The organism is Chryseobacterium flavum (assembly GCF_003385595.1).
Lineage (GTDB): Bacteria > Bacteroidota > Bacteroidia > Flavobacteriales > Weeksellaceae > Chryseobacterium > Chryseobacterium flavum.
The window spans coordinates 1-57,671 of record NZ_QNUE01000002.1; the positions used below are offsets into that span (position 1 = coordinate 1).

At 35.7% G+C, this 57,671-nt stretch carries 50 protein-coding genes and 1 riboswitch (1 of these 51 running past the window's edge); of the genes, 13 read left to right on the forward strand and 37 right to left on the reverse strand.

The window, feature by feature from the left end; translation table 11 throughout:
• Positions 1 to 722 precede the first annotated feature (722 nt).
• The 3 genes from cysS to folE form a co-directional block, all read right to left on the reverse strand.
• Positions 723 to 2,189 (reverse strand): cysteine--tRNA ligase, encoded by a 1,467-nt coding sequence (cysS, locus tag DRF59_RS02080; RefSeq protein ID WP_115956659.1) that lies wholly within the window; start codon positions 2,187 to 2,189, stop codon positions 723 to 725.
• A gap of 123 nt (positions 2,190 to 2,312) precedes the next feature.
• A complete protein-coding gene (locus DRF59_RS02085) occupies positions 2,313 to 2,747 on the reverse strand; it encodes a DinB family protein (protein WP_115956660.1) in 435 nt (144 codons plus the stop codon).
• Between the two features lie 3 nt (positions 2,748 to 2,750).
• Positions 2,751 to 3,416, reverse strand: coding sequence for a GTP cyclohydrolase I FolE (gene folE / locus DRF59_RS02090; protein WP_115956661.1), 666 nt, complete (start codon positions 3,414 to 3,416; stop codon positions 2,751 to 2,753).
• A gap of 102 nt (positions 3,417 to 3,518) precedes the next feature.
• On the opposite strand from folE, the gene DRF59_RS02095 reads away from it, so the two are divergent.
• Complete coding sequence (locus DRF59_RS02095; RefSeq protein WP_115956662.1) at positions 3,519 to 4,673, forward strand: hypothetical protein; 1,155 nt, start codon at positions 3,519 to 3,521, stop codon at positions 4,671 to 4,673.
• 51 nt (positions 4,674 to 4,724) lie between these two features.
• On the opposite strand, the gene metF is transcribed toward DRF59_RS02095, so the two are convergent.
• The 7 genes from metF to DRF59_RS02130 all read right to left on the reverse strand — a co-directional run bounded on the left by metF (position 4,725) and on the right by DRF59_RS02130 (position 14,398).
• Complete coding sequence (metF, locus tag DRF59_RS02100; protein WP_115956663.1) at positions 4,725 to 5,684, reverse strand: methylenetetrahydrofolate reductase [NAD(P)H]; 960 nt, start codon at positions 5,682 to 5,684, stop codon at positions 4,725 to 4,727.
• Positions 5,685 to 5,691: 7 nt separating this feature from the next.
• Complete coding sequence (gene metH, locus DRF59_RS02105) at positions 5,692 to 8,352, reverse strand: methionine synthase (RefSeq protein ID WP_115956664.1); 2,661 nt, start codon at positions 8,350 to 8,352, stop codon at positions 5,692 to 5,694.
• 5 nt (positions 8,353 to 8,357) lie between these two features.
• Positions 8,358 to 9,449, reverse strand: coding sequence for a fatty acid desaturase family protein (locus tag DRF59_RS02110; RefSeq protein ID WP_115956665.1), 1,092 nt, complete (start codon positions 9,447 to 9,449; stop codon positions 8,358 to 8,360).
• Positions 9,450 to 9,532: 83 nt separating this feature from the next.
• Positions 9,533 to 10,543, reverse strand: a complete 1,011-nt coding sequence (locus tag DRF59_RS02115; protein ID WP_115956666.1) for a homocysteine S-methyltransferase family protein — start codon at positions 10,541 to 10,543, stop codon at positions 9,533 to 9,535.
• Positions 10,544 to 10,607: 64 nt separating this feature from the next.
• Positions 10,608 to 11,768 (reverse strand): O-succinylhomoserine sulfhydrylase, encoded by a 1,161-nt coding sequence (locus DRF59_RS02120; RefSeq protein WP_115956667.1) that lies wholly within the window; start codon positions 11,766 to 11,768, stop codon positions 10,608 to 10,610.
• A 147-nt stretch (positions 11,769 to 11,915) separates the two neighbouring features.
• Positions 11,916 to 13,454: an ACT domain-containing protein gene (locus DRF59_RS02125; RefSeq protein WP_115956668.1), complete on the reverse strand. Its 1,539-nt coding sequence runs from the start codon at positions 13,452 to 13,454 to the stop codon at positions 11,916 to 11,918.
• A 5-nt stretch (positions 13,455 to 13,459) separates the two neighbouring features.
• Positions 13,460 to 14,398 (reverse strand): alpha/beta fold hydrolase, encoded by a 939-nt coding sequence (locus DRF59_RS02130; RefSeq protein WP_115956669.1) that lies wholly within the window; start codon positions 14,396 to 14,398, stop codon positions 13,460 to 13,462.
• A 56-nt stretch (positions 14,399 to 14,454) separates the two neighbouring features.
• Positions 14,455 to 14,561, reverse strand: a riboswitch (SAM riboswitch).
• Positions 14,562 to 14,748: 187 nt separating this feature from the next.
• Between DRF59_RS02130 and DRF59_RS02135 the strand changes: the two genes are divergently transcribed.
• Entirely contained in the window at positions 14,749 to 17,364 is a 2,616-nt protein-coding gene (locus tag DRF59_RS02135) for an MGH1-like glycoside hydrolase domain-containing protein (protein ID WP_115956670.1), read from the forward strand.
• A gap of 71 nt (positions 17,365 to 17,435) precedes the next feature.
• Here the strand turns inward: DRF59_RS02135 and DRF59_RS02140 are convergent, their stop codons facing one another.
• The 7 genes from DRF59_RS02140 to DRF59_RS02170 form a co-directional block, all read right to left on the reverse strand.
• Complete coding sequence (locus tag DRF59_RS02140) at positions 17,436 to 17,855, reverse strand: OsmC family protein (RefSeq protein ID WP_115956671.1); 420 nt, start codon at positions 17,853 to 17,855, stop codon at positions 17,436 to 17,438.
• 86 nt (positions 17,856 to 17,941) lie between these two features.
• Positions 17,942 to 19,264, reverse strand: a complete 1,323-nt coding sequence (locus tag DRF59_RS02145; protein WP_115956672.1) for a DUF58 domain-containing protein — start codon at positions 19,262 to 19,264, stop codon at positions 17,942 to 17,944.
• 59 nt (positions 19,265 to 19,323) lie between these two features.
• The gene (locus tag DRF59_RS02150) at positions 19,324 to 20,355 is read right to left on the reverse strand and encodes an AAA family ATPase (RefSeq protein WP_241505461.1); all 1,032 of its coding nucleotides are present in this window, start codon (positions 20,353 to 20,355) and stop codon (positions 19,324 to 19,326) included.
• A gap of 53 nt (positions 20,356 to 20,408) precedes the next feature.
• Positions 20,409 to 21,569, reverse strand: coding sequence for a hypothetical protein (locus DRF59_RS02155; RefSeq protein WP_115956673.1), 1,161 nt, complete (start codon positions 21,567 to 21,569; stop codon positions 20,409 to 20,411).
• A gap of 13 nt (positions 21,570 to 21,582) precedes the next feature.
• Complete coding sequence (locus tag DRF59_RS02160) at positions 21,583 to 22,371, reverse strand: DUF4129 domain-containing protein (RefSeq protein ID WP_115956674.1); 789 nt, start codon at positions 22,369 to 22,371, stop codon at positions 21,583 to 21,585.
• On the reverse strand, positions 22,364 to 23,326 hold the full coding sequence (locus DRF59_RS02165; RefSeq protein WP_115956675.1) for a DUF4013 domain-containing protein: 963 nt from the start codon (positions 23,324 to 23,326) through the stop codon (positions 22,364 to 22,366). Before DRF59_RS02165 ends, DRF59_RS02160 begins: the two co-directional genes overlap by 8 nt.
• Entirely contained in the window at positions 23,310 to 24,293 is a 984-nt protein-coding gene (locus tag DRF59_RS02170; protein WP_115956676.1) for a stage II sporulation protein M, read from the reverse strand. The genes DRF59_RS02165 and DRF59_RS02170 overlap by 17 nt, the downstream gene beginning before the upstream one ends.
• 28 nt (positions 24,294 to 24,321) lie before the next feature.
• Here DRF59_RS02170 and DRF59_RS02175 point away from each other — a divergent pair, with 28 nt between their 5' ends.
• Positions 24,322 to 25,071, forward strand: coding sequence for an RDD family protein (locus tag DRF59_RS02175; protein WP_115956677.1), 750 nt, complete (start codon positions 24,322 to 24,324; stop codon positions 25,069 to 25,071).
• A 111-nt stretch (positions 25,072 to 25,182) separates the two neighbouring features.
• On the forward strand, positions 25,183 to 25,473 hold the full coding sequence (locus DRF59_RS02180) for a GNAT family N-acetyltransferase (RefSeq protein ID WP_115956678.1): 291 nt from the start codon (positions 25,183 to 25,185) through the stop codon (positions 25,471 to 25,473).
• On the opposite strand, the gene DRF59_RS02185 is transcribed toward DRF59_RS02180, so the two are convergent.
• From DRF59_RS02185 to smpB, 5 genes are all read right to left on the reverse strand, one after another.
• Positions 25,462 to 26,433 carry a glycosyltransferase family protein gene (locus tag DRF59_RS02185; RefSeq protein WP_115956679.1) on the reverse strand — a complete coding sequence of 324 codons (972 nt, stop codon included), beginning with the start codon at positions 26,431 to 26,433 and terminating at the stop codon, positions 25,462 to 25,464. The genes DRF59_RS02180 and DRF59_RS02185 overlap by 12 nt on opposite strands.
• Entirely contained in the window at positions 26,433 to 27,257 is an 825-nt protein-coding gene (locus DRF59_RS02190) for a UDP-2,3-diacylglucosamine diphosphatase (RefSeq protein ID WP_115956680.1), read from the reverse strand. Before DRF59_RS02190 ends, DRF59_RS02185 begins: the two co-directional genes overlap by 1 nt.
• 129 nt (positions 27,258 to 27,386) lie before the next feature.
• A complete protein-coding gene (locus DRF59_RS02195; RefSeq protein WP_115956681.1) occupies positions 27,387 to 28,127 on the reverse strand; it encodes a YebC/PmpR family DNA-binding transcriptional regulator in 741 nt (246 codons plus the stop codon).
• A 94-nt stretch (positions 28,128 to 28,221) separates the two neighbouring features.
• A complete protein-coding gene (locus DRF59_RS02200; protein ID WP_115956682.1) occupies positions 28,222 to 29,724 on the reverse strand; it encodes an OmpA family protein in 1,503 nt (500 codons plus the stop codon).
• A gap of 77 nt (positions 29,725 to 29,801) precedes the next feature.
• Positions 29,802 to 30,260 (reverse strand): SsrA-binding protein SmpB, encoded by a 459-nt coding sequence (gene smpB / locus DRF59_RS02205; RefSeq protein WP_115956997.1) that lies wholly within the window; start codon positions 30,258 to 30,260, stop codon positions 29,802 to 29,804.
• 120 nt (positions 30,261 to 30,380) lie between these two features.
• On the opposite strand from smpB, the gene DRF59_RS02210 reads away from it, so the two are divergent.
• Positions 30,381 to 32,003: an ABC-F family ATP-binding cassette domain-containing protein gene (locus DRF59_RS02210; protein WP_115956683.1), complete on the forward strand. Its 1,623-nt coding sequence runs from the start codon at positions 30,381 to 30,383 to the stop codon at positions 32,001 to 32,003.
• An 80-nt stretch (positions 32,004 to 32,083) separates the two neighbouring features.
• Here DRF59_RS02210 and DRF59_RS02215 read toward each other — a convergent pair whose 3' ends face one another.
• The gene (locus DRF59_RS02215) at positions 32,084 to 32,899 is read right to left on the reverse strand and encodes a M48 family metallopeptidase (protein ID WP_115956999.1); all 816 of its coding nucleotides are present in this window, start codon (positions 32,897 to 32,899) and stop codon (positions 32,084 to 32,086) included.
• Between the two features lie 107 nt (positions 32,900 to 33,006).
• On the opposite strand from DRF59_RS02215, the gene recJ reads away from it, so the two are divergent.
• From recJ to DRF59_RS02245, 6 genes are all read left to right on the forward strand, one after another.
• Positions 33,007 to 34,719 carry a single-stranded-DNA-specific exonuclease RecJ gene (gene recJ, locus DRF59_RS02220; protein ID WP_115956684.1) on the forward strand — a complete coding sequence of 571 codons (1,713 nt, stop codon included), beginning with the start codon at positions 33,007 to 33,009 and terminating at the stop codon, positions 34,717 to 34,719.
• Between the two features lie 102 nt (positions 34,720 to 34,821).
• Positions 34,822 to 35,406, forward strand: coding sequence for a nicotinate (nicotinamide) nucleotide adenylyltransferase (gene nadD / locus DRF59_RS02225; RefSeq protein ID WP_115956685.1), 585 nt, complete (start codon positions 34,822 to 34,824; stop codon positions 35,404 to 35,406).
• A gap of 70 nt (positions 35,407 to 35,476) precedes the next feature.
• Positions 35,477 to 35,818 carry a DUF3817 domain-containing protein gene (locus tag DRF59_RS02230; RefSeq protein ID WP_115956686.1) on the forward strand — a complete coding sequence of 114 codons (342 nt, stop codon included), beginning with the start codon at positions 35,477 to 35,479 and terminating at the stop codon, positions 35,816 to 35,818.
• Positions 35,819 to 36,062: 244 nt separating this feature from the next.
• On the forward strand, positions 36,063 to 38,324 hold the full coding sequence (locus DRF59_RS02235; protein WP_115957001.1) for an outer membrane beta-barrel family protein: 2,262 nt from the start codon (positions 36,063 to 36,065) through the stop codon (positions 38,322 to 38,324).
• Positions 38,325 to 38,369: 45 nt separating this feature from the next.
• A complete protein-coding gene (locus DRF59_RS02240) occupies positions 38,370 to 40,622 on the forward strand; it encodes a TonB-dependent receptor domain-containing protein (RefSeq protein ID WP_115956687.1) in 2,253 nt (750 codons plus the stop codon).
• A 77-nt stretch (positions 40,623 to 40,699) separates the two neighbouring features.
• Positions 40,700 to 41,554: an alpha/beta hydrolase gene (locus DRF59_RS02245; RefSeq protein WP_115956688.1), complete on the forward strand. Its 855-nt coding sequence runs from the start codon at positions 40,700 to 40,702 to the stop codon at positions 41,552 to 41,554.
• Positions 41,555 to 41,588: 34 nt separating this feature from the next.
• Here the strand turns inward: DRF59_RS02245 and DRF59_RS02250 are convergent, their stop codons facing one another.
• The 10 genes from DRF59_RS02250 to DRF59_RS02295 all read right to left on the reverse strand — a co-directional run bounded on the left by DRF59_RS02250 (position 41,589) and on the right by DRF59_RS02295 (position 51,634).
• Complete coding sequence (locus DRF59_RS02250) at positions 41,589 to 43,343, reverse strand: discoidin domain-containing protein (RefSeq protein ID WP_115956689.1); 1,755 nt, start codon at positions 43,341 to 43,343, stop codon at positions 41,589 to 41,591.
• A gap of 28 nt (positions 43,344 to 43,371) precedes the next feature.
• Positions 43,372 to 44,397: a hypothetical protein gene (locus DRF59_RS02255; RefSeq protein WP_115956690.1), complete on the reverse strand. Its 1,026-nt coding sequence runs from the start codon at positions 44,395 to 44,397 to the stop codon at positions 43,372 to 43,374.
• A gap of 9 nt (positions 44,398 to 44,406) precedes the next feature.
• On the reverse strand, positions 44,407 to 45,996 hold the full coding sequence (locus DRF59_RS02260) for an NAD(P)/FAD-dependent oxidoreductase (protein WP_115956691.1): 1,590 nt from the start codon (positions 45,994 to 45,996) through the stop codon (positions 44,407 to 44,409).
• Entirely contained in the window at positions 45,971 to 47,485 is a 1,515-nt protein-coding gene (locus tag DRF59_RS02265) for a polyamine aminopropyltransferase (protein ID WP_115956692.1), read from the reverse strand. Before DRF59_RS02265 ends, DRF59_RS02260 begins: the two co-directional genes overlap by 26 nt.
• Positions 47,478 to 47,693 (reverse strand): DUF350 domain-containing protein, encoded by a 216-nt coding sequence (locus DRF59_RS02270; RefSeq protein WP_115956693.1) that lies wholly within the window; start codon positions 47,691 to 47,693, stop codon positions 47,478 to 47,480. The genes DRF59_RS02265 and DRF59_RS02270 overlap by 8 nt, the downstream gene beginning before the upstream one ends.
• A gap of 12 nt (positions 47,694 to 47,705) precedes the next feature.
• Positions 47,706 to 47,900, reverse strand: coding sequence for a hypothetical protein (locus tag DRF59_RS02275; protein WP_167456636.1), 195 nt, complete (start codon positions 47,898 to 47,900; stop codon positions 47,706 to 47,708).
• Positions 47,890 to 49,353: a DUF4178 domain-containing protein gene (locus tag DRF59_RS02280; RefSeq protein ID WP_115956694.1), complete on the reverse strand. Its 1,464-nt coding sequence runs from the start codon at positions 49,351 to 49,353 to the stop codon at positions 47,890 to 47,892. The genes DRF59_RS02275 and DRF59_RS02280 overlap by 11 nt, the downstream gene beginning before the upstream one ends.
• Positions 49,354 to 49,355: 2 nt before the next feature.
• Positions 49,356 to 49,715 (reverse strand): S-adenosylmethionine decarboxylase family protein, encoded by a 360-nt coding sequence (locus DRF59_RS02285; protein ID WP_115956695.1) that lies wholly within the window; start codon positions 49,713 to 49,715, stop codon positions 49,356 to 49,358.
• A 15-nt stretch (positions 49,716 to 49,730) separates the two neighbouring features.
• Positions 49,731 to 50,654, reverse strand: a complete 924-nt coding sequence (gene ctlX / locus DRF59_RS02290; protein ID WP_115956696.1) for a citrulline utilization hydrolase CtlX — start codon at positions 50,652 to 50,654, stop codon at positions 49,731 to 49,733.
• Positions 50,655 to 50,719: 65 nt separating this feature from the next.
• A complete protein-coding gene (locus DRF59_RS02295) occupies positions 50,720 to 51,634 on the reverse strand; it encodes a dimethylarginine dimethylaminohydrolase family protein (protein ID WP_115956697.1) in 915 nt (304 codons plus the stop codon).
• Between the two features lie 290 nt (positions 51,635 to 51,924).
• Between DRF59_RS02295 and DRF59_RS20685 the strand changes: the two genes are divergently transcribed.
• Positions 51,925 to 52,089 carry a hypothetical protein gene (locus DRF59_RS20685; RefSeq protein ID WP_157967428.1) on the forward strand — a complete coding sequence of 55 codons (165 nt, stop codon included), beginning with the start codon at positions 51,925 to 51,927 and terminating at the stop codon, positions 52,087 to 52,089.
• A gap of 36 nt (positions 52,090 to 52,125) precedes the next feature.
• On the opposite strand, the gene DRF59_RS02300 is transcribed toward DRF59_RS20685, so the two are convergent.
• The 3 genes from DRF59_RS02300 to DRF59_RS02310 form a co-directional block, all read right to left on the reverse strand.
• Entirely contained in the window at positions 52,126 to 54,300 is a 2,175-nt protein-coding gene (locus DRF59_RS02300) for a TonB-dependent receptor domain-containing protein (RefSeq protein WP_115956698.1), read from the reverse strand.
• An 80-nt stretch (positions 54,301 to 54,380) separates the two neighbouring features.
• On the reverse strand, positions 54,381 to 55,442 hold the full coding sequence (locus DRF59_RS02305) for a helix-turn-helix domain-containing protein (protein WP_115956699.1): 1,062 nt from the start codon (positions 55,440 to 55,442) through the stop codon (positions 54,381 to 54,383).
• A 158-nt stretch (positions 55,443 to 55,600) separates the two neighbouring features.
• Positions 55,601 to 55,978 carry a winged helix-turn-helix transcriptional regulator gene (locus tag DRF59_RS02310; RefSeq protein WP_115956700.1) on the reverse strand — a complete coding sequence of 126 codons (378 nt, stop codon included), beginning with the start codon at positions 55,976 to 55,978 and terminating at the stop codon, positions 55,601 to 55,603.
• Between the two features lie 75 nt (positions 55,979 to 56,053).
• Between DRF59_RS02310 and DRF59_RS02315 the strand changes: the two genes are divergently transcribed.
• The gene (locus tag DRF59_RS02315) at positions 56,054 to 56,872 is read left to right on the forward strand and encodes an alpha/beta hydrolase (RefSeq protein ID WP_115956701.1); all 819 of its coding nucleotides are present in this window, start codon (positions 56,054 to 56,056) and stop codon (positions 56,870 to 56,872) included.
• Between the two features lie 45 nt (positions 56,873 to 56,917).
• On the opposite strand, the gene DRF59_RS02320 is transcribed toward DRF59_RS02315, so the two are convergent.
• On the reverse strand, positions 56,918 to 57,671 hold the 3' portion of the coding sequence (locus tag DRF59_RS02320) for a citrate synthase (protein ID WP_115956702.1). The gene runs 533 nt beyond the window's last position; only the last 754 of its 1,287 coding nucleotides appear in the window; its start codon lies off the right edge, out of view — the gene reads right to left on this strand; it ends in the stop codon at positions 56,918 to 56,920.

The following is a 57,671-nucleotide window of genomic DNA, read 5'->3' on the forward strand; positions in this document are numbered from 1 at the left end:
TGTCGCTCCGTATTTGCGAGTGCAAAAGTAAAACTTTATTTTTTAATGACCAAATGTTTTTGAAGAAAATTTTAAAGTTTTTTAAGTAACCTTAAATCCTTCTCAACACCTTATCACCCTACTCCTGCGCTCCGATTTATTCGGACTGCAAAGATACAAACTCTTTTTATTCCCACAACTCTTTTTACAAAAAGTTTTGAAAGTTTTTTTTTCGTCTGTCACCCTGAAGTAAATATTGTCCCTGCTTTTTAAAAGCCTTCTGCGCTTACTGACCTACTCTCGTTTTCAGTGGGGCAAAGATAACAACTTATCATAACGCAAAACAAGTTTATTTAACTTAAAATTGACCTTTTGTTCATATTTAACCATAACATCCTGAAACAAAGTGAGAAAAATTTTAAACAAATGTTTGAGTAGTGAGGTCGAAGAGTTGGAGGATGGAAAAATACTGGGGAAAGGTGGTGTCTTTATATAGAAATGTTTCCAGCCGTGAAATTTATTAACTATAATCCATCTTAGCCCTGACAGAAATGGTTACCCCGAAGCACGCGGAGGAAGATCAGCAGCCAGCACCAAAAGAAGGGCGCCAGGAGTATGAATGGATAGCAGGATATAGCTCCTGATATATTAGTGGTATAGGATATTTTTCCTGCTGATAAAAAAACATTCCGTAAGAGTACTATTATGCGGCTCCTACGGAATGGTATATGTGAAGTTATATTTTAGTTCAGAACATAAGATGTCCCATCTCTTCCGTCTTTTAATTCGATTCCTTCTGCAAGAAGTTTATCTCTGATCTGATCTGAAAGTTCAAAGTTTTTGGATTTTCTTGCCTGGTTTCTCAATTCAATTAAAACTTTTAAGGTCTGATCAAGCTTTTCATTGTTGTTTTCCTCTACAGTCTGCAATCCCAGAACATCGAAGATAAAAGCATTTAATGTTGACTTTAGCTCTTCAAGATCTGCTGTTGAGATCGTTTCTTTACCATCATTCAAAGCAAAAATATATTTTACAGCTTCAAATAAGTGAGCGATCAGAATTGGAGAGTTGAAATCATCTGTTAATGCATCATAGCATTTTTTCTTCCATTCTATAAGGCTGAATTCTGATTGCCTATTATCATCAGGAGTAATGGAATTTAAAACCTTCACAGCTTCCATCAATCTGAGAAATCCCTTTTCACTGGCAATCATAGCATCATTGGAAATGTCTAAAACACTTCTGTAATGTGCCTGAAGAAAGCAGAAACGTACAATTGAAGGATGAAAAGATTTTTCAAAGAAATCATTTTCTCCGGTAACAAGCTGCATTGGAAGGATATAATTCCCAGTGGATTTACTCATGCGCTGAGAATTCATTGTTAACATATTGGCATGCATCCAATAATGTACCGGTGCTGCTCCATTGCAAGCTTTTCCCTGGGCAATTTCACATTCGTGGTGAGGAAATTTCAAATCCATTCCTCCTCCATGGATATCAAAAGTTTCACCCAGATATTTAGTACTCATGGCTGTACATTCGAGGTGCCATCCCGGGAAACCTTCTCCCCAAGGAGAATTCCATCTCATGATGTGAGCCGGAGAAGCTTTTTTCCAAAGGGCAAAATCCTGTGGATTCTTCTTTTCTCCCTGCCCGTCAAGATCACGGGTATTAGCAAAAAGTTCTTCTATATTACGTTTTGAGAGTTCACCGTAGTTCAGTCCCCTTTTATTATATTCTAAAACATCAAAATATACAGAACCGTTGCTTTCGTAGGCAAAACCTGTATCTATTAATTTCTGAGTAAGCTCAATCTGTTCTACAATATGTCCTGTAGCTGTAGGTTCAATATTCGGAGGTAACAGGTTGAACATATCCAGTACTTTATGAAAATCCACAGTATATTTCTGTACAATTTCCATAGGTTCAAGCTTTTCAAGCCTGGTTTGCTTTACAAATCTGTCATTATCAACATTTCCATCATCGGTAAGATGTCCGGCATCAGTAATATTTCTAACATATCTTACTTTATACCCTAAATGCATCAGGGTACGATAGATAAAGTCAAAGGAAAGGAAAGTTCTTACATTCCCCAAGTGTACATTACTGTATACTGTGGGTCCACAGACATACATTCCTACGTTTCCTTCTAGGATTGGTTTGAATATTTCTTTTTCCGCTGTAAGGGAGTTATATATTTTTAGCTGCATTTATTTTTTATTAAAAGATTCAATAGTTTTAAGATTCAAAAATTAGTTAAAATAAAAATCTGTCACAACAAATAATTGTCGTGATATAAATTTTATCTGAAACTTTTTTAAATTTTATCATCATTAAATCGCTTCTAAGTGATGCTGCAAATGATCTACATAATCCTTAATGATAAATTCCAAAGTAAATCTTTTTTGAAATTCTGTTTTGGTAGTATCACAGGTTCTTTGCATTGCTTCATCGGGAATATTTTCTACAATATGGACAATCTGGTAATTCAATACTTTCCAAAGATTAATCACTTCAGCAACCGGAATATTCTGATAGTTCTGGGCTTTTACCCAAATGTTCTGATCGTAGACGATATTCTCGTTCTCTTTATATTGAGTGACTACAAATCTACGGATATTTGTAAAAGCACTGTCACACAGGTGGCCAATAATTTCTTTTTTTGACCATTTTTCAGGTGTAGCCTTGTAATTCCATTCTTCTTCAGAAATTGTCCGGAACCGATGAACCTCTGCATCGATAATATTCTTAAGGAACTGGTAGTTCATTGGCTAGTCTAATTTTGCATGACTTCCTACATAATGCAGAAATTCCTGTCTTGTGATAGGGTTTGTTCTGAAGATTCCACTTAATTCTGCTGTAATAGTAGAACTCGCTGTATCTTTAATACCTCTGCAATTTACACATAGATGTTTTGCGTCAATAATGCAGGCTACATCTTTTGTTCCCAATGCTTCTTTCAATGCATCTACAATCTGCATGGTAAGTCTCTCCTGAACCTGCGGTCTTTTTGCATAATAATCAACAATCCTGTTAATTTTTGAAAGGCCAATTACTTCCCCGTTAGAAATATAAGCTACATGTGCTCTTCCTATAATAGGTAAGAAGTGATGTTCACAAAAAGAATATACGGTAATATCTTTTTCCACCAACATCTGGCGGTATTTATACTTATTGGAAAAAGTAGAAATTCCCGGTTTGTTTTCAGGCAGAAGTCCTCCGAAAATTTCATTCACATACATTTTTGCAACACGCTTTGGAGAGTCTTTCAAGGAGTCATCAGTCATGTCCAGACCAAGTGTTTCCATAATTTCTCCAAAAAGCTCAGTTATTTTTTCTATTTTTTCCTGTGGCGATTTATCAAAAGCATCTTTCCTTATAGGCGTATGTTCTTTTCCAGTGAAAATATCATCGTCGTTATCAGTAAAATCAACCATTTTTATTTAATTTGCAACAAAAATACGGATAATATTTGTTCATCTATTTCAATTAAGATGAAAAACATTATCTTTTTATAACCTATTCTGATTAAAAAGCCTATGATTATTGTCGAAGAAGTACAAGACAAATACCAGAGAAAGGAATTTTTAGAATTCCCTGCAAGACTCTATCAACACGACAAAAATTATATCCGTCCATTAGATCAGCATATTGAAGATATTTTTGATCCTGAAAAAAATAAATTCTTCAGAGAAGGAGAATGCAAAAGGTTCCTGTTTAAGAAAAATAATAAAACAGTAGGAAAAGTAGCTGTTTTTATCAGCAGCTGTTATCAGCAGGAACAACCTACGGGGGGAATTGGTTTCTTTGACTGTATCCATGATCAGGAAACAGCTAATTTTATTTTTGACCATTGTAAAAACTGGCTTCAGAAAAAAGGAATGGAGGCAATGGATGGTCCCATCAATTTTGGCGAACGTGATAAATTCTGGGGACTTCTGATCGAAGGCTTTATCGAACCTTTGTTTGCAATGAATTACAACTTTCCTTATTATAAAGAATTATTTGAAAGTTATGGTTTTCAGATTTATTTTGAACAGCTTTGTTTTACAAGGCCGATTTTTGCCGAAGTTTCAAGGGTTTTTACAATCGCTTATGAAAGAAATAAACGGAACCCTGCTATTTCTGCATTGCCTATGAAAAAAAACAACCTGGAAAAGTTTGCCAGAGATTTTACAGAAGTTTATAATAAGGCATGGGCCTCTCATGGTGAAGGAAAATATCTTGAAGAGAATAAGGTTTTAAAAATGTTTAAAACCATGAAGCCAATTATCAACGAACATATTTCATGGTTTGTGTATGAAAATGAAAAACCTATTGCCATGTGGATCAACCTTCCTGACCTGAACCAATGGTTTAAATATTTAAACGGAAAATTTGGAATATTTGAAAAATTTAAGCTTTTATGGCTAAAACGGTTTAAAAAGAATAACAAAATGGTAGGATTGGTGTTTGGTGTCATACCGGAATGGCAAAAGAAAGGCATTGACGGTTATATGATATGGGAAGGTACGCAGCATTTACGAAAGCATACAGACTTTACCATTACGGAGCTTCAATGGATTGGCGATTTCAACCCTAAAATGATCAAGATTGCAGAAACTCTTGATACAAAGGTTACAAGAAAATTAGCTACGTACCGCTATTTATTTGACAGAAATAAACCGTTTGAGCGACATCCTCCTGTCCTTTAAATAAAAGCCCTGCCATATCAGGCAGGGGGTTCTTCATTTTTGGTACTTTTATTAGAATAGCTCTCCGGCTACTTTTTTAATATTATCGCTCTTTCCCATGGAATAAAAATGTAAAACAGGAACTCCAAAATCGAGAAGTTCTTTACATTGGGTGATTGCCCACTCAATACCGATCTGTTTAACAGCTTCATTATTTTTGGCATTTTCCACTTCATTGATAAGTTCTTCGGGAAGATCTATCTTGAATACCTGTGGCAGGATTTTCAAATGCTTTTTTGTAGCTATTGGTTTTATTCCCGGAATGATTGGAACAGTTATTCCTATTTCTCTTGCTTTCTGAACGAATTCAATATACTTTTTATTGTCAAAGAACATTTGAGTCACAATATAATCTGCTCCGGCATCTACTTTTTGCTTCAGCCACTTCAGGTCATAATTCATTGAAGGGGCCTCCATATGCTTTTCAGGGTATCCGGCGACTCCGATGCAAAATTTGTTAAGCTCATCACATACCTGTTCTTCGTTATGAAGATATTTTCCTCTTCCCAAATCGTTAATCTGATTTACAAGATCCATAGCGCTTGCATGCCCTCCTTGTGTAGGCTCGAAATACTGATGTCCTTTCATTGCATCTCCCCGTAATGCCATCACATTATCAATACCCAGATACATACAATCTACCAAAAGATATTCTGTTTCTTCTTTGGTAAAACCTCCACACAATAGATGCGGCACTGTATCTACATTATATTTGTGCTGAATGGCAGCACAGATTCCCAGGGTTCCGGGACGCATTCTTGTAATACGACGCTCCATCAGCCCATTACCTTTATCAATATAAATATATTCTTCTCTTGAAGTGGTAACATCAATGAATGGCGGTTTGAATTCCATCAGTGGATCTATATTCGTATAGAGGTCCTCAATCCCAATTCCTTTCTGTGGCGGAACAACTTCTAAAGAAAATAAAGTTTTTCCATTTGCATTTTTAATGTGTTCTGTTATCTTCATATCAATTTTAATCTGCTAAATTTGGTGACAACCATTTTCTTGCTTCCTGAATACTGCAGCCTCTTCTTGCAGCATAATCATTAAGCTGATCCTCTGTAATTTTTCCTAAACCAAAATATTTTGCGTGCGGGCTTCCGAAATAGTATCCTGAGACTGACGCTGTCGGAAACATTGCTAAGCTTTCAGTGAGATAAACCCCTGTATTCTCTTCTACTTTCAAAAGATCCCAGATTGTTCTCTTTTCCAAATGGTCGGGACAAGCCGGATAACCCGGTGCCGGACGAATTCCTTTGTATTTTTCGGCAATAAGTTCCTCGTTACTTAGGTTTTCCTGAACAGCGTATCCCCAATATTCTGTTCTTACTTTTTTATGTAAAAACTCGGCATAAGCTTCTGCAAAACGGTCTGCCAATGCTTTTACCATAATAGCATTGTAATCATCATTGGCTTTTTCGTATTCTTCTGCCAACTCATCGGTTCCGAAACCTGTCGTAACACAGAATGCTCCTACATAATCAGTCTTTCCCGAAATTTGCGGAGCAATAAAGTCGCTTAGTGCCAGATAATCTTTTCCTTTTGATCTTTGAGCCTGTTGCCTTAGGGTTAAAAATTTGGCTTGCTCTTCATTATTTTCATCAAAAATCAGGATATCATCGGTTTCATTGGAATTAGCTTTGAAAATTCCAAAGACAGCTTTTGCTGTTAATAGTTTTTCGTCCAGAATTCTATTTAAAATAACCTGTGCATCTTTAAAGAGTTCCTTCGCCTGCACCCCTACAACCTCATCTTCCAAAATATTCGGATATTTCCCATGAAGATCCCAACTTCTGAAGAATGGAGACCAGTCTATGAAAGGCAACAGTTCTCTTAAATCCTGATTTTCGATTACAGTTATCCCCAGGTTGTTCGGTGCAAAGATATTTTCGTTTTCCCAATCAATTTTTAACCGATTTTCTCTTGCCTCTTCAATGGAAACATAATCTTTATCTACCTGTCTGTTCAGGAACTTTTCTCTGAAATCCGAATAGTCGTTTTTCAATTCAGAAACATATTCTTTATTTCTGTCTCCCAATAATGAGCTTACGACGTTTACGGCTCTAGAGGCATCATTAACGTGAACCACTGCATTTTTATATTTTAGATCAATTTTCACTGCAGTATGCGCTTTGGATGTTGTTGCTCCACCGATCAGGAGGGGAAAATCAAGATTTTGCCGTTCTAATTCGGAAGCGATGTAGACCATTTCATCCAAACTTGGCGTAATTAATCCGCTTAATCCGATTACATCTACGTTTTCTTCAATCGCTGTCTGGATTATTTTTTCGGCAGGAACCATTACCCCAAGATCAACAATTTCATAATTATTACATCCAAGAACAACACTTACAATATTTTTACCGATATCATGAACGTCTCCTTTTACCGTAGCCATCAGAATTTTTCCGTTAGCAGGCTTTGAACTGTCTTTTTCAGCTTCTATGTAAGGTTGTAGGTATGCAACTGCTTTTTTCATAACTCTTGCGGATTTTACAACCTGCGGTAAGAACATTTTTCCACTTCCGAATAAATCCCCTACCACTCCCATTCCGGTCATAAGATTAATCTCAATGACATGGAGTGGTTTTTCAGCTAATTGTCTTGCTTCTTCAACATCTTCTTCTATAAAACGGTCTATTCCTTTAACCAATGCATGAGTAATTCTTTCCTGTAAAGGAAGATTTCTCCATTCTAAATCTTCAGTCTTTTCTTTTTTTACGGATTTATGCTTCTCAGAATACTCAAGAAGCCTTTCTGTGGCATCTTCTCTTCTATCCAGAATTACATCCTCTACAAGTTCCAGCAGCTCTTTATTAATTTCATCATATACTTCAAGCATTGCCGGGTTTACAATTCCAATATTCATTCCTGCCTGAATAGCATGATAAAGGAAAACGGAGTGCATTGCTTCTCTTACAGTATCATTTCCACGGAATGAAAATGATACATTGCTTACTCCCCCGCTCACTGATACATAAGGAAGATTAGTTCTTACCCAACGTGTTGCCTCTATGAAATCAATAGCGTTTCTTCTGTGCTCATCCATTCCTGTAGCGACCGGAAAAATATTTAAATCAAAAATGATATCTTCAGCCGGAAACCCAACCTGATTCACCAGGATATCATAAGAGCGTTTTGAAATCTCAATTCTTCGTTCAAGATTGTCTGCCTGCCCTACCTCATCAAATGCCATTACAATAACTGCAGCACCGTATCTTTTAATGGTCTTGGCCTGTTTGACAAATTCTTCTTCTCCTCCTTTCAGACTGATAGAGTTTACTACACATTTCCCCTGTGCTACCTGAAGTCCTGCTTCCAGAATTTCCCATTTGGAAGAGTCTACCATGACCGGAATTCTTGCAATATCAGGCTCGGAAGCAATTAAATTCAAAAATTTAATCATAGAAGCTTTCCCATCTATCAGCCCGTCATCAAAGTTAACATCCAATATCTGTGCACCTCCTTCTACCTGGTGCCGGGCAATATCTAATGCTTCGGGGAATTTTTCTTCCTTTATTAGTCTTAAAAATTTTTTAGAACCGGCAACATTGGTTCTTTCACCAACATTGATAAAATTACTTTCCGGTGTTATGATAAGAGGCTCAAGGCCTGATAATCTTAAATACTTCATTGATTTTATTCTTCTAAAATATAGTAGGCATTATTTGCATTCTGCCTCAATAAATCTCTATGCTTACTTAATGCCGTCAACAGTGGAAATCTTTTATATGCTAAGCCATATTCTTTTGCAAATTCTTCAATTTCTTCTGTGATCTCATTGTAATACATATAGCTGTAGTTTGGAAATAAATGATGGGCCACATGGAAATTAAAGTTTCCAAGCACATTCCTTACAAACCAATTATTTTCTTTTAAGTCATTGGTGACCTCCAATTGGTGACGAAGCCAGCTGAACGGAAGACCATTCTTTTCATCTAATTTTGGAAAGGCATTATCAGGAAGGGGATGCAGAGGCAATAAAACAAACAATGCAAAAATACTTGCTGAAATTACCTGTAAAAACCATGCTCCCAATGCTAATCCTATTGATACTTTAAAGAACATCACAGGAATCACAATCTGATAAAAGAAGTAAAAAAGTTTATAACATACCATTTTCACTTTTTCTATTACCGGTATTTTTCCCTGTGTTTTTAAAATCACCCTTTCCTTATCAAAGAAATCCCTGAAATCTCTGATAAACATCCAGTTAAACAGATATAACGGATATACAAGAAAAAAAAACCTATGCTGATATTTTTGAATTCCTTTTGCTTTGATCCAGGGCACTATTAAAAGCAAACCGCTTTGCTCAATATCAGTGTCCCAGCCGTCAACATTAGGATATGCATGATGACTTGCAATATGTCGTTTTTTCCAGATGTAAGAATTAGCACCTACAAAATCAAAAATGTACAAAACCAATCCATTCAGTTTTTTACTTTTATAAATATTATTATGTGCTGCTTCATGAATCAGATTTAAATAAATTAAAACAAGGAAGATTCCCATAGAAACAAAACTCAGTATGTAAACCCAGGGTCTTTCAGCATTCAGTATAGCTACAGCATATAAACCTATATAAATCAAAGGCAGAAGAACAGCTTTGATCTGAATATAAATATCCCTGTTTTCAGGAATTGCTTCTACTCTCTGGTTCACTTTCTTTCTCAGTTCATTAAACAGTTTGGCATCATCTGAATCTTTAAAGTAACTTGGCTTTTCCATTATATTAAATTTTGTGGTTTATTTAAAGATAATATTTATAACCCAGCCCCCATTCTTGATTTTAATTAAAAAAATCTATTAAATCACACAAATTCTTTCAATTTCCTTGGCGGATAGTTTTCCACCAGATTTGCAATTGCTTTAATATGTTCCGGAGTTGTCCCACAACATCCCCCGATAATATTAATCAAGCCTTTTTCCACATATTCTTTGATCTGTCTGGCCATATCCTCAGGAGTTTCGTCATATTTTCCGAAGGCATTCGGTAAACCGGCATTCGGGTATGCGGAAACATAAAATTCCGAATTATGGGCCAATGTTTCAAGGTAAGGTGTCAATTGATCTGCTCCCAATGCGCAGTTAAATCCAACACTTAACAGATCCAGATGAGAAACAGATATCAGGAATGCTTCCGCTGTTTGTCCGCTTAATGTTCTTCCTGAAGCATCTGTAATGGTTCCTGAAACCATAATCGGAATCTTGATACCTCTTTCTTCCTGGAGTTCATCAATAGCAAATAAAGCAGCTTTAGCGTTTAATGTATCAAAAATTGTTTCTACCAGCAGTATATCTGCACCCCCATCTAACAATGCCTCACACTGTTGTTTGTAAGCTACTCTCAATTCTTCAAAAGTGATTGCTCTGTATCCCGGATCATTGACATCCGGACTTAAGCTTGCCGTTCTGTTGGTTGGACCTATGGATCCTGCTACGAATCTCGGTTTATCAGGATTCTTAGCGGTATATTCGTCACAGGCTTTTCTTGCAATTTTCGCAGACTCATAATTCAATTCATAAACCAGGTCCTCCATATGATAGTCTGCCATTGCAATTGTAGTTCCTGAAAACGTATTGGTTTCAATAATATCAGCTCCTGCTTCCAGATATTTTTTATGAACTTCTTCAATTGCCTGAGGCTGTGTCAGGGAAAGAAGATCATTATTCCCTTTTACCGGATGATTCCAATCTTTAAAACGTTCACCGCGGTAATCTTCTTCTTCAAACCTATACCGCTGAAGCATTGTTCCCATAGCTCCATCCAGGATAAGGATACGTTCTTTAAGGGCTTTGTTTAGTGATTCTATATTTGTCATCTCTTTTATAGTTTTTGAGTGATACTGACAGGATTTTGTCCTGTCTTTGCAGATCTCTTTGTAATTAATCTAAGGCTTGTTCCAGATCTGCGATGATATCATCTACATTTTCTAAACCTACTGAACAACGAACCAATCCTGCTGTAATACCTACTTCATTTCTTTCTTCGTCTGAAAGCTTGGAGTGTGTAGTAGATGCCGGATGTGTAACAATTGTTCTTGTATCACCAAGGTTTGCAGAAAGCGAACACATTTGTATCTTATCAAGGAAATTTCTCCCACCTTCTATTCCTCCTTTAATTTCAAATGCAACGATATTCCCCCCAAGCTTCATTTGTTTTTTTGCAACTTCATAACCTGGGTGAGATTTCAGAAAGGGATACTTTACCAACTCTACTTTCGGATGACTTTCCAGGAACCTGGCAACCTTTAATGCATTTTCACAATGTTTTTCTACACGTATGGCTAATGTTTCCAGGCTTTTTGATAACACCCAGGCATTGAAGGGCGATAATGCAGGACCTGTATTTCTTGCAAAAAGGTATATTTCCCTGATCAGGTCCGCTTTTCCTACTGCAATTCCACCCAGTACTCTTCCCTGTCCATCGATCAGCTTCGTTGCAGAATGTACAACAACATCTGCACCATACTTGACAGGTTGCTGAAGATAAGGTGTTGCAAAACAGTTATCTACAATAAAGATCAGATTATGTTTTTTAGCAATCTGCCCGAAAAACTCCAGGTCCAGGATCTCAATTGCGGGATTGGTAGGGGTTTCAAGGTATAAGATCTTTGTATTAGGTTTAATATATTCTTCTACATTTTCAGCATCTTCAGCTTTAAAATAAGTAGTATCAATATTCCATTTTGGAAAATATTTGGTAAATAACGTGTGGGTAGAGCCAAATACTGACTGGCAGCTTACGATATGGTCTCCTGCACTTAATAATGCTGCAAATGTTGAATAAATAGCTGCCATTCCTGTTGCAAATGCATATCCTGCTTCCGCTCCTTCCATTTTTGCTATCTTTTCTGTAAATTCAGATACATTCGGATTGGAAAAGCGGCTGTAAAGGTTTTTAGGTTTTTCTTCTGCAAAACTTGCTCTCATATCCTCGGCATCCTGGAAAATAAAACTGGACGTAAGGTATAATGGTGTGGAATGTTCATCAAACTGAGTTCTTTCAGTCTGGGTTCTTATTGCTGATGTTTCGAAATTTTCCATATAGTTTAATTAATTTAACAATGCATCAATCTAATAGTGTAACAATGAGATTCTTAATAAATCACGTTTGTAAACATTCAGTTTATACTCAGAAGATAATACTCATCACTGGTAAACCGTTACATTATTAGATTGTTACATTAAATATTATTTAGTTTCACTTACTCTTAAAATATCCCCGAATACTCCTCTTGCAGTTACCTGTGCTCCGGCACCGGCTCCCATAATAACAATAGGGTTCTCCCCATAGCTTTCGGTGTAGATTTCGAAGATTGAATCTGAGCCTTTTAGCTGCCCCAATGCTGAAGTTGCAGGAACGGAGACCAGCTTTACATCCAATTCTCCTTTGTCTTTCTGTAAATCTCCATGTAAATCTCCAACATATCTTAATACATGACCCGGTTCCTGACTTTCTTTTATTTTTTTGTATTCTTCATCCAATTCTTCAAGTCTCGAAAGGAATTCTGATTTTGAAACTGAAAGTAAACTTTCCGGAACCAGGTTTTGAATATTGATATCTTCAAATTCATTAATTAAATCCAGTTCTCTTGCCAGGATTAATAATTTCCTTGCAACATCATTTCCTGATAAGTCTTCTCTTGGATCCGGTTCTGTATACCCCTTTTCGAGAGCTTCATTGATAATGGTTGAAAATTTATCTTCTCTCAAAGAAAAATTATTGAAAACATAGCTTAATGTTCCTGAAAAAACGCCTTTGATTCTTGTAATATTTTCTCCGGAAAGATGGAGTAATTTGATGGTATCAATTAATGGGAGACCTGCACCTACATTGGTTTCGTACAGATAACGTCTGTTATTTTTGTTCAACGTATATCTTAGTTTACGGTATTCTTCGATTGGAAGAGTATTAAAAATCTTATTGGAAGACACGAGGTCAAAACCATTTTCTGCCAATGCATGATAGTTTTTAACAAAATCTTTACTGGCTGTATTATCGACAACGATAAGGTTTTCCAATTGATTCTCTTTTGAAAAGTTGATTAATTCTTCAACATTGGAAGGATTCTCTGCAGTAACCACTTCATCACTCCAGTTGTTATCAAAACCTTTTTTGTTGAAAGCTATTTTCTTTGAATTGGCAACAGCAACTACTTTAAGGTCAATTTTTTTCCTTCTTTTAATTTCTTCTGAAGATTCCAACACCTGTTCTATAAGTGTTTTCCCAACGTTCCCATGACCTATAATAGCCAGATGAACGGTCTTCGGCTTCTTGAAAATTTCAGATTCTATGATATTTCTGGTTTTTTCATCCTGTGATGAAGTTACTACAATATTTACTCTGTTTTCGCCGGATACCTGATTTAAAAGTAATGGAAAAACATTGTTTCTGGCCAGTTCGGCAAAAACTTTATTATAATCTTCTGCTACAAACCCGATAACAGAAACATTATTGATACTATATATCTGGGAAACTTTTCCCGATTTTCTTTCTTCTTCAAATTCATCAATAAGACATGATACTGCTTTTTCTGCATCATTCTCGTGTACCAATATGGAAATTCCATTTTCTATGGCTTGCTGGGAGATTACTCCGACACTGATGCGTGCTAAAGTAAGCGCTTTAAAAATTCGGCCGTCAATCCCAATTTCACCTAAGAAATCTTCCCCTTCAAATTTGACAATTGATCTGTTCTTTAAAAATTTTATTTCGTTAGCATTTTTCATTACTTCTACAAAATGTTTTTTATGATATTATTTAATTGTTGATATTCCATTAGGAAGGCGTCATGCCCATGTATAGATTGGATCTCATGATAAGAAACATTCTTATTTTTCGCTTTCAGATTGTCAAAACACATTCGGATTTCAGATGCCGGAAAAAATAAGTCTGTATCTACGGAGATCATGTGCATTCGTGCTTCTATTTTCTCCAAATCTGTTTCATCAGCATTAATATTCATCAAAAGATGGTTCATCAACCTGTAGGCTTTTAAACTAAATCTATCGTTTAATGTTTTACCATGATAAAACAGCCAGTCTTCTGATTTCAGGCATTGTTTTTCCTGATTATATTGGTTTTGAAATCTGTTATTGAGTGACTGTGGGGTTCTGTAGCACAACATGGCATGAATTCTTGCTTTTTGCACTGGCTCATCTTTATCATTCAATAAAAATTTCTGAACCAGACATTGGGCATGAAGCCAGTCATGCGTTCTGTAATCACAGGCTATAGGTATAAATATTTCTGCAAGATCCGGTTTCAGAGCCAGCATTTCCCAGGCAATTCCTCCTCCCAGAGAGCCCCCTATAATGGCATATACGTTTTTGATATGTAAGGCTTCAAGCCCTTTCAGAAAAATTGCTGCAATATCTGAAGGAGTAAAGTCTTCATATTCTTCAATTAAAAAACCGTCATAACCGTTTCCGGGTATATTGAAACACAGAACTGTAAAATTATTTGTGTCAATAATCTGATTTTCTCCTGCCAATTGCTTCCACCAGCCTTTTTCTCCGGCCACATTTGAGTTTCCTGTAAGTGCATGATTGATAAGAATGACGGGAGCCGTAAACAGATCTTTCCCAAAAAGCTGGTAGCTTAACGGGATATTATATTCCTTACCGGAATGGGTATGATACGAAAAATTTATATAGTTAAGTTCTGTTTTCAATTCTATTATTTTAATACAATTGAAAATGCCACAGGAAATGGCTGAAGAACTTCAGTAAGTTATCTGTCCAAAATTATTTGGTAGAACGTAGCACCTTCTTTGCTTGCGCAAAGGGTTGCTAAGGTTTCATAGGGTCTAATCCCTCAACCTTTCTTGATAACATTTTCAATATTTGAATGAACGAATGGTGCAAAGGTAGTTCTTTTCTTTTAATTTCAAAAAAAAATAATTTAATATTTTAAAAAGCCTATAAATAAAAGGAGATACAGCCTGTATTAAGTATTGTTCAGATGGAAAGAATTGGAACTTTTTCTCAAAAAAACTAACTTCGTATAGAAAATGATTACATTATGACCGCTGAAAAAGATAGATTACAAGATACCAAATGGAAAACCTGGGGACCATATGTAAGCAACCGGCAGTGGGGAAATGTACGTGAAGATTACAGCCCGAATGGCAATGCATGGAATTATACCAACCATAATAATGCGGAAAGCTATGCTTACCGGTGGGGAGAAGAAGGTATTGCCGGGATTTCAGATGTGAAGCAGCTTTTATGTTTTGCCTTTTCGTTCTGGAATAAGAAAGATAAAATGGTAAAAGAACGATTTTTCGGATTGAGCAATCCTCAGGGAAATCATGGTGAAGACATCAAAGAAATCTTTTATTATCTGGATAATACTCCTACTCATAGCTATATGAAGATGGTATATAAATATCCGATTAATGAATTCCCTTATGATGATATCCTTATTGAGAATGGAAAACGCAGCAAAAAGGAACCTGAATATGAGATCTTTGATACGGGGATTTTTGACAATGATGAATATTTCGATATTTTTATCGAATACTGTAAGGCTGATCACAATGATATTCTGGCCAGAGTGACTATATGTAACCGAAGCCGGCATGATGCCCCTATTGTAGTGGCACCTACGGTATGGTTCAGAAACAACTGGAAATGGGGATATAATACCTATAAGGCAGAGCTGAGTGCTTCTCATGACGGAAGTATTACTATTGGGCATGACAGCATTTCAATCAAAAAGTTCTATTCCAAAAATACAAATGCACAAAGTGTATTTTGTGAAAATGAAACCAATACTTCAAAGCTGTATGGTGCACCTAAAGCTGAGAACACCTACTTCAAGGATGGGATCAATGATTTCATTATTTATCGTGGTGAAACTGTAAATCCTGATAAAAGAGGTACTAAAGCTTCTTTCCTGATTGATGAACTTATCGGGTGCGGACAGTCCAGATCTTTTGAATTCCGGCTATGTCCTGATGAGATGGATGAACCCTTTGATGGATTTGATGAAATATTCAACACCAGAATAGCTGAAGCTGAAGAGTTTTATGATGAAATTCAAAGTGATACAACGAATGAAGATGAAAGAAATGTTCAGAGACAGGCTTTTGCAGGGCTGCTGTGGAATAAGCAATTTTATCATTATAATATTGGAAAATGGCTGAAGGGAGATCCTAATTTTGAAGCACCAAGGAATTTTAATGAATATGTAAGAAATACAGAATGGAATCACCTTCACAATAAGGATATCATTTCGATGCCTGATAAATGGGAATATCCGTGGTACGCTACATGGGATCTGGCATTTCACTGTGTTCCTTTTTCTATTATTGATGCTGAATTCGCAAAGGGTCAGCTTTTACTGCTTACTAAAGAATGGTATATGCATCCTAACGGGCAGCTGCCCGCTTATGAATGGAATATGAGCGATGTGAATCCCCCTGTTCATGCATGGTCCTGCTTCCGGGTTTTTAAAATTGATGAAAAGAATAATGGAAAGCCTGATTTATTATTTTTAGAAAAAGTCTTCCAGAAACTCCTCCTCAACTTTACCTGGTGGGTTAACAGAAAGGATAAAAACGGTAAAAATATTTTTGGTGGAGGATTCCTGGGCCTTGATAATATAGGAGCCTTTGACCGGAATATGATTTTGAAAGACGGTCAGCATTTGGAACAGGCAGATGGCACGAGCTGGATGGCCATGTATGCATTGAATATGATGCGTATTGCCATGGAACTTGCCCAATACTACCAGGTATACGAAGATATGGCCATTAAGTTTTTTGAGCATTACCTGTATATTGCAGAGGCTATGGAGAATCTGGGAGAAGGAACCAAAGGTTTATGGAATGAAGAAGATGGATTCTTCTATGATGTATTACAGCTGGGAAACGGAGACAGCGTTTCTTTAAGATTAAGAAGCATTGTTGGATTAATTCCGATGTTTGCTGTTGAAATTGTTGATCACAGATTGCTCGAAAAGATGCCTAACTTCAGGGAAAGAATGGAATGGATCCTGAAAAATAAACCGGAACTGACCAAGCTTGTTTCCCATTGGGATGAAGAAGGTCATGGCAGAAAACATCTGATGAGCATCCTTCGTAAAAACAGACTGACAAAGGTACTTACCAGAATGCTTGATGAGAAAGAGTTTTTAAGCTCTTACGGCATCCGCGCAATGTCTAAGGTGTATGAGGAAAATCCTTTTGTATTCTCTGTTCATGGAACAGAAAATGTAGTCTACTATACCCCTGCAGAAAGTGACAGCAGAATGTTTGGGGGGAACAGTAACTGGCGGGGCCCTATATGGTTTCCTATTAATTTCCTGATCGTTGAAAGTTTACAACGTTTCCATTATTATTATGGAAACAGCCTAAAAGTGGAATTTCCGACAGGAAGCGGGGATAAAAGAAATCTGGATGAAGTGGCTCAAAATATCAGCAAAAGACTCTGTTCTATTTTCTTAAAGGATGAAAACGGGCAGAGGGCATTTAATGGCGGAAATCCGAAGTTCAATTATGACGAACACTTTAAAGATTATATTACTTTTTTTGAATACTTCCATGGGGATAACGGACGCGGTGTCGGAGCTTCACACCAGACCGGCTGGACCGCCACAGTGGCAAAGCTTATAAAACCGAGACTTACATTTTAAATAATTATTAAATGAGCAGTAATAAAAAAGCCGGATAAATTTATCCGGCTTTTTTATATGTACTCAGTAAACTATACTTTCTCTCCGTTTACATATACTTCATATCCGATTTCCACATTCGGCTCTAATGTTTTTGATACGGAACAGTATTTTTCAAAAGATAGCTGAGCTGCCTTTAATGCCTTCTTGGAATCTATCTCACCTTCCAAAAGGAATTTCACTGTAATTGATTTAAAAGGTTTTGCATCATCCACAGGAATTCTTTCTCCCTCTACCTCTGCCTGAAAGTTCTTGATTTCCTGACGCTGCTTCTTTAGAATAGAAACAACATCAATTCCGCTACAGCCGGCTACTGCCATCAGTACACTTTCCATTGGTGAAACACCTTTAGCTCCCGGCTGGGAAGTATTGTCCAAAAGGATAGAATTTCCCTGGGCATTTGTACATTCAAATAAAAAATCGTCGTTTATTCTGTTAAGAGTAATTTTCATTTTTGCTTATTGCTTATTGCTTATTGCTTATTGCTTATTGCTTATTGCTTATTGCTTATTGCTTATTGCTTATTGCTTATGCAAATTTATAAAATTCCTCTCGCTTTTATCTCCAAATATTTATTGATAACATCAATATTCAGATTTTCAGGAAGTGTATATACTGTATAAATCCCATATTTACGAAGCTCCTGAATAATAAGCTTTTTCTCAAATTCAAATTTTTCAGCTATGATTTCATCATATACTTCCTGCATATTTTCCGGATTCTTATTGATCAGTGTTTGCAGTTCAGAATTTTTGAAAAATACTACCACCAATAAATGGTTTTTGGCAATTCCCCGCAAATATTTTAACTGACGGCTTAATCCATCCAATGTTTCGAAGTTAGTAAAAAGCAGGATCAGGCTTCTCTGATTAATAGAGTACTTAACATCCTGATATAAGCGGTTAAAATCACTTTCAAAAAAATCTGTTTTAATATTATAAAGGGCCTCAGAAATCTTTTTCAGCTGTCCTGATTTATGATCTGCAGCAACTTTATTTTCTGTTTTTTTTGAAAAGGTCATCATTCCTGCTCTGTCACCTTTCCTTAAAATAATATGAGACAGTGCCATAGCCGCATTGATGGAGTAATCCAACAGACTTAATCCATTGAAAGGCATTTTCATTGTCCTTCCTTTATCAATAAGTATAAAGATACGTTGTGATTTCTCATCCTGGAACTGATTAACCATTAGCCGGTTTGCTTTGGACGTCGCTTTCCAGTTAATTGTTCTGATATCATCTCCCGGAACATAATCTTTAATTTTTTCAAACTCCATCGTATGTCCCAGTTTTCTGACTTTTTTAATGCCTCCCAGTAAAAATTCACTCTGTAGGGCCATCAGCTCATATTTCCGAAGGTGGATAAAAGAAGGATAAGATGGTAACACAGCATCTTTCTGGAAACTAAATCTTTTTGAAACCAATCCCAGCGGCGAGGAAACGTAAATATTGAGACTTCCGAAATGATATTCTCCTCTTTCCTTGGGCTCTAAAGTGTATTTAAAAAAAGTGTTGTTTCCGGAGCTGATATGTTTTTCAATTAAAAAGTCTCTTTTTTGAAACTGAAATGGAATCTCATCTATAATTTTAGTGACAATCTTAAAACTGTAATTATTTTTTATATCAATTTTTACAAAATTTTCATCACCATTGGACAACTTTTCCGGCAAAATCCTTTGTGCCTGAATTGCTTCTTTCTGATTAAAGAGCAGTAAGTAATCCACCATTACTGCAAGAAAACATATTACCAGTACAATATGGGCAGCCCACATCAGAACCGGAAAGAAAAATGCGAGCACATACAGTATCCCCACTCCGATGAGCATAAAAAAGAATCGTATATTGATGTATAGGTTTTTCATTGGTCGCTTTGCGGACAGGAGCTATATTTTAAGGAAAATTTCATTATCTTATTCTTCACCTATCTCGGGATCTCTATTCCTTCTAAAATCTGTCGTATAATCTCATCTGCAGTAAGCCCTTCCATTTCTCTTTCCGGAGACACAATCACCCTGTGTCTTAAAACAGCATAGCTTGCTTCTTTAATATCTTCCGGAGTCACAAAATCCCGTCCTCTCATGGCGGCAAAAGCCTTTGATGCAGTAAGAAGGGCTAAGGAAGCTCTTGGCGAAGCGCCCAGGTATAAGAATTGATTTTCTCTGGTATTGATGATAATTTTAGCGATATATTCCATCAGTTGAGACTCTACAATAATATCTTTTACCAAATGTTGATAATTTTTTAACTGTTCAGCAGTAATCACTTTGTTTACCCCATCTGTTTTATCTTCTTTCTTACTTTCATGCTGGTTTCTGATGATTGCTATCTCCTGATCAAGGTTTGGATATCCTACATTGATTTTAAATAGAAAACGGTCAAGCTGTGCTTCAGGTAACCTGTAAGTGCCTTCATGTTCAATTGGATTTTGTGTTGCAACCACCAGAAAAGGTTCTTCCATAGTATAGCGTATGCCATCCATTGTAATCTGCCTTTCTTCCATTACTTCAAACAAAGCAGCCTGTGTTTTTGCCGGAGATCTGTTAATTTCATCAATGAGTATAAAACTGGAAAAAACAGGCCCTTTTTTAAACTCAAATTCTGAAGTTTTAACATTGAAAACTGATGTTCCTAAAATATCAGAAGGCATAAGATCCGGGGTAAACTGAATCCTGCTAAATCCTACATCAATTGTTTTGGCCAGCAGTTTTGCTGTAATCGTTTTGGCAACTCCGGGAACGCCTTCAATAAGAACGTGACCATTAGATAATAATGCAGCAAGAAGATGTTCTATCATACTTTCCTGTCCCACAATTACTTTTCCTATTTCATTTTTAACTTTATCCAGACTTGCGCGCAGTTCAATCATATCTATTCTGGATTGAAACTGTTCTTCATTTTTATTCAGATTTATAGGGCTCTGGTTTTCTGTATTTTGGTTATCAAGGTTTTCCATAATAAATTTAATTTACCAATGTATCAATATAACAAATATTTTCTTTACATTGTTTATTTAAGTATTTCATCAAGCAGCTTATTCATTCTTATCAGATCTTCTTTTAATACACTGGCATAGGGATCCTGTGCTTTTTTAATCAGTATTATTGCTTCCTCAATTATTTCTGCCGGTTTACCTGTTTTCAGATGTAGCTTCTTAGCAAATTCTGAATCCAGATTCTGAGTATCTATTAATAAATCCATCCTTACTTTATTAAGGAAATATTGTGCTTTTTTAGCCATCATATCATGAAAATCACCTTCCTGAAGATACAGGTTGCCTATACTTTTCACAAAATCCATAGAAGTGTTGCGCAACGGTTCGGCAATAGGCACCACTCTTTGTTTTCTTTTAGCATTAAAAAAGATAAATAAAATAAGTCCTCCCAGAAATATCCACCATGCATATTTTAGGGCTGGATTTGACAATATAAACCTCATAAAAAAACGGGAGGATTTACTGCCGTCAGGCACGAACCAAATTGTTTCCCTGTCAGGAAGATAAGAAAATACATTCTGTGTATACTTAATATTTCCGGGCTTGAGAAGATAATAATTGGTTAAGAAAAGAGGCTCACAATGAACATAAATATTTCCCATCCCAAATTTAATTTTAATAAAGTTAGCCTGGTCTGTATTCTTTTTTTCCACTGTTTTACCTAATATTTGAACTTTAGGCTTTATAAATGAAAATCCGCGGCCTGACGGGAACTTATCCAATTTAACAAAGTCATTCTGATATTTTTTATCCGTAAGCTTCAATACATTTTCTTCCTCAAACGATATATCAGAATCATAATATCCTATACTATCTGATATTTCTTTGGGAACATTCCTGTTTATTATTAACATGGCATCAGAGCCATTGGATACCTGATCAAGTATTTTTTTCCAGGATTCTGCATCAAGTTCATTTTCAATAACAACTATATTATGAGGCTTCTTTTTATACAGACTGTAATATTCATAAGGAGTCCTGTCTTCTTTTTTCAGAACCTTTTTAAACAGACCCTCTGCTTCATTATTAAACACAAACAGGCCAAAAGGAGACTTCTCATTAATATCAAAATTTTTACGCCAGTCAGTTGTTTCTTTTTTATTAACTTCAAGCAACGCCAGCATAATCATCACAACGATGAAAATCACAGCATATATTTTGAAAGTTTTATTCATGGTTAGTCTTTAATTATGGTTTAAATCCCTGATACTGATTTTTGAATTTCTGATAGTCTTGTTCTTCGATATCAAATTCTCCGTACCAGACATAATCGAAAATATAAGCAAGATCAGAAAAATCGTTCTTTAACTGAGAGGCTTTTAATTCTGCTGTATAATCTTTATTTGTCTTTTCGAGGTTCCAGTTAATTAATTTTTTATCACTTAATTTTTTAAGGATAAACAGGAATTGATAGCGAACTGCTGAACGATAATCTCCCTGCAGTTCAAACCGGGTAATCGTTTCCGGAAAGTTTATTTCATGAATATTTTCATGAAGCTCTTCTTCATTAAGATTTATTTTTTTATTTTTTTTGCCAAAAATAAAGTTACCGTCCTTTCCAAAGATATACTTAATAACAAAATACAGCAGGAATCCTACAAGAATTATAGCAAATAAACGGATTAAAACAGTTGTAAATTTCCCGGAATTGGTAAAAACAGTTTTCCCAAAAATACTTTGAAGGACCTGTTCAACCTTTCTCATGAGTTTCTGCCAGAACGACTCTCTAGGTTTTGATACAGAGTAATCAAACTCATTTCCTTTATAACGCGATGGAATATTTTCCCTGAAAGCTTTAGGATAAACCACATTTTCAGAAACAGGATTTCTCATCAATACGGAATCTGCACGAAGCATATTATGATAATGTCCTGTACTGAGAGAGTCACCCAAATAATCATCCAAAGGGTCATTTTCCTGAGCGTTTACCGATCCCAGAAATAAGAAAAATAATATGGAGAAAACGATTTTATTCATTTATACCAATAGTTTCTATTTCTTCAAGTTCAGCCTTCTGGTGAAGGTCTGTTCTGCTGTCATAATACATAAAGCCTGCATTTACATACATCAGATTGGAAAGGAAAAATGAAAGAAGCATTGAAATACCATAAAACACAAAGAAAATAATTCCCGCTACTCCTGTAAAAGGGTTTTGTTCAAAATTTCCATTAGGACTGGAAGTAAGTATAGACCCATAAAAAAATATCAGCGGAATATAGGTAAAAACAGAAGTTGCAATGGATATGATAATAAACATTACAAAAGCTGATGCCCAGTATTTCCAATATGGAGATTTTTCACTTCCGTTGGGATAGGAGAATTGCGAGCGTATGGAGTAACTTAAACTTTCAAAAAATCCTCTGCCTGAATTAAAATAATCATACATCAAAAATGTAATGACATTGAATATGGTAGGATAAATAAGTAATATCAGGAAAAAGCCGATAATTACAATCACAAGAATATAGGAAAAGGCTACAACAAACAGAGCTAAGGGAGCAACAATAAACATCATTCCGAGACATAACTTAGCTATTTTCCCTACATTGTTTTTAAAATCACCAAGAATTTCATCAGTCTTTATTTTTTCTGTGCCCTGAGCTATTCTTTTAAGATAAAAAACCGGATAAAGATAATTAACAATAGCCAGAATCATAAAGAGCAGAAATGTAATAATTCCTACAGCGATCAGCATTCCTGCATTATCCGAAAAATACTGTTCGAAATAATAGGTCTCACCTCCCAAATTAGAACCGAAAAGCTGGGAAAACAGTTCTTTATAGCCAAAGATAACAACAACTACCATTAAAATCAACAACAATCCGTTGATCAGAAGATAGTTCTTAAAATAATTTTTCCCATATAATTTAAAGAAATTAAAACTGTCGCTGATAAAAGTTCCAAAATCTCTTTTTTTATAAAATTGTATCATTGATTTGGTTATTAATTTTTTTGTTGATCATAGATGGATAAATACAATAGTAAAATCCAATAATTACCAGTGAGCCGATAATGATTATCAGGTTAAGGAACAGGGGCATTTTTAAAGCATGTCTTGTAATATAACCTTCTATTATTCCGGCGCAAACCGTGAAAGGTATTGTACTTAAAAATATTTTAAAAGAGTCCTTAAAACCTTTTTTAAAGGAGCTGAACCTTGAAAAAGTTCCAGGAAACAGAATAGAAGCTCCCAGAATAAGTCCGCACATAGCCTCTATTACCATTGCAAAAATCTCAAACACCCCATGAAGCCATATTCCTCTCGCACTATCCTTTAATGCTCCATAATCATAGAAAAAATATTGAAAAGATCCAAGCATGACACTGTTTGAAAGGAGAGCAAATAAGGTTCCCACTCCTCCTGCAATACCATAAATATATAATTTTGCACCTACCTGGATATTATTGAAAATAATTCCTATTGTACTTCCCCATGTTGACCCGCTTTGGTAAACTCCCACAGCATTATTGTTTTTAATATTTTCTATTGTTTCATTTACATAGTTTTCACCAAGAATAATGTTAACAAAATCTTTATCATAAATTGCAGAAATTACCCCTATAGAAGTAAATAAAATAAAAAAAGCAAACGCATACATAAGATATCTTCTGTACTGATATACCAGTAACGGAACTTCCGTCCGGAAGAAATAAACCAATCTGTTTTCTTCAACTCTTTTTGTTTTATAGATTTTCTGAAAAATCTGAGAAGATAAGTGGTTTAAATATATTGTAGTATTACTTTTTGGGTAATAGGTCTGGGCAAAAGAAAGATCATTGATCAGGTTAATATACAACGAAGACAGGTCATCAGGATTTTTTTTAATTTTCCCTTGAATAACCTGTTCAATTCCCAACCATTTTTCTTTATTTTGTTTAATGAAATAAACTTCTCTCATAATTGTAAAGGCTAAAATAATAAAAATTATGTCTCAAATTGCGATAAATACCTCACAAAATGTAAATATCAGCTTCAATACGGCAAGCGTAGGAGAAAGAATGCTTGCATTTATTATTGACCTTCTGATAAAGGTTGCTTTTGTTGTTATTGTATTTTATCTGTTTTTTAATATTTTCGATTTGGGATATCTACTTAGTGGGTTAGATCAATGGTCTATCATGGCAATTTATATTGTCCTTACCTTTCCTGCCCAAATTTACCCTTTGGTTCTGGAAAGCTTAATGGAAGGACAGACGCCCGGTAAAAAAATCATGAAAATTAAAGTTGTAAAAATAGATGGTTATCAGGCAGGCTTTGGAGATTATCTGATACGCTGGGTGTTCAGATTGGTTGATATCTCTTTTGCCGGAGTTGTAGGACTCATTTCAATGATTGTTTCCAGGAACAATCAACGGCTGGGAGATATAGCTTCGGGAACAGCTGTGATTTCTTTAAAAAACAATATCAATATTTCGCATACAATTCTGGAAAATATTCATGAAGATTATATCCCGTCTTTTCCGCAGGTGATTGCATTAAGTGATAATGATATGAGAATTATAAAAGATAATTACACCAAGGCTCTGAAGATTGATGACCGTCAGATCATTACTAAGCTTTCTGATAAGATTAAAAATATTCTAAAACTGGAAATTGACTCTACCAAAATGACCGAGAGACAGTTTATTAATATTATCATCAAAGATTATAACTATTATACCGGAAAGGATAATTAGGAATCATAGCCAGACTATTCTACAAAGGTGTCACAAAAGAAATTGGAATTATTACTATTCCTTTTAAGAGACCGGCGAAATTTTGTATCTTTAGCTGTAAAGTATTGAATTATGAAATTTGAAAACAATAAATCCGGGAATGGGGGAGTTCTTACGCTTAACAACGAAATTAAAGAAGTTGGAAGACTTACCTACACTGTTTTCCCTGAAGATCAGAAACTGATTATTTCTTTTGTTTTGGTACATCCTGAATTTGAAGGCAGAGGTGTGGGAAAATTTTTAGTTGAAGAAGCTATCAGATTTGCAAGAGAAAATGACTGGAAAGTATACCCCCACTGTTCCTATGCCAGATCAGTAATGATGCGTATGAATGATGTGGATGATATTTTTTTAAAGCATTAAAACATCCTTTACCAGAATCTCTTCGATGTCATCCGGATAATCTACTTTTAAATGATGTTCAGAAGTCACCCACTCCATGATTTCCTGCAACCGTAATACTTTAGAATTCCGGATCCCCATTTTATCTAAGGCGCAAGCATTGCATTCCTGTTCATACTGGTTATGAATAGGGATGACAAATAATTTTTTATCCATGAACAATGCTTCAGCCGGGGTCTCAAATCCTGCATTGCATAAAATTCCTTCACACCCCTCAAAATATTTGAGATACTGGCTTTCATCAATAGGAAATACTTCAACGTTTTTTACTTTTACCTGTACTTTAGTATATTTTGAAAAGACCTTCCATTCTACCGGAACTTTTCTTAATATCTTAATAAGATTCTCATCTGCAAAGCTGGGAAGATAAACAAGATAATATCCTTTTTTGTATGGATTTAAGTTTCTGATTTTTTTCCTTATGACCGGTTTCTTGATTTGTGGATGATAATTCTCAAAATGAAACCCAATTTTTCTGTCACCAGGCACATAATACTTTAGAATCATTTCTCCCAAAAAGTCTCTTTTTTCGGGTTTGGGAGTTTCAGGAAAACTCATTGATGCCTGATGGCTCAATTCTATTAGTGGAAGCTGTTTTAGTTTAGAGGCCCAGCCCGTTAAAGGTTCATAATCATTAATAATAAGATCATATCCTGAAAGGTCCATCTCTCTTATTGTTTTTATGGCATCCAGAAACTTATTTTCAGTAAATGTTTTCCGATAGGATAAACCTCCTGTTTTGTTATAAAGAAGGGAAATACCCCTGTATTGAAAATTAATGTCAAAATCAGCCTTTAATTGCGACTGATGGCCGCTGATTAATGTATCAACTTCAGCATATTTTTTAAGTAAAGGAATAATTTCCTGTGCCCTCGCAATATGCCCGTTTCCTGTACCCTGAAAAGCATATAAAATCTTCATTAAGTAAAATTAGTTACAATTTTCAGAAGTGCAGAATTGTCCATTTCCTGAATTTCTTCCATTTCATCATCTTTCAGCAGATGTTTATGTTCATCATAATAAAAGATAGTCCATTCTTTATTATCATATTCCAGAGCAGATAAATTTTCAATCCAATCTCCTGAATTCAGATAAGTACATTCACCCTTCTTATTGATTACCTTACGAATCTGCGGTTGGTGAATATGCCCGCAAACCACATAATCATAATGATTGTCTATTGCTAATTCAGAAGCTGTCAGTTCGAAATCTCCGATATATTTCACTGCTTTTTTCACATTGTTTTTGATTTTTTTTGAAAATGAATATTTTTCTTTACCCATTTTTTCCAAAAACCAATTTACAATATTATTGATAATAATCAGAAGGTCATATCCCTTTCCTCCAAGTTTTGCAATCCATTTAGAATGTTGTACGGAGGCATCGAAAACATCACCATGAAATATCCAGGTTTTCTTTTGATCGATAGTTAAGCAGATTTTATTACAGACTTTAAGTTTTCCTAATTCAAAATCGGTAAACTTTCTAAACATTTCATCATGATTGCCTGTAATGTAGTAAACATCTGTGTTTTTGGTAGCGAATGAAAGGATCTTTCTGATTACCTTCAAATGAGGTTTAGGGAAGTAAGACTTTTTGAACTGCCAGATATCAATAATATCACCATTCAAAACCAACGTTTTAGGCTGGATAGAATTAAGGTATCTCAATAGCTCTTTAGCCTTACATCCATAAGTTCCCAAATGAACATCCGATATAACAACTAATTCAACGTTTCTTTTCATCCGTATATTTTACAGCTTTTTATTTGGCCGTATGGAACGCCTCAATATTTATAAAAACAGACAGCGTTTCATAATTTTATACAAAGAAACTAATTGAAAATTAACTATATATGAATGCTATATTATTTTTTATAAAGAGTTCATTAACTCTTCTGTAATTTCCATATTGTGATAAACATTCTGAACATCATCATCTTCCTCAAAACGTTCAAGCATTTTCATGTTTGCCTTGAACTGTTCTTCAGTTACCTCTTTTGTATTGTTCGGAATTCTTTGCAGTTCCGCACTTTTAGCTTCAATACCTAATTCATCCAATTTATGAGACAGCGACCCGAAATCCTCAAAAGCTGTTGTAATCATTACTTCTTCTTCATCTTTTTCTACATCTTCTGCACCACCATCAATCATTTCCATTTCGAAATCGTCCCAATCCATTTTTATCTGAGCTAAATCAATAGTAAAAATTCCTTTTCTATCAAAGATAAATGCAAGCTCGCCATTTTTCCCGAGATTACCGTCAAATTTATTGAAAACGGCTCTTACATTGGCTACGGTTCTTGTAGTATTATTTGTGGTACATTCTACAAAAAAGGCAACACCTCCCTGCCCATATCCTTCGTAAGTAACTTCTTCATAATTCTCAGCATCTGCTCCACTGGCCTTTTTAATTGCTCTTTCTACATTATCTTTAGGCATGTTTGCCCCTTTCGCATTCTGGATACATCTTCTTAGAGCCGGATTAGATTCCGGATCCGGACCACCAGCCTTTACAGCTAATGCGATGTCTTTACCAATTTTAGAGAATGTTTTGGCCATTTTATCCCATCTGGCCATTTTAGAAGCTTTTCTATATTCAAATGCTCTTCCCATTTTATTTTTTAAATTTTCAACAAAATTAATTAAAAGTCAACAAAAAAAAAATACCTCCAAAAAATTGGAGGTATTCATTATTTAGAAAAATTAATTATTTTCTTTTTTTAACTACTTTTTTAGCAGGAGCTTTCTTACCTCCTTTTTTAGTAGCTTTTTTTGCTGGAGTAATATCAGATTTTTGATATTTGTTCCATTCACTGTCATCACCAATGTATCTAACAGTTACTTTTCTATCAGCTTGTCTTTCAGCATCAGATGCAGACTCAGCAACTTTAGCATTTTGCTCTCCTATACCGATTGATTTTAATACGTTAGTATCTACACCTCTCGCATCTAGAGCAGCAACTACAGCAGCAGCTCTTTCTTTAGATAATTTCAAGTTGTAAGCATCACTTCCTTTTTTGTCAGTCTCTCCAACTAATAGGAATCTACCTCCATCTTTCTTAATGATTTCAGAAGCAGTATCTAAAGCTCCTTTAGATTCAGATCTGATTGTAGCTTTGTTGAAATCAAAGTATACACTCTTAAGATTCTTCTCAACATCAATAGCTGTTACTTCTTTTGGTTTAGGACATCCGTTGTATTCTGGAAGACCTGGAACAGTAGGACAAGCATCATCTTTGTCTAAGATACCGTCATTATCTGTATCTGGCCAAGGACAACCATTGTTTTCAGCAGGACCTGCTACAGTAGGACAAGCATCATCTTTGTCGATTACACCGTCACCGTCTGTATCTGGCCAAGGACAACCGTTGTTTTCAACTGGACCAGCTACATCTGGACATTGATCGTCTTTATCTGGAACTCCGTCACCGTCTGTATCAGGACATCCCTGGAATTCTGGTAAACCTGGAGTATCTGGACAAAGGTCATCTTTATCTAGGATACCATCTTTATCTCTATCTCTGTTTCCGAATCTGAATAAGATAGATGCAGAAGCTTGCCAGAAGTTAGCAACAGTAGATTTATCACCTGGAGTTGATACATAATCACCCTGGATTCCAAGACCGAAGTTCTTAGTTACCCAGAAGTTAGCACCAGCACCTGTAGCTACAGTAAAGTGGTTTGCTTTACCATTCTCGTTTCCATCTTTTCCGTTTGAAACAGTTTCAATTGGGTTACCGTTAGCATCTACACTTGTTCTTGGGAAAGAAAGTGCAGTATAGTCATGTCTTAAGTAGTTAGCACCAACTCTTAAATATGGATCAAACCAAGATTCTTCGTTCCATAAAAGACCAGCTCCGTGAGCCTGGAAACCTAGACCTGTCATTAGGAAAAATTCTTTCCCCATGTTGAATCTTTTATTTTCAACATTTCCAACAGAAGTTTGCCAGTCAATAACTAAACCTTTTCCAACGTTTCTAGCAACTGTTAACTTAGATAATGGAGGTGTAATAGAGAAGTTGTTCATATTGAACATACTCTTCGTTAAATTTTTAGCAGAGAACGTATTACCGAAAGTACTTCTTGCTGCTACGTGGTTTTCAGCATGAGCACCAACTCCGATCAACCACGGATTGTTGGTAGTCTGTGCGAAAACAGTAGAGGCAACAGTAAGCGCCAATGCTGAAATTCCTAATTTTAGATTTTTCATAGAATTAAATGATTAAATAATTGATAATGCAAAATAAATATAATTTTTCTTTATACACAAAGTTTTTCAAATGATTTTTAACTTTTCTTTAATATTCTGTCCAGGTTCCGCTTATTTTCTCTATCTTTTATAGCGTCTCTTTTATCAAAGAGTTTTTTCCCCCTTCCAAGCGCTATTAAGACCTTTGCTTTACCCTTATCAGTGATATATAACTTTAGTGGAATAATTGTATTCCCTGCATCCTTTAACTTTTTTTCAAGTTTCTGCAATTCTTTTTTGTGCAACAGCAATTTCCGTTCCCTTTTTGTTTTATGATTGTAAAAAGTACCTAATTTATACTCATCAATCATCATATTAATGATATATAATTCCCCATCAATAAACTGACAGAAGGATTCTGCTATAGATGCTTTAGAAGAACGCAAAGATTTTATTTCTGTCCCCGTTAAAACCATTCCTGCTTCATACTCTTCAAGAATTTCATACTCAAAACGGGCTCTCCTATTTAATATATTAACTGTTTTTTCAATCTTCATCATTTTAAATTTCGTTAATGAAATATATAAAAAATACCATACATTTAAAAACTTGACTATTATAATATTACAGAATACCCAAATTCTTTTCGTATTTTTGCGCCAAATTTACAAAACTATATGTTAACAGTATCTAACTTATCTTTACAATTCGGGAAAAGAGTTCTTTTTGACGAGGTAAATATTATGTTTACCAAAGGAAACTGCTACGGAATCATCGGAGCAAACGGTGCGGGAAAGTCTACATTCCTTAAAATATTAACAGGAAAGCAGGATCCGACAACTGGAAATGTATCTCTGGAGCCAGGAAAAAGAATGTCAGTTTTGGAGCAGGATCACTTTGCTTATGATCAGTATACTGTTCTTGAAGCTGTTTTGAGAGGAAACAAGAAATTATTTGAGATAAAAGAGGAAATGGATGCGTTATACGCAAAAGAAGATTTCTCTGATGAAGATGGTATCAAAGCCGGTGAACTTGGTGTAATCTATGATGAAATGGGTGGATGGACTGCAGAATCTGATGCACAGACCATGCTTTCAAATGTAGGGATTACAGAAGATATGCACTGGCAGTTAATGGGAGAACTTGAGAATAAGGACAAAGTAAAAGTTCTTTTAGCTCAGGCTCTGTTTGGTAATCCTGATGTGTTAATCCTGGATGAGCCTACCAATGACCTTGATATTGATACGATCTCATGGCTGGAAGATTTCCTTGCTGATTATGAAAATACAGTAATTGTAGTTTCTCACGACCGTCACTTCCTTGATACGGTTTGTACCCATATCGGGGATCTGGATTATTCTAAACTTAATCTGTATACAGGTAACTACTCTTTCTGGTATCAGGCATCTCAGTTAGCAACAAGACAGAGAGCCCAGGCTAATAAAAAAGCTGAAGAAAAGAAAAAAGAACTTCAGGATTTCATTGCAAGATTTAGTTCAAACGTTGCTAAAGCTAAACAGGCTACAGCAAGAAAGAAAATGATTGACAAACTTAATATTGATGATATTAAACCTTCATCAAGAAGATATCCGGCCATCATTTTTGAAATGGAAAGAGAAGCTGGGGATCAGATTTTAGATGTTAAAGGACTTGAAAAGACCAAAGACGGAGAATTATTATTCTCAAACATTGATCTGAATCTTAAAAAAGGAGATAAAGTGGCTGTGCTTTCTAGAAACTCTCTTGCAATTACAGAGTTTTTTGAAATTTTGGCAGGAAACGCAGAAGCTGATAAAGGAACATTTGCCTGGGGAGTTACTACAACCCAATCTCATATGCCTTTGGATAATACAAATTTCTTCCAGGAAGATCAAAGCCTGGTTGACTGGTTACGACAATTTACAAAAAATGATGAAGAACGTCACGAAGAATTTGTAAGAGGATTCTTAGGAAGAATGCTTTTCTCGGGAGATGAAGCATTAAAATCTTGTAAAGTGCTTTCAGGAGGAGAAAAGATGAGATGTATGTTCAGCAGAATGATGCTACAGAAAGCAAATGTACTTTTATTAGATGAGCCAACCAACCACTTAGACCTTGAAAGTATTACAACCCTGAACAATTCCTTATCTAACTTCAAAGGAAACATTTTACTGGCATCCCATGACCACGAAATGCTTCAGACAGTTTGTAACAGGATTATTGAACTGACTCCGAAAGGAATCATTGACAGAGAAATGACCTATGATGAATACCTTGCTGATAAAAAGGTAAAAGAATTAAGAGAACAGATGTATTCTTAATCAGACAGCATAGTTATAATTATAAAAATACCTCAAAGCAAATTCTTTGAGGTATTTTTGTTTAAACAATAAATAAATAATTATTTCGTGAGTTTTGAGGCAGGAAGAGAAACCGTTCCGGGATCTTTCCACAATCCGTCCTTCTCTGCTCTTTTCTTAATTGCCTGAGCTCTTTTTTCACTATCCGGATGGGAATTAAACATTTTCTCAAAACCAGTCTGAGTACTTCCCTGTGAAAGCAGCGCTAATTTTTTAAAAGCCGTATATGCTCCTACTACGTCATATTTGTTTGCTTTCATAAAATCATAGGAATAAGTATCCGCTTCAGATTCCTGCTTTTTACTGTGGGATGCATCCAGGAAAGCATTAGCCATTTTTCCAACCTGGCTGTCATTAAGAGCCGCTACTGTGGAAGAAGCAGAAGAAGCAGCATCCAGCGCAGCTGCCTTCATGTATGCAGATTTCATAGCGTCTTTTGTATCCTGATTTTTAACGTGACCTATTTCATGACCAATTACCGCCAGCAATTCATTATCTGTCATGATATCCATTAAAGATGAAAATACTCTTACGCTTCCATCTGCGCAGGCAAATGCATTGATGTCTTTTACTTTATAGACTTTATAGTTCAGGTTCAGCCCGTCCTGAGATTTGTGCTTTCCAAATAACTTGTTCAGCCTGACTGTATAAGGGTCTTTTGGTCCTGCTACAGGATTGTTTTTATCCATCCAATCTACAGATTCTTTAGATAATTTAATTGCATCCCCGTTAGTAAATGTTAAAGCTTTTGCACCATTGGAAACAATTCCGGCAGCTTTGCCAAGATTAATTTTCTGTGCATTGATGGAATATGAAGTCCCTACTAATAAAATAAGACATAAAGTAATTTTTTTCATAGTCATTTAATTTGGAGCACGAAGATAACCATTTTTTAACAATTATTAAGTCAAAACTTCATTCTCTATCTCTTCACAATGCTATTTTTTTTCCTTATTTTTGTGAAATGAGTCAAAAATGGATTTATAAGCCCGAACCCGATGAGGAAGTTGTGGACAGACTAAGTTCGTCACTTGGTTTTGGTACTTTTGAATCTAAACTCCTCGTTCTAAGGGGAATTGACAATTATCAAAAGGCCAGAGAATTTTTTAAACCAAACCTTAACGATATACACAATCCTTTTTTAATGGCAGATATGCAAAAAGCTGTAGAGCGTATTGCTACCGCTATTGAAAATGGAGAAAAAATATTGGTATATGGTGATTATGATGTAGACGGAACTACAGCAGTTGCCCTGATGTATCTTTATCTCAGCAAAATTGTAGAAAAGAAATATCTGGATTACTATATTCCTGACCGAAACTCCGAAGGGTATGGAATTTCCACTGAAGGAATTGATTTTGCCAAGGAAAACGGATTCTCATTAATCATTGCCCTCGATTGTGGAATCAAGGCAATAGATATGGTAAAATATGCTGAAAACCTCGGAATAGATTTTATCATCTGCGACCACCACCTTCCCGGTGAGGAAATTCCTGTCGCAGCAGCTGTACTTGATCCTAAAAGAAGCGACTGCCGATATCCCTTCAAAGAACTTTCAGGATGTGGTGTTGGTTTTAAGTTATGCCAGGGATTAAATACCATCTATAAACTCCCGGAAGCCGAATTATTTGAACTTACTGATCTTCTGGCAATTTCAATTGCAGCCGATATTGTTTCCATGACAGGAGAGAACAGAGTATTGGCAAAAATGGGGCTAAAGACTCTGAGAAAGACCAGAAACCTGGGTTTAAGATTACTGATCCCGGAAGATAAGCTTTCCCATTTTGAAATTTCAAATATTGTTTTTGAAATTGCCCCTAAAATTAATGCTGCCGGAAGGATTTCACATGGGAAAGCCGCTGTTGAGCTTATGGTTTCGGATAATCTCAAACATGCAAACCAGATTGTGAATGACATCATGAACCTTAATGATGAAAGGCGTGAACTGGATATGAATTCTACCCTTTCTGCTCTGAATCAAATTATTGAGTCTCAGCAGGAAACCAAATATACTACAATTGTTTATCATCCTGAATGGAATAAGGGAGTTATTGGGATCGTTGCATCCAGACTTATTGAAACGTATTATAAGCCTACCCTTGTTTTCACCGATGGAAACAATGGAGAAATGGTAGCTTCTGCGAGATCTGTTTCTGATTTTGATGTACATGAAGCCCTGGACATGTGCTCTGAATATTTTTTGAAATTCGGAGGGCATCATGCTGCGGCAGGGCTATCCATGGAAAAAGAAAAGTTTGATGCATTCAAAGAAAAGTTTGAAAGGATAGTTTCCGAGAAAATCCAGGAACACCAAAAGGAACCTTCCATCACCATAGATTCTGAGATTAAAATTGATGAGATCAACCGTGAATTCATTAATTTTCATCGAAAGCTGGCTCCTTTCGGACCCCATAACATGAAGCCTATTTTTACACTTACCAACCAGAAACTTTCGGGATATGTAAAAACAATGGGAAAAGATAACAATCATCTGAAGTTTTATATAAAACAGGAATCCACAGGGCGTAATATTGAATGTGTCGGCTTTAAATTAGGACAATTTGCAGAAGATTTTAAAAATAAAAATTTTGATCTTGCTTTTACGCTGGAAGAAAATCACTGGAAGGGAAATGTAACCCATTATCTGAATATAAAAGATGTAAAGTTCAGGGATTAGGAGTTATCAATAATCGAAAACCCGAAATATTAAAAGTGTTCATGCAGTAATTAAAAGCTTCAAGTTCCTAAGTACCAATTCCTCTGATTTAATCTTTAAAAAATGAAAAAAATCGGTTTATTTTTCGGATCATTCAATCCAATACATATCGGACATCTTATTTTAGCCAATTATATCTTAGAGAATTCCGATATGGATGAATTATGGTTTGTGGTCAGTCCTCAAAACCCTTTTAAGGATAAAAAATCTTTACTAAAGGATCATAACAGACTGGATATGGTACAGCTGGCAGTGAAAAATTACCCCAATATGAGAGCGTCCAATGTTGAGTTCTCTCTTCCGAAACCGAGTTACACTATTGACACTCTTACCTATCTGCACGAAAAATATCCTGATTATTCTTTCAGCCTCATTATGGGAGAAGATAACCTTGATAGTCTTCATAAATGGAAAAATTCTGATATCCTGATCAAAAATCATCATATTATTGTTTATCCAAGAGTTTTTGAGGGTGAGAAAAAAGATTCCGAATATCTTCAACATGAAAATATTTCTCTTATAAAAGCTCCTGTGATAGAGCTTTCAGCTACAGAAATCCGTAATATGATTAAAAACGGTAAAAATGTAAGGCCTATGCTTCCCCCTGAAGTATTTGAGTATTTGGACGGAAGCAGTTTTTATAAGTAATTTTGTACAGAATTAAAGCTGAAGCAGGGACAATAGACTTGTACTTTCTTCAAACTTATAATAATAGAACATGAACTTCATCGAAAAATTTTTCACAAAATACCCGCAGGATAAGGTAATTAAATGGTTTAAACAAATCTGTGTAGCAGAAGCTATTACCTGTTTTTTGCTTTACGGGGTTGCTATGATCTGGAAAAGATACGATGATGAAGGGCTTCTTCCAACTATTTTTATCATTATTGTAGGCAATATCCACGGATTGTTTTTTTCTCTTTATCTGTTATTTTGCATCCCGGTCAGAAAAATTTTTAAATGGGATGATGAAGATTTTGTATTTGCTTTACTAGCGGCATTTTTTCCTTTTGCCACCATTTGGGTAGATAAAAAATTAGCTCGTTTCGATAGAGAATAATTTATTTTTTTCACATTTTTTAAATTTTATTGTAACAAAACTAGGGTTATAGTTGTCTTATTATGTAGAAAAATCAATTTACTTATTTTTTTAATTTAATTTTTACACCCTAAAAACCAATAAGTTATAAATTGAATTAATTATTTTTAAGTACTTTGTATTGCATGATACTAAATTTATTATATATCTTTGTAATGTTAAATAATTATTCATACAAGCTATTAACGATTAAAAAATAATGATCATGAAAACTCAAATTCTCATTGCAGCCATATTTTTCAGCGGTTTTGTTACTGCTCAGCAATCAAAAGACAGCCTGAAAGTAAAGAATATTGAAGCGATCAACATTAAGAAACAGGTTTTCAAAAAACAAGGAGACCGTCTGATCTATGATGTAGCCTCATCTCCTATTGCAAAAGGAACCAATACTTTTAATCTTTTAAAGCAAACTCCGATGATTTCCAGCATCGATGGAAAAACATTGAAGATCTTAGGAAAAAATGATGCAGTGATCTACATCAATAATAAAAAAACCAATATGGATTCTGAGGCATTGATTGAAATGCTGAAATCTACTCCGTCTGAAGATATTCAGAAAATTGAAGTCATTACAGTTCCCGGAAGTGAATTCCAGGTTGAATCCAAAGAAGGAGTCATCAATATTGTAATGAAAAAAAACAAAAATAACGGCTACAACGGAACGCTGAAGATGCAGAACGAACAAGCTTATTACAATAATCCCAATGCAGGGGCTTCTTTTAATTTCAGACAAGGTAAGTGGTCGGGAAATTCTAATTTCAGAACCGGTAGCTGGACAGACAGACAAAGATACACTCTGTCTAACGGAGATCCTACTTTCAGAAATGAATCTTATGGATTTAATGATGATCCCAATAAAAATTTTGGAGGAGGCTTCAATATTGATTATGAGATCAATAAAAAACACAGTCTTGGATTTTCATACAACATGAGATATAATAAAAGTTTCAATTCTGTGCTGGATATTACCAACTGGCAAAACGGAGTATTAAATAACAGAACAGTCAATAATGAGGATGCACAGACCAGAAACCACTCTTTCAATCTGAATTATGAGATGAAAACAGATTCTTTGGGGAGTAAGCTTACATCAAACGTTTCTTACCTATGGTTCAACAGGGACAAAGTAAGTTTCAATGAGAGTTTTCCTTTAACGAATGATACGATTAACAAATACTCAGCATTGCATCAGGCGGTACCACAGATCATCAACAACTATGCAGCCAACATTGACTATCTGAAAAAAACAGCCAAAGGCGCCACATGGCTGATGGGAGTAAGCTACAACTACACCAATACGGATAACGATACCAGACAAGACAAATTAATCGGTAATGATTTTGTGGTAGATACTAAGCAAACCAATCATTTCATTTATAAAGAAAATATTATCGGAATTTATCTGAATTATGAAAGAAAACTGACTGAAAAAATATCAGGAAAAATAGGTGCCCGCTATGAGATGACCAGAAGCACGGGAGATATTGTAGACAAAACAGGATTTGAGAGAAATTACAACAATCTGCTTCCTTATCTGAATTTAAATTATGCAATCAATTCCGATCATAATTTAAGCTATACATTTTCAAGCAGAATAAGAAGACCGAGATTCTGGGAGCTCAATCCATCAAGAACCTACTTTACTCCTACCAATTATACACAGAACAACCCCTTTATACTGGCTTCTAAATATTATAATCAGGAGCTTAATTATATGTACAAAAATGCATTCTATGCCAATCTTAGTTTTAATATGGAGGAAGATGCATCTGCTTCTGACATGCTTCCGTTACAAGGAACTTTAACAACTCCAAAAAGGGATGAAAATGGGAACATACTGTACGATCCCGCTGGCAATATGATAATGGAAACGACAAGATTCTTAAGATATATAAGAACCAATTACGGCAAAAACAGGGAGCTTGCACTTACCCTGGGAATGAACAAATCATGGTTCAAAGATATCTGGACAACCAACTATTCTGTCAACTTAGGTTATGTAACCTACAAAGGCGGGGTATGGGAAGATCCAACTTCTCAATTAGGTCAGTACGAAACCGAATCACTGGATCCTTATATCATCGATGTTAAAAACTACAATATGTCTGTAACCATCAATAATATCATCAGACTGTCTTCTAAAAAAGACTGGTTTTTAGGGGTAAATTATTTCTTTGCCAGCAAGACTGCCATGGAAGGAGGTACGATAGGAGCAAGACAAAGCTTTGATTTCAATCTGAAAAAAATTGCAGGAGACTGGACCATCGTAGCTGAAGTTAACGACTTATTCAATCAAAGCTTTTACCGCCTTAAAGGGGTACAGCCCAATGGAAAATATAATAACATCACCAACTTCAATTATCCAAGACTGATAAGCGTCGGAATTACTTACAATTTCGGGAACCAAAAACTGAAAAAAGCAAGGGAAATGAAATCTGCAAATGATGCTGTAAAATCAAGAACATAATCCGAAAATAAATCACTACAACTTCACTTAATACTTAAAAACAACATGAAACGTACTCTCTTATCAATAGCGATCATATTCGGAACCTGCGCCTACGCCCAGGAAAAGAAATCTGATACGACAAAAACAAAGAATATTGAAGGAATTACCTTAACCAAACAGGTTTTCAAAAAACAAAGCGACCGTTTTGTATATGATGTTGCTGCATCTCCTGTTGCTAAAGGAAATACCACTTTCGATCTTCTGAAACAGACCCCTTTATTATCATCAACAGACGATAAAACCCTGAAGATAGCCGGAAAAAATAATGCATTAATCTACATCAACGGAAGAAAAACAAATATGGATTCTGAATCACTGGTTCAGTTCCTGAAAAATACACCAGCTGAGAATATCCAGAAAATTGAAGTCATCACTGTTCCCGGAAGTGAATATCAGGTAGAATCTTCGGATGGAATCATCAATATCATTTTGAAGAAAAAAATGAGTGATGGTCTCAACGGAAACATGAGAATGTCTAATACGACCAGTAAATACAACGGAAGCCAGGCCAGTTTTTCTGCCAATTACAGAAAAGATAAATTAGGAATCAGTGCCAGTCTCAGTGGTGGTGAGAATATTGAAGCACAAACCTATACTCTAAGAAACGGAACAGCCAAAACATCCAATGAATCAAAAGGTGATATTGACGATCCGAATAAAAATATCGGAGGTTACCTGAATATTGATTATCAGCTGAATGATAAAAGTAATCTGGCCTTATCCTGGAACACATGGGCTAATAAAAGCTATAATTCTACTGTAAATCTTTTCAATACCATCAAGACAGAAGATGAAACAAAATATACCTGGTCAAAAAATAAAGAAGACTCGAGATCTTATAACAATTCACTGAACCTGAATTATGAACTGAAGACCGATTCTTTAGGCAGCAAGCTTAATGTAAATGCCGCTTATCTTAATTATAGAAGATTTCAGTTTACAGATAACAGAACGCATGCATCCGATGTAAATATGGGGCTGGGAAAAATGACTACACAAGTATTTCAGGATCTTCCCCAGATCATTAATAACTTCTCCGGAATGATAGATTACATTCAGAAATTTAAAAATGATTTGACAATTTCAGTAGGAGGAAATTATAATAAAACAAAAACAGACAACGATTCTAAAAACATAAGTTATTTCTTTGATCCCGCAAAAGATACTGAATCCAAACCGAATCACTTTATCTATGATGAAAATATTTACGGTGTTTATCTAACTGCAGAAAAGAAATTTTCAGATAAAATTTCCGGAAAAATAGGCGCCAGATATGAAATTACAAATAGTTTGGGAACTTCAGATAATGCGCCTACCGAAGCTCTTAAAAGGATTGAAAGAAACTATAACAATATCCTGCCTTATTTGAGTTTCAACTATGCAATCAATGATAAAAACAATATTTCATATTCCTTTTCAAGCAGAATGAGAAGGCCTAGCTTCTGGGAAATCAATCCGGTAAAGAATATTCTGACAGATGATAATTATACACAGAATAACCCATTTGTAAAAGCATCTCCCACTTACAATCAGGAACTTACCTATATGTTTAAAAACTCATATTTCCTGATTTTAAACCATTCTTACATTAAAGATGCCATCACTCAGGTTCCGTTGCAGGGTTACCCGGTTTCACCGGACGGAACAGTAGGTCCTAATCCGGTATTGAGATACATCAGAACCAATTTTGGAAATAAACAGGAAATGTCTGCCATGATAGGTATTCAGAAATCATTTTTCAAACAATACTGGACAACCAACTTCAATATTGGTGTTCAGCATAATATCAATAATGGAAGTCTTGATATGGATCCTACCACAGGAGACCGGTTCAGGAACCAGGAGGGCAAAGATATTGTTTATACCAACAAAACAAATTCTACCAGCCTTTTGATTCAGACCAATAACACCATTCGTCTTGATAAAAAGAAAACATGGTTCTTTGGAGTTAATTATTTCTTCGTGGATAAACAGCAGATCGAGCTTGGATTGCTGAAAGGCTTAATGAGCTTAGACCTCAGCCTTAAGAAAATGTGGAACGACTGGACTTTTGCAGTCAATGTAAATGATGTACTGAATACCAACATCGTGAAAATTGAAGATTTCCAGGAAAACGGGAATTACAATTATATCCACCAAAATCGCTATAACAGAAACTTCACCGTAAGCCTTACCTATAATTTCGGAAACCAGAAAGTGAAAAAGGTAAGAGATATCGAAGGGGCATCCGACTCTATCAAAAGCAGAACCAGATAAAATTATCTTTCTTCATATTCAATTATTTTGTATCAAAACCTGTTGATTTATCAGCAGGTTTTTTATCTTTAAGTTCTATGAGGGCTTCATCTTTTATTTTTACAGGAATCCTTCTCTTCTATCTGCTTATCAGTTGTAAAGAGAAAAAAGTAAGTATAGGTAATCTTCATTTCGAAAAAAATGAAGATATCCATTATGGAAATGATGCGGAACAAGTCATGGATCTTTATCTCCCTTATGGAAAACCTTCCCAAAAAAGAGATGTTTTTATCATCATCCACGGTGGAGGATGGCGGGCCGGAAATAAGTCCCAGCTTACCTTCTTTACTCTTTCCCTGATGAAAAAGTTTCCAGATCATATTTTTGCTAATATTAATTACAGATTGGCATCAGAGACAACCTATGCTTTACCATATCAGATTGATGACATCAAGGCTGCATCTGCTTTTCTGGAAAAAAAACTTCATTACAGTCCGCATATCATCTTGCTTGGAAATAGTGCCGGAGGGCATTTATCAATGCTTTATGCATACCAGTCCGGAGCTTTAAAAAAAGTGAAAGCGGTAATTAATATTGTGGGTCCCGCAGATCTTTCAGATTCCAGTTTCAGGAATTATCAGGAATATTCGTTTGTAGAAAGAAGGCTTGTGGATCCGCAATCATTGAAACCTGGTATTTCGCACTTAAATTCTGCAAACCCCATCTATTGGATCGGGGAAGATTCTCCTCCTACGTTGTCTTATTATGGAGTAACAGACCATGTTGTTCCACTTAGACAGGGAGTAATCCTGGACTCAGTTCTTAACAGGAATAAAGTGCTGCATAAGACTTATGAGTTCAGGGGCGGACATCTGGATTGGGATCATTCTCCACATGATGGATTTCTGATTGATAAAATTGATCTGTTCTTAAAGCAGATGGAAAAAAAATAAACGCTTTGAAAATTCAAAGCGTTTATTTTATATCCTATTCAGATTTAAAAATCTCTGTTCTTTCTGAAACTCCATTAGCATTGAAGGCTTCAATCTGAAAATAATATGTATCGACTCTGTCCGCACCGGTAAAGAAATATTCATTTTTACCATACACCATCATACTACCATACAGCTTATCAGGAGATTTTCCCCAATAGATAACATAGCCATCTGCATCAGGATTCTGCTGCCATTTCATCCATATACTTCTTCTTTCTCCAAATTTCTTTGCATCAGCTCTTAAAGGAACAAAGCCTTCTACTTTTTTAGGTTTTTCTCCTGCTCCTTTTCCGAATACCCTAAACCCGCTCAGTGCAAATTTTCCGGTTGGCATCTTAAGATTTTCCATTTTAAGATACCTTGCCTTTGCAGGCTTTTCAAGCTCAATATAATCATGGGGGACATCTTTGCTATTTTTACTTTTATCAACAATAACACTCCACTTTTTACCATCATTGGAACCATAAATCTTATACTGATGCATCTTACCTAATGTTTTACCCAGAAATTCAGCATCCTGGTCTGCATAATTGATCTGAATAGCATTAATCGTAGAAACTTCACCCAAATCTGTCTGAAACCATTCTCCCGAATTCCCTGTTTTCGCACTCCAATAGGTTTTGATATCCTCATCTACCGCGTAATTGGGCTGATACCCTCCTAAGGTAGAAGAAACCTGAACAGGCTTATTGTAATTCAGGAGCATCCATCCTGCAAAAAGACCTTTTGTAAAATCTTTTCCCTGTGCATACTGCGGAAGGTAAGTCGGATAATCGCCATAGGCCGTGTTACAATACATCACATCATCTTTATCAAAGCCGGCCGGCCAGATTCCCAGCCTTCTTTCAAAATTATTTTTAGTTGAAATAAAAATTGTAGAAACGTGCCACCAGTTCTTGTAGTTATCTTCAAACGTTGCTCCGTGACCCGCACCTCTGGCAAAACCGCCCGGTTTATAAGAAAAAGGATTATGCTGCTGATATTCGAAGCCTTCCAAAGGGTTCTTACTTACATATACTCCATCGGAATAGCCGCTGAATTCTGTTGCCGGAGCACCATACTGCATATAATATTTCCCATTATGTTTTGTCATCCACGCTCCTTCTACAAAAGGCTGAAGAAAAACATTATCATTATATTCCCCGAAGCGTTCCCATCCGTGATCTTCAGGTTTCAGTTTAATAATCGGTTTTACGAAACCTTCGGACTGAAGATTTTTTACTTTCACTTCTGTTCCCAGCAATGGCCATTCATTGCTTGAACCCCAGTACAGATATAATTTATTCTTATCTTCATCATAATGGAATGCAGGATCCCACGCTCCTACCTTCAGTGTATCCACAGCAATTTTCCAGTCATCTTTGGTGGGATTGGTACTTTTCCAGATCGGGAAATCCTGTTCCCAGGTAGAGCCATACACGTATAAAGTATCTTTCATTGCCCAGACTGCCGGAGCATTAAGATCATGGATGTATTTGTTATCTCTGAGGAATTTCCTTTTCACAAACTTCCAGTCCAGCATATCATCGCTGTACCAGTATCCTTCCTGGTTGGTAGAGAAAAGGAACAGTTTATTTTTAAAATTGACAATTACCGGATCTGCAGTAGCACGATGTTTTCCCTGTTTTGAAAAGGCTTCGAAAGGAGTATATCCATAATCAATATTAATAGGATTACAAAATGTTTTCTGCTGGGCTCCAACAATAATTCCAAGAAAAATTGTTAATAATAAAAAGTATTGTCTCATTTTCAGATTTTAAACGTTCCGGACAAAGTTAGCTAACTTTTTTTGGTTTTCTCCAAATAAAGCCGTCCAGAAGATAATGAGTGAGCTGCGGAACAACCAATAAAGGAACCAGAAACTGAAAGAGATTTTCTGAGATCACCATATTCAGGGAAAAGTGCTCATTCCAGACAAGTGTTTCCCACAAAAATTCTTCGAGAAAGGCAAACAATAAAATGACACCGACAAATAGGAATATTCCTGAAAACGGTTTAAAAATCTGCATCCGGTTCAGCTGATGATTTTCTTTTTGCTTTATTTCCCGGATATAAATCAATGCGATGTAAGGAATCCCATGAGAAACCACATTCAGAAAGGTAAAAAGGAGATCATTGTTAAAGTAAACAATTCCGAAATACCAGGAAAGAAAAGTTCCGGTGATCAGTGCTGTTTTGGGGACATTAATTTGTTTGGTTTTACAAGCTTCAAAAACAGTTTTAATGATCCAAATGATCAGGATTGAAAAATAGATTATGCTCATCCAAGGAGTATAGTTTGGGAGATTCTGAAGCCAGTCAAACTCATTGTTGACAAACCAGGTGAAGGCTCGGGGCGTTTTAAACCAGTACAGCATCGGATAAATCGTTGCGGAATACACAGCCACCTCATCTATTTTTTTGCTCCAGTTATTCGGTTCAAAGCGCGCATAGATTCTCATAAATCCGTATTGCTGCCGTATAAAATGAAAAACGGCAATCAATGCCAGGCCCGACCAGAAGGTCAGACTTCCAAACTGAAACAGGATCATTCCCAATATCCAGCTCAGAACAGGAATTCCCATGTACAGCAGCTTATTTCTCTGGACCTCTCCTTTTACAAAATAGGTTTTAAACAGCGTGGAATATACATGAGCTACATCTACGAAGACGATCAGAAAAAGCCAGGTATAAAAGGAATAGTAATTTTCCAGCCCCTGAATCTGTTTCTGAAAGAGAAAAATAATCATCAATACCAGAAAAGGCGGCGATAAAATAAACCACCAGTCTGTTTTTGCGTTATGTATCCACGGCTGTTTCATTGTATTATTTTAAATCATTTGTTCTGCAGTCCGGATTCCCTGATAAAAAGCTTCTTCAAAAATAGATATTCCCGAAAGATCGGAATGAGCAAAGAAAATTTTACCTTCTATCGGTTCTTTTGCTTTTTGGGTTTCTTCTCCAAAAATCTGGTTGGGAATCGGAGCGATCATGGCATGTCCAATTTTATGGAACTGCATTTCCAGAATAAAATCTTCTATCAACGGATGTGCTTTCTTCAGATCATCCAAAACTAAAGTTTTAAGTTCAGGCTCCTTCATAGCGTAGAGCTTTTTCCTTGCTTTCTTGCAGTCTCCGGTTGAAAAACTTTTATAGTGAGTAATTACTTTTTCGCCTATAACCTGGTTCAGATTCTGGTGCTGGTCGAAGATATAGCCTAATCCCGAAGAACCGTAGATCACATTATCCCAGGCCAGCTCTTCATCTCCTCCAAATTCATTTTTCAATGTAATAGTTGTTAAAAGCCAGGGCACGTAATGAAATGAAAATGCTTTTTTATGATTAAAAATTCTTTCATTCACAAATTGTGGTGATGCAAAGAGTAATTTATCCGCAATGATCTTTTTTGTTTTCTTTTGAGAATTATCAAAACTTAAGACCTCAACTTTATCATTGGTTTTTACATCAAAAACAAGATTTCCCGGCATATGTTTTCCCTCCGTGTATTTTGAAAGATGTTTTGCCAGTCTTGCATTTCCTTCCGGCCATGTGAATACCTGATCTTTATATTTTGTACTCCAGTTATTTTTCCTACCAGCAAAGTAATGAATTCCTGCCCATGCCGAAACGTAGTCTGTTCCCAATCCAAAATCATCCCTGCAGGAATAATCCAGCAGCCAGAGAAGTTCTTCCGAGTGGAAATTATTTTCTTTGAGCCAGTCTTTAAAAATGATTTTTTCAAGCTTTACAACCTCATCTTCTCTGCTGGAATCATGTACTGGAATAGCAAACCAATATCTTTCTTCAGTGTCTTTCTTTACACGGAACTCATCCATCAGTTTAAAAAAGCGGGTAAGATCTTGCTGAGTTTGTGCTGAAATTCCTCTTTGCGGAACAATATCATTCTGCCAGGCATTTTTATAAAACAGTCTTTCCTGTTGTGGAAATGTCATTTGGTATTCATCAAGGATGGGTTCTCCGTTTTCTTCTGTTCCTAAGCAGATTTCACATTCTTTCAGAAAGTCGATGATTTCTGTATTCTCTTTGTTCGGTAATGGTAAATAATGAGCCCCTAAAGGAAATTTTGAAAATGAGTTTTCTCCGTTGGAAGAATTGCCACCAAGATGATTTTCCATTTCCAGAAGAAGATAATCTTTTTCATTATGCTGACTGAAAAATCTACATGCCGAAAGTCCGGAAATCCCACCACCAACAATAAGATATTTTGTGTGGATAACTTCTGAAAACTGTGGAAAATCTTTTGCCCAAAGCCGATGTCCAAGAACATGATTTGTCCCTGTAATCTTCAGCAGCAATGACTTTACTTTCTTTCCGCAATACTGCAAAAAGGGAAGCATAAGACTACCTAAAAATATAGTTGTAATAAAATCTTTTCTACTGTACTTTCCCCCACTCTTCATCAAAATAACGGACTAATATCTGGTTATCCAGACGGTTAACTTCTACGTCTTTCACCTTCATATCTTTACTAAAATAAGACATCTGTGAAAAATTGTAATCATAATATTTTAATCCAGGCAGCTTTCTGTAGATCCTGTTGTTGATGGGTTCAAATGAAGCCATAGAAAATCCCCATTCGCCAAAAGACGGAACATAAGTGTGATATGCTGCTGTGAAAGGAAAAATCTGATTGATTGTTTTTTCAATACACCAGAAAGATTTCGGAGCAAAATACGGAGAGGTGGTCTGAACTACAATCTTGGTATCAAGAGTTGTCAATCTCTCCAGTTCTTTATAAAATTGTAAGGAGTAAAGTTTCCCCAAGCTGTAATTGGACGGGTCCGGAAAATCTATGATAATGACATCAAACTTCTTTTTGTTTTCTTTTACCCAAATGTAAGCATCTTTGTTAATCACTTCCACTTTAGGATTGGAAAAAGAACTTTGATTCAGCCTTCGCATAGTTTCATTGGTTTTGAAAAACTGAGTCATCTCACCGTCAAGATCCACAAGTGTTATTTTTTTAACGTCTTTATATTTTAATACTTCCCTTGCTGCAAAACCATCACCGCCTCCAAGAATCAGGACATTATCTATATTTTTTGCCATAGACATCGCAGGATGTACCAAAGCTTCATGATAACGGTATTCGTCGGTAGATGAAAACTGTAAGTTGTTGTTTAAATACAGACGGAATTCGTGAGTGTTTCTCGTTAATACGATTCTTTGATAGGGTGAGTTTTTGGTATAGACTACATTTTCACCATATAACTTTTCTTCTGAATAGGATAAAATAGTATCTGAGAAAATGAAAAGTCCTAAAAGAAATACAAATGCTGCAAGAGATTTTACTTTGAGTGATAGAGGTTTTGATAATTCCTTTGTAAGATAATAGCACAGGAATATCGCAATGGAAATATTGATTAATCCAAAAAATAAAGGGGTTTTGACAATTCCTAATTTTGGAATCAAAACCAGTGGAAAAAGAATAGATGCCAATAAAGCTCCGATATAGTCGAATGCAAAGACGTTTGAAACTAAATCTTTAAATTGAACCCTGTCTTTTAAAATATTCATCAGAAGCGGGATTTCCACTCCTACAAGACATCCGGTGAAGAAGACAAAGAGATAGAGAACGCTTTCAAAATGTGCCAGTGTATTAAACAGAATAAAAAGCACAACAGAACTGATTCCGCCTACGATTCCTACAAGGATTTCGATCTCAATGAATTTATCAATAAGATTTCCTTTGATGAATTTCGCAAGGTAGGAACCTACTCCCATTGAAAAGAGATACACTCCGATAATGAAAGAAAACTGCTTTACAGAGTCTCCTAAAAGATAGCTCGCCAGGGCTCCGGCCACCAGCTCATAAATCAATCCACATGTAGCAATGACGAATACTGAAAACAATAAAAGCAGCTCAAGAGGAATCCTCTTCTTATCCATGAATTGCTGCGCTTATGATCATTGAAATTCCGATAATAAATGCCGCGAAGACAATAGCAATTGCTATATTTTTGTTCTGGGCGATCTCGTGCCATGTTTTTTCAGGAGTCAGTTTTTCAATAATGAAATAACATACAAGTAAAATGGCGATTCCTAAAAATGAATAAAGAACCGAGTTTAGTATGGGTAAGAAATTGATGTTGTCCATAGTTTTATATTTTTATTTGTGATAGTATCTGTAGAATCCTACTCTGGAATGGCTTCTTGTAGTTCCGTCGCGGTATGTTTCGGTTTTGGCACAGTCGCAGACCTGATTTCCCCGGTATGTAAGGTATACAAACCAGGTCATGAAAAATCCTCCGATCAGGCAGAGTATCCAGTTTTGTCTTATGTAATTGGTTATATTAGTTATCATTGGCAGGATAAGGTGAGTTTGAACTATTCTTCCATTTGTTTACATTAAAGTAATGTTTTCCTATCCACATCACCACAAACAGAGCAATCATTATGAATAAAATAATTCCGAAGTTCCAGAATGAAACGGGAAGCCAGGTTGCTTTGAGCTGTACATAGGTATTGTTTGAAATGGGGTCTGTAGTAAGTCTAAGGGCTTCAGTATTAATCAGAGAATCCAGTTTCTGAGTTCCGAACGATGCTTTGGCAAGTCTGATTACTTCTGATGTATCTTTTTCCAGCGTCTGTCTGTCTGTAAAAGTCTTGGTCTGCACCTTGAATATATCAGTAACCTCAATTGTTCCTGATTTATCCCGTGAAATCATGACCTTCGAATCAGGAGATGTAAGACCTGAAAATGAGGGTAAGCCTCCTTCTTTTTCGGCGGAAATAATGAAATGATATTTCCCGGAGCCTACTCCACACAGGTTAAAATCTTCAGACTGACTTCCTTCTGTCCAGCTTTCCCCACCTTCGTAACCATGATACTGTTCGATATCTTTGGAGGTATAGATAATTTCGTTGGTATTTTCGTTCACAAGGCTTAGCTGAACATTCGCCCAGGAATTATCAACACCTGAAAAAGCATTCACCTTTAATGGAGCTGAACCGCCGGACAAGGTAAAGCTTTTGCTGACCAACTCTTTGTCTTTTACATCTGCAAAATTGATGGTCTCTGCAAAAACGGTTTCGTTGGTTCTTGAAGTGTAGACATACATCTGGAGCAGGCAAATCATTAATGCAGCCACACAAAAGATGTTCACGGCTTGCCTGATATCGAAATAATAGGGCTGAACAATCCCTATTCCTGTATAATTGGGCAGATTAGCTATTTTAAAAGCTTTCTTAACTTCATATTTTGAAATGTGAACTCCATAGAAATACTGGCTTTTTCTGCTGGTCTTCTCCTGAGAGATCATACGGGTTCCGTTAACATATTCTTTGTAGGTAGCAATGGTGAAATCCAGATGTTCATCAAAAAATCCGGCTGCAGCATCAATAGTGCATGGAGTATTTTCGTACCACCGATAGGTTCGTCCGGCATAGGTGGGTAATTTCGAATTTTTACCTTTAAAATCATCAGGATGCATAGAGATCAGGAATACCCAATGCCCATCGCTCTCACTCAGGAAAGCACCATTTCCTTTGCTGTCTTTTAAAGAATATTCTCGCCAGAAAATACTGTTTCCGTATTTTTTAACAGTAATCGCAACGACCGTATATTCTGTACCGTCAATTTTTCCTTTTTGTCCGACATCCAATACAACATTTTCAGTTGGGACTTTCAGATGTTTAATTTTTTTGTTCCAGGCTACATCAATGAGATGGGAGCAGGTCATACAAACGTATTCTTCAACAGGAAAGGTGAGATCTAATGTATTTTCGGATTCGCATGCTGGGCAGACATAGTGCATTTTTATCTGTAAATTTTGTGTTTTTGAATGGTATTAGCTTTAAAATACTGAACAACCTCATCTGCAATCTTTTCTACTTTTGCGGTATTGTCCTGCATGTAATTACAAAGGAAAATATCAAAAGTAAGCTGTTTAAATTCCGGCCACGTATGGATACAAAGGTGAGACTCTTTCAGAATCACTGCGGAAGTAAAACTATCATTCTCAAAAATATGATTGGTTATTCCTACAATTTCCACTTCTTTGATTTTCAGAATTTCTTCTGTAAATGCCAGAAAGCCTTTGCTGTCTAATAACAAATCTTCTGACTCTGTTTCCAAAGTCAGAAGAATATGTAAACCTTTACTTGATAATGGGTTCAATTTTTTGTAAATATATTATTTTTTCGGAAGAAAAACTTCAGCAAGCATACACCTTGCACTTCCTCCTCCATTTACTTCAATAGTTGTAAGATCAGAGTATATAATTTCACAGTATTTTTCAATAGCAGCTACTTGTCCCGGTACTAATGAACGGTAAGCCGTTTCACTCATAATCAGGAACTTTTCTCCTTCTTTATTCTGAACCTGAAGCATATTTCCTGCAAACTGCTGCATCTGATCCTCCGAAATTTCAATAATCTCCTTTCCTGAGTTCTTAATTGTTTCAATTACCTTTTCTCTTTCCAGTTCATCATCAATACAGTCAAGGCATATTACAACAAACTTATCAGCCACACACATCATTACATTGGTGTGATAAATAGGAAGCCTTTCAGTCCCTACGGTCTGGTATGAATGGAAAACAACAGGAGTAAACCCATATTTTTTACAGAATTCCCTGAACAGGTTTTCATCCAGTCTCAGCGAAACGGATCCGTAAGCAATTTTATTATCATGATCAAAAATCATACTTCCGGTTCCTTCCAGGAAATGTCCCTGGGTTTCAGAAAATGACCAGTCATCAATTTCAGTAACTTCAAATCCCTGATCTTTGATACTTTCAATAATATCTTCTCTTCTTTCCACTCTTCTGTTGGAAGCGAACATCGGATATAAAACCACCTTTCCGTCTTTATGGAAACTTACCCAGTTATTAGGAAAAATAGAATCCGGTGTGTGAGGATCCAATGTATCTTTTATTGTAATAACATTGATTCCTTTGTCTCTCAGTTTTCCGACAAAAGTATTGAATTCGGCTAAAGCTTTTGACTGGATATCTGATCCGGTCTGCTCAACCTGAAAATAATTGTTTTTCGCTGTTTCAGCGTTGTAACCGAATGCAATCGGTTCTATCATTAATACGGTATCTGTTGTTTGCATTTTTGTGATTTAAAAAATTAAAAGATTGAAGATTAGTAAATTTCCCCAATTCTAAACTTCCGGCCCTACTCCCTTACAAGCGGCATGGTAGAACATCTTAGTAAACCTCCCATTTTAGAGATCTCACGGTATGGTATTTCTTCTACTGTCATTCCCCATACATCTCTTAAATGATTGTTCATTCTTGTAAATGCCTTGTCAGAAACAACAACTTCAGGAGAAATAGAAAAAATATTAGGAAACATTTCAAACATTTCTTCATCGTTAATATGAAAACAGTTTTCCTCCCCAAAAATATCAATGATTAAACGATAATCGCTTTCATCTACAAATCCGTTTTTATAGATGATACATTTATCCTTTCCTACCGGGTTGAATGTACAGTCCAGATGCAGAATTCCTTCAAACGGAACTTTATCGTTCTTCTTTAGCTCAAGGTCAATAATTCTTTTCTTCGGAAAATATTCTTTTAAAATTTCAATAGCATATTCATTGGTTCTTGCCGTTTTATAGTTTCTGTAATCTTCACTAAAGCAAGTTCCAATGAAAAGGAAGTCATCCCATACGATCACATCTCCCCCTTCAATATGTGCTGTTTCCGGAAGATTGATAATCTTTCTCCAGGCTACTTTTTCAAAAACACTTTTGTATGCCTCCTGCTCATCCGCTCTGTCAGCAATTACATTGGAAATGATCATTTTATCATCAATTACAAAAGCGACATCTCTGGAGAATACCTGATTATAATCCTTAATGATGCTTGGACGAAGTACTTCAACATCATACTTTTTTAAAACGGCCTCAAAAGCGTTCATTTCATTGATGATATCCTCTTCTTTAGGATAAATATTATGTTCGATTGAATAATATGACTTGGCGTCATAACTTTCTTCTAATGTGGGAACAGGTCCCAGCGAATTAGGCTGGCCTAGAACTACTGACTTCAGCCTTCCCGTTTCATTTTTAATGTTTAGTCTCATAAAGATTTATGCAATACTACAAATATAAGTAAAGGTCGCTATCTGTAAAACTTTTGGATTATTTTATATACTGATTTTGATTTAATACCTTTTTTTGTCTTTTTTGTACCATCCGTTTATTAATGCAAACTTTAAGAACGAATTAAAAAAAGCATCTACAACTTACTCTCTTCCATCTACATATGAATTAAAAAAAATTGTTGCAATAAAAATATTTTCATACATTAGTGATATAGTTTTCGCGAAATTATAATTTAAACTTAGCTATTTAACATCAAAACAACAAAATCATGAACAAGAACAATCCAACGCTGAAAAATGCGAAAAAATTAGGAAGAGATCAACAGAAAACCGTTTTAGGAGGTATAGGAATCTCAACAGGTAAAAGATGCTGTGAATGGGATGATGCAGGAAATTGCTATATCTGGACATGCGACAGATGTATGTGTCCTTAATAAAAAGACGAAAACCTGCTTCTCAAGCAGGTTTTCTTATCTTGTTCTGTTTTCTTCTTCCGTCTTCTGGATTTCTTTTACATGGTATTTTGAACTTCCGATGTTATAACTGAGTGAAAATACCAACCTGCTACTGTCCCACCAGTGTGTAAAACGATTATCCATGATCTGTTTATGCCGGAATTCTAATCGCTGTTCATAAGAATCGAGAAGATTATTAAAGCCGATCTTCGTGTTCAGTTTATTATCAAACCACGACTTCTGTATTGATACATCTACGGTATACCGTGGTTTAATAATGTAGAGACTGTTTCCTGTTTTTGATTCATAATTGACAAAAACATTTACCGTATATTCTCTTGGAAGTGAGAATACCTGATTGAGTCTCACTTCATAATTGTAAATATTTAATGCAAAAACCTCATCCAGATAAGGTCTGAATTCATAATTATAATATCCTGCAATCTGACTGGTGATATTCCACCATTTTGTAACTCTGACCGGAAAGCTTGTTTCCAACATAGCAAAATTCCGGTATGGAAGATTCGTTCCCAAATATTCCAGTACATTTGTCTGCGGATTGTAAAGGGGATACCGTGTCATAACATCTTTTTCTTTCCCAATGGTAAAGCTTGTCACCCATTTTTTATAACGATAGGTTGCTTTAATCTGGCTGGTAAAGGAAGGCAACAGGTATGGATTCCCTATCCAATAGTTTAATGGACTGAAATAAAACCGAAACGGATTAAGCTGTGAAAAAGCCGGTCTCGTTATTTTTCTGCTGTAGGAAAGAGAAAATTCACTGGACTTATTAAAAATGTAGCTCGCACTTAAAGACGGCAGCCATTTCAGATAGTTTCTGGAAACCACAGAATCTACAGTAATAGCATTGGAAATACTGTTTGTGTTTTCAAATCTTAATCCTGCATTGATCTGAAGATTACCCATTTTTTGTCTGAATGTCAGATAACCGGCCCATACTTTTTCTTTATACGAAAATACATTGCTTCTTGTAGGGTCGAAAACAAACTGACTACCAACAGATAATGTGTCATACCTGATATTATTATTCGTATCTGAATGACTGTATTTAAAACCTGCTTCAATATCTATATTATTTATTCTCTGAGATGCATCAATCTGTGCTGTAAAAATATTAATTTTATTAATCAGGTCAGATTTCCAATATGATAAAACATCAGTAGCATCCTGGTCTCTATTGATAAAATCATCATTTTGTTTATTTTTAACTGAAAGATAATTTCCTAAAAAGCCAAGCTTAAATCCCTTATTCTGGAAAGAATAATCGGTTGTCATCCCATAGTTATCCTGAGAGTAATCTGTAGGGTTTTCACTGGCGGTATTCAATACTACCAGAGTTTCACTTTTGTCTGTTGTATAAAGTGATCCGCTACGTATTCGGTCATTATTCCGAAAATTTCCTCTCAGACTGATACCAAATCTGTTTTTATCATTTAGCCTGAAGTCTGCCCCTGCCTGAAGATTGTAAGCTTTTCCAAAATCTTCCTGATACGTTTGGGTACGCATGATATTGGTATTGGCTAACCGTTGCAAGGCATGATAACGGTAGGTTGAAATTCCTTCATTATAGCCTGCTTGCAAATTGTATGTCACTTTGCCTGTATGATAAGATATACTGAACGCATTTTCCCGATAGTTGAATTTATTAACGTATATATTACCATTATAGCTTGCTTTCCATCCAAGACTGACATTCTTTTTCAGTTTAATATCGATAATCCCTTTAAATTCTGCATCATATTTAGAGGATGGATTGGTATTCACTTCCACAGAGTCTACCATTTCGGGGACTAAGGACCTTAAATAAGCCTGCAGCTCCTCACTGCTCATAACAACTGGTTTCCCATCAATAAAAACGGCAGGAGTGATTCTTCCTCCAATAAAAATTCCACCTTCCTGATCTACTGTAACACCAGGTGTTTTTCTTAAAACATCAAGAAGGTGAGTAGAGGTTTTAAAGTCTTTATTTCCAGCCACAGATAATACAAGGTTACCTTCATTCAGTTTTATTTTTCGTGGGGCTGACTGAATAATAACTTCTGAAATATTCGTTGTTGAAGATCTTGTTTCAGCAAGAGAATCCGAAACTTTTCCTTTAGCAGTTTCCTGTGCTTTTCCGAAAATCGACAAAAACAACAGAAGCAGAAATAGCCATAATTTGATGATCATAGATTTTAAATTTTATGAAATCAAAAGTATTGGCTTGGTGTAAAAAAGCGGTTTTGAAATTAAAATTCCGCAGTACTGAATTATAAATTTGAACTCTGAAACCTGGTTTCAGGAAAGGTTTGAGATTGTTTATACAAAAGAGGTGTTGTATTTTTAACTTTCTTGAACGTCGAAAAGAAAGTCGATTTAGAATTAAATCCTACCTCATATCCTATCTCTTCAATTTTCAGATAAGAGCCATTTTCTATCTTTTCACAGGCTTCCTTAATCCGGTATTCATTGATATAGGTAGAAAAACTTTTACCCAGATTATCATTCAGCAGCTGGGAAAGCTGATGGGCAGAAATATTCATTCTTGATGCCAGGTCGCTTAATTTCAGATTAGGATTTTTATAGAGCTCTTCAGTATTCATCAGGCGTTCTAATCTGGAGGAAAAGCTACCCGCCTGTTCTTCGGAAATTTTTCTATTAGAGTACTTTCCAGCTTCTTTTACCGGAAATTGTTGATATTTTTTATTGAATAAAATCAAAAAGTTGGCATACAGCACGAAAGAAAATACCAGACTTCCTCCCGCACAGTATATCTGCACCCAGCCTGTTGAAATCAGTTGGTACGTGAGAAAGATAACCACATTGCTGATCAGTACCGGAAGAACAAATTTGTTTGGGTTCTTATGATTTTGCCTTGAAAAGCTATAGTACTGGTAAACTGTAAGAAATATAAATATTGACCAAACGGTATAAATAAAGGTTCCAAAATAATGTTCCCATGTAACAGGAAAAAGCAGATATAGTAAACCAACAGCTCCTAAAATTAATGTTAGTATTCCAAACCATTTCTGGCAGCTCTTCCAATCAAACTGCTCCTGCTGGAAGGAAGATCTCACATAATAATACAGCGCCGGCCCGGTAAAAAATAAGGCTGAAAGCCCCAAATGCGGAATAATTCTTGGCAAATCAGGGTAAAAGTAAATGCATACAGCAATTCCTACTCTGGTGCTCAGCATCAGCAAAAGAAGTCCAAGGAAAAAATCCGGGAGGTATTTCAGTTTTTTAACAAACAGCAGATAAATGCCCAGCAGAAGTCCATTGAATGCTCCTACTGCACTGAAGAAAAATAGCATCTGTTGTCCGAAAGTCATGATAATTTAGTTATTTATTTTCTATATAATGAAATAAATGGTGCATTGTTTTTTATAATGCCTGATGATTAATGATCCGGCTTTGAGCTACCGATAATTTCATAAAAGTAAAATTAATAAATTATTGAATTCAATTTCAGCAACATATATTTTTTTTTCTAAGAAATATTGCAGATCATTATCTCTTTTCCATCCGCATATTCTTTACCCCATTCACATAAGTTTTTCAGAATTGGGATAAGGTCTTCCCCTTTGTTTGTCAGTATATACTCAATTCCTGCGGGAATGGTATCGGGAATTTCTTTTTTAATGATAATTTTATGGGTTTCCAATTCCTTTAGCTGTCTTCCTAAAACCTGTTCAGAAATATTAGGCAATTCTTTCTTTAAAAGATGAAACCTGTTATTCCCCTCTGATATCGAATAAATAATCTGTGACTTCCAACGTCCGCTGATGATACTTACTGCTGAGTTCAGTTCACAAATACCAAACAAAAACTGCTCGTTTGCCGCATTGGTTGAAGTTTCTTTTCTCATAATTAAGACTCACAATTTTGTTAGTTATTGCAATTCGCAAATAGCTTGCGGAAATTTACACTAAAATACAAAAATATGAACACAAAAAATATCTTACTGATTATTAGTATAGTTACCGGACTGTCTTTGTTCAAAGCTCAGGAAAAATGGATTTTAGAATCTGAATTTCTTTCCAAAGCTGATACCGTTTTAGTTTTTAAGCCTGATACTTATGATCAGCGTACACAATATCCACTGGTGTACTTACTCCACGGATATAGTGAGAATTACAGGCAATGGTCACGGACAACAGATCTTCAGCAACTTGCTGACCAGTATAAAGCAATCATTGTATGTCCTGACGGATTTGTAACATGGTATTTAAACAGTCCTTATGATAAAGGATCAAGAGCTGAGGATTTCTTTTTTAAAAAGCTGGTTCCTGAAGTTCATGCCCGTTTCAATATTGACAGGAAAAACATTTTTATCAGTGGCCTGAGCATGGGCGGGTATGGGGCAATACGGTATTTTCTTCTCCATCAGGATTATTTTAATACTGCAGGGAGTACAAGTGGTGCATTTTCTTTAGATTTGAAAACCCTGACTAACGCAAGTTTTACATTCTTCAAGACGAAAAGGATCATCAGGGATTTGTCTCACGCATTAGGAGTACCAACAGAATGGAGCCAGTACAGTATTTCCAATCTTTTAAAAACCTATAATACAGGAAAACCTTTTCTTATAGATTGCGGAACAGAAGATATTCTTTATCCCGCTACCATTGAGATTAAAGATCAGGCCGAGCGCTTAAAAATTCCTGTTACATTCATTTCACAACCGGGAGATCATAATACAGAATATTGGAAAAAATCTGTTCAGTATCATTTTATATTTTTCAAAGAACATTTTAAATAAAAATCCCAAAGCAAGCTTTGGGATTTTAATATGATGATAATAAGATTATCTGTTTGCGATGTCGATATAGTCTCTTTTCTGAGCACCTTGGTATACCTGTCTTGGTCTTCCGATCGGATCTCCTTTCAGTCTCATTTCTTTCCATTGAGAAATCCATCCCGGTAATCTTCCTAATGCAAACATAACAGTAAACATTTCTGTAGGAATTCCTAATGCTCTGTAGATAATACCTGAATAGAAATCTACGTTTGGATATAGTTTTCTTTCTACGAAGTATTCATCTTCAAGTGCTACTCTTTCTAACTGCATAGCGATATCAAGCGCTTTATCCTGAATTCCTAATGCTGTAAGGATATCATCAGCAGCTTTTTTGATAATTTTTGCTCTTGGGTCGAAGTTTTTGTAAACTCTGTGTCCGAAGCCCATTAAACGGAAACTATCATTTTTATCTTTAGCTTTTGCTACATATTTAGCTACATCTCCACCATCTTTTTCGATTAATTCAAGCATTTCGATTACAGCCTGGTTAGCTCCCCCGTGAAGAGGTCCCCAAAGAGCAGATACTCCTGCAGAAATAGAAGCGAACAGACCTGTGTGGGCAGAACCTACCATTCTTACTGTAGAAGTAGAACAGTTTTGTTCGTGGTCAGCGTGTAGAATTAATAATTTATCTAAAGCATCAACAACTACCGGATCAATTTCGAAATCAGCGTTTGGTAATCTGAATGCCATTTTGTAGAAGTTCTCTACATAGTTTAAGTTGTTATCCCCGTGGTTTAATGGTAAACCTTGAGTTTTT

What these genes read in the sequence shown, in the direction of transcription:
- cysS (WP_115956659.1), bottom strand. Translation starts at nt 2,189, where the DNA reads ATGCAGCTAAAAATATATAACTCCCTTACAGCGGAAAAAGAAATATTC.
- DRF59_RS02085 (WP_115956660.1), bottom strand. Translation starts at nt 2,747, where the DNA reads ATGAACTACCAGTTCCTTAAGAATATTATCGATGCAGAGGTTCATCGG.
- folE (WP_115956661.1), bottom strand. Translation starts at nt 3,416, where the DNA reads ATGGTTGATTTTACTGATAACGACGATGATATTTTCACTGGAAAAGAA.
- DRF59_RS02095 (WP_115956662.1), top strand. Translation starts at nt 3,519, where the DNA reads ATGATTATTGTCGAAGAAGTACAAGACAAATACCAGAGAAAGGAATTT.
- metF (WP_115956663.1), bottom strand. Translation starts at nt 5,684, where the DNA reads ATGAAGATAACAGAACACATTAAAAATGCAAATGGAAAAACTTTATTT.
- metH (WP_115956664.1), bottom strand. Translation starts at nt 8,352, where the DNA reads ATGAAGTATTTAAGATTATCAGGCCTTGAGCCTCTTATCATAACACCG.
- DRF59_RS02110 (WP_115956665.1), bottom strand. Translation starts at nt 9,449, where the DNA reads ATGGAAAAGCCAAGTTACTTTAAAGATTCAGATGATGCCAAACTGTTT.
- DRF59_RS02115 (WP_115956666.1), bottom strand. Translation starts at nt 10,543, where the DNA reads ATGACAAATATAGAATCACTAAACAAAGCCCTTAAAGAACGTATCCTT.
- DRF59_RS02120 (WP_115956667.1), bottom strand. Translation starts at nt 11,768, where the DNA reads ATGGAAAATTTCGAAACATCAGCAATAAGAACCCAGACTGAAAGAACT.
- DRF59_RS02125 (WP_115956668.1), bottom strand. Translation starts at nt 13,454, where the DNA reads ATGAAAAATGCTAACGAAATAAAATTTTTAAAGAACAGATCAATTGTC.
- DRF59_RS02135 (WP_115956670.1), top strand. Translation starts at nt 14,749, where the DNA reads ATGACCGCTGAAAAAGATAGATTACAAGATACCAAATGGAAAACCTGG.
- DRF59_RS02140 (WP_115956671.1), bottom strand. Translation starts at nt 17,855, where the DNA reads ATGAAAATTACTCTTAACAGAATAAACGACGATTTTTTATTTGAATGT.
- DRF59_RS02145 (WP_115956672.1), bottom strand. Translation starts at nt 19,264, where the DNA reads ATGAAAAACCTATACATCAATATACGATTCTTTTTTATGCTCATCGGA.
- DRF59_RS02150 (WP_241505461.1), bottom strand. Translation starts at nt 20,355, where the DNA reads ATGGAAAACCTTGATAACCAAAATACAGAAAACCAGAGCCCTATAAAT.
- DRF59_RS02155 (WP_115956673.1), bottom strand. Translation starts at nt 21,569, where the DNA reads ATGAATAAAACTTTCAAAATATATGCTGTGATTTTCATCGTTGTGATG.
- DRF59_RS02160 (WP_115956674.1), bottom strand. Translation starts at nt 22,371, where the DNA reads ATGAATAAAATCGTTTTCTCCATATTATTTTTCTTATTTCTGGGATCG.
- DRF59_RS02165 (WP_115956675.1), bottom strand. Translation starts at nt 23,326, where the DNA reads ATGATACAATTTTATAAAAAAAGAGATTTTGGAACTTTTATCAGCGAC.
- DRF59_RS02170 (WP_115956676.1), bottom strand. Translation starts at nt 24,293, where the DNA reads ATGAGAGAAGTTTATTTCATTAAACAAAATAAAGAAAAATGGTTGGGA.
- DRF59_RS02175 (WP_115956677.1), top strand. Translation starts at nt 24,322, where the DNA reads ATGTCTCAAATTGCGATAAATACCTCACAAAATGTAAATATCAGCTTC.
- DRF59_RS02180 (WP_115956678.1), top strand. Translation starts at nt 25,183, where the DNA reads ATGAAATTTGAAAACAATAAATCCGGGAATGGGGGAGTTCTTACGCTT.
- DRF59_RS02185 (WP_115956679.1), bottom strand. Translation starts at nt 26,433, where the DNA reads ATGAAGATTTTATATGCTTTTCAGGGTACAGGAAACGGGCATATTGCG.
- DRF59_RS02190 (WP_115956680.1), bottom strand. Translation starts at nt 27,257, where the DNA reads ATGAAAAGAAACGTTGAATTAGTTGTTATATCGGATGTTCATTTGGGA.
- DRF59_RS02195 (WP_115956681.1), bottom strand. Translation starts at nt 28,127, where the DNA reads ATGGGAAGAGCATTTGAATATAGAAAAGCTTCTAAAATGGCCAGATGG.
- DRF59_RS02200 (WP_115956682.1), bottom strand. Translation starts at nt 29,724, where the DNA reads ATGAAAAATCTAAAATTAGGAATTTCAGCATTGGCGCTTACTGTTGCC.
- smpB (WP_115956997.1), bottom strand. Translation starts at nt 30,260, where the DNA reads ATGAAGATTGAAAAAACAGTTAATATATTAAATAGGAGAGCCCGTTTT.
- DRF59_RS02210 (WP_115956683.1), top strand. Translation starts at nt 30,381, where the DNA reads ATGTTAACAGTATCTAACTTATCTTTACAATTCGGGAAAAGAGTTCTT.
- DRF59_RS02215 (WP_115956999.1), bottom strand. Translation starts at nt 32,899, where the DNA reads ATGAAAAAAATTACTTTATGTCTTATTTTATTAGTAGGGACTTCATAT.
- recJ (WP_115956684.1), top strand. Translation starts at nt 33,007, where the DNA reads ATGAGTCAAAAATGGATTTATAAGCCCGAACCCGATGAGGAAGTTGTG.
- nadD (WP_115956685.1), top strand. Translation starts at nt 34,822, where the DNA reads ATGAAAAAAATCGGTTTATTTTTCGGATCATTCAATCCAATACATATC.
- DRF59_RS02230 (WP_115956686.1), top strand. Translation starts at nt 35,477, where the DNA reads ATGAACTTCATCGAAAAATTTTTCACAAAATACCCGCAGGATAAGGTA.
- DRF59_RS02235 (WP_115957001.1), top strand. Translation starts at nt 36,063, where the DNA reads ATGAAAACTCAAATTCTCATTGCAGCCATATTTTTCAGCGGTTTTGTT.
- DRF59_RS02240 (WP_115956687.1), top strand. Translation starts at nt 38,370, where the DNA reads ATGAAACGTACTCTCTTATCAATAGCGATCATATTCGGAACCTGCGCC.
- DRF59_RS02245 (WP_115956688.1), top strand. Translation starts at nt 40,700, where the DNA reads ATGAGGGCTTCATCTTTTATTTTTACAGGAATCCTTCTCTTCTATCTG.
- DRF59_RS02250 (WP_115956689.1), bottom strand. Translation starts at nt 43,343, where the DNA reads ATGAGACAATACTTTTTATTATTAACAATTTTTCTTGGAATTATTGTT.
- DRF59_RS02255 (WP_115956690.1), bottom strand. Translation starts at nt 44,397, where the DNA reads ATGAAACAGCCGTGGATACATAACGCAAAAACAGACTGGTGGTTTATT.
- DRF59_RS02260 (WP_115956691.1), bottom strand. Translation starts at nt 45,996, where the DNA reads ATGAAGAGTGGGGGAAAGTACAGTAGAAAAGATTTTATTACAACTATA.
- DRF59_RS02265 (WP_115956692.1), bottom strand. Translation starts at nt 47,485, where the DNA reads ATGGATAAGAAGAGGATTCCTCTTGAGCTGCTTTTATTGTTTTCAGTA.
- DRF59_RS02270 (WP_115956693.1), bottom strand. Translation starts at nt 47,693, where the DNA reads ATGGACAACATCAATTTCTTACCCATACTAAACTCGGTTCTTTATTCA.
- DRF59_RS02275 (WP_167456636.1), bottom strand. Translation starts at nt 47,900, where the DNA reads ATGATAACTAATATAACCAATTACATAAGACAAAACTGGATACTCTGC.
- DRF59_RS02280 (WP_115956694.1), bottom strand. Translation starts at nt 49,353, where the DNA reads ATGCACTATGTCTGCCCAGCATGCGAATCCGAAAATACATTAGATCTC.
- ctlX (WP_115956696.1), bottom strand. Translation starts at nt 50,654, where the DNA reads ATGCAAACAACAGATACCGTATTAATGATAGAACCGATTGCATTCGGT.
- DRF59_RS02295 (WP_115956697.1), bottom strand. Translation starts at nt 51,634, where the DNA reads ATGAGACTAAACATTAAAAATGAAACGGGAAGGCTGAAGTCAGTAGTT.
- DRF59_RS20685 (WP_157967428.1), top strand. Translation starts at nt 51,925, where the DNA reads ATGAACAAGAACAATCCAACGCTGAAAAATGCGAAAAAATTAGGAAGA.
- DRF59_RS02300 (WP_115956698.1), bottom strand. Translation starts at nt 54,300, where the DNA reads ATGATCATCAAATTATGGCTATTTCTGCTTCTGTTGTTTTTGTCGATT.
- DRF59_RS02305 (WP_115956699.1), bottom strand. Translation starts at nt 55,442, where the DNA reads ATGACTTTCGGACAACAGATGCTATTTTTCTTCAGTGCAGTAGGAGCA.
- DRF59_RS02310 (WP_115956700.1), bottom strand. Translation starts at nt 55,978, where the DNA reads ATGAGAAAAGAAACTTCAACCAATGCGGCAAACGAGCAGTTTTTGTTT.
- DRF59_RS02315 (WP_115956701.1), top strand. Translation starts at nt 56,054, where the DNA reads ATGAACACAAAAAATATCTTACTGATTATTAGTATAGTTACCGGACTG.